General features: G+C 68.9%; 63 protein-coding genes and 1 tRNA gene (2 of these 64 running past the window's edge). 27 read left to right on the forward strand and 37 right to left on the reverse strand.

The genetic code is table 11. The features are described from left to right. The 4 genes in view from M2317_RS12130 to M2317_RS12145 are tightly spaced (at most 10 nt apart) and all read right to left on the reverse strand, a layout consistent with a single transcriptional unit that may run on beyond the window. A protein-coding gene (locus M2317_RS12130) for a helix-turn-helix transcriptional regulator (RefSeq protein ID WP_429460483.1) crosses the window boundary here: on the reverse strand, positions 1 to 363 show its 5' end (the start). It extends 630 nt beyond the left edge of the window; the window shows 363 of its 993 coding nt (coding positions 1–363); the start codon lies at positions 361 to 363; its stop codon lies off the left edge, out of view. Beyond that, positions 363 to 1295 (reverse strand): hypothetical protein, encoded by a 933-nt coding sequence (locus M2317_RS12135; RefSeq protein ID WP_429460485.1) that lies wholly within the window; start codon positions 1293 to 1295, stop codon positions 363 to 365. Before M2317_RS12135 ends, M2317_RS12130 begins: the two co-directional genes overlap by 1 nt. Positions 1296 to 1305: 10 nt before the next feature. Continuing rightward, a complete protein-coding gene (locus tag M2317_RS12140) occupies positions 1306 to 2325 on the reverse strand; it encodes a tRNA (adenine-N1)-methyltransferase (RefSeq protein ID WP_429460487.1) in 1020 nt (339 codons plus the stop codon). After that, positions 2322 to 3008: an HAD family hydrolase gene (locus M2317_RS12145; protein WP_429460489.1), complete on the reverse strand. Its 687-nt coding sequence runs from the start codon at positions 3006 to 3008 to the stop codon at positions 2322 to 2324. Before M2317_RS12145 ends, M2317_RS12140 begins: the two co-directional genes overlap by 4 nt. Before the next feature lie 69 nt (positions 3009 to 3077). Between M2317_RS12145 and M2317_RS12150 the strand changes: the two genes are divergently transcribed. Next, on the forward strand, positions 3078 to 3929 hold the full coding sequence (locus tag M2317_RS12150) for a PAC2 family protein (protein WP_429460491.1): 852 nt from the start codon (positions 3078 to 3080) through the stop codon (positions 3927 to 3929). Positions 3930 to 3976: 47 nt separating this feature from the next. Here the strand turns inward: M2317_RS12150 and M2317_RS12155 are convergent, their stop codons facing one another. Together M2317_RS12155 and M2317_RS12160 are read right to left on the reverse strand one after the other, a co-directional pair. Beyond that, positions 3977 to 4804, reverse strand: a complete 828-nt coding sequence (locus M2317_RS12155; protein WP_429460493.1) for an undecaprenyl-diphosphate phosphatase — start codon at positions 4802 to 4804, stop codon at positions 3977 to 3979. 59 nt (positions 4805 to 4863) lie between these two features. Beyond that, on the reverse strand, positions 4864 to 6159 hold the full coding sequence (locus tag M2317_RS12160; protein ID WP_429460494.1) for a M20/M25/M40 family metallo-hydrolase: 1296 nt from the start codon (positions 6157 to 6159) through the stop codon (positions 4864 to 4866). A gap of 111 nt (positions 6160 to 6270) precedes the next feature. Between M2317_RS12160 and M2317_RS12165 the strand changes: the two genes are divergently transcribed. Beyond that, positions 6271 to 6355 (forward strand) — tRNA-Leu (locus M2317_RS12165). Between the two features lie 95 nt (positions 6356 to 6450). Here M2317_RS12165 and M2317_RS12170 read toward each other — a convergent pair. Then, a complete protein-coding gene (locus M2317_RS12170; RefSeq protein ID WP_429460496.1) occupies positions 6451 to 6654 on the reverse strand; it encodes an alpha/beta fold hydrolase in 204 nt (67 codons plus the stop codon). A 120-nt stretch (positions 6655 to 6774) separates the two neighbouring features. Here M2317_RS12170 and M2317_RS12175 point away from each other — a divergent pair, with 120 nt between their 5' ends. After that, positions 6775 to 7476, forward strand: a complete 702-nt coding sequence (locus M2317_RS12175) for a uridine kinase (RefSeq protein ID WP_429460498.1) — start codon at positions 6775 to 6777, stop codon at positions 7474 to 7476. Between the two features lie 156 nt (positions 7477 to 7632). Further along, entirely contained in the window at positions 7633 to 7797 is a 165-nt protein-coding gene (locus M2317_RS12180; RefSeq protein WP_429460500.1) for a hypothetical protein, read from the forward strand. Here M2317_RS12180 and M2317_RS12185 read toward each other — a convergent pair. The 3 genes from M2317_RS12185 to M2317_RS12195 all read right to left on the reverse strand — a co-directional run bounded on the left by M2317_RS12185 (position 7791) and on the right by M2317_RS12195 (position 11607). Then, positions 7791 to 8612: a shikimate 5-dehydrogenase gene (locus tag M2317_RS12185; protein WP_429460502.1), complete on the reverse strand. Its 822-nt coding sequence runs from the start codon at positions 8610 to 8612 to the stop codon at positions 7791 to 7793. The genes M2317_RS12180 and M2317_RS12185 overlap by 7 nt on opposite strands. A gap of 35 nt (positions 8613 to 8647) precedes the next feature. Continuing rightward, positions 8648 to 9742, reverse strand: coding sequence for a VIT1/CCC1 transporter family protein (locus M2317_RS12190; protein WP_429460504.1), 1095 nt, complete (start codon positions 9740 to 9742; stop codon positions 8648 to 8650). 119 nt (positions 9743 to 9861) lie between these two features. After that, positions 9862 to 11607 (reverse strand): DEAD/DEAH box helicase, encoded by a 1746-nt coding sequence (locus M2317_RS12195; protein WP_429460506.1) that lies wholly within the window; start codon positions 11605 to 11607, stop codon positions 9862 to 9864. A gap of 126 nt (positions 11608 to 11733) precedes the next feature. On the opposite strand from M2317_RS12195, the gene M2317_RS12200 reads away from it, so the two are divergent. From M2317_RS12200 to M2317_RS12210, 3 genes are all read left to right on the forward strand, one after another. Continuing rightward, the gene (locus M2317_RS12200) at positions 11734 to 12561 is read left to right on the forward strand and encodes an SGNH/GDSL hydrolase family protein (protein ID WP_429460508.1); all 828 of its coding nucleotides are present in this window, start codon (positions 11734 to 11736) and stop codon (positions 12559 to 12561) included. A 318-nt stretch (positions 12562 to 12879) separates the two neighbouring features. After that, positions 12880 to 13224: a hypothetical protein gene (locus M2317_RS12205; protein WP_429460510.1), complete on the forward strand. Its 345-nt coding sequence runs from the start codon at positions 12880 to 12882 to the stop codon at positions 13222 to 13224. A gap of 65 nt (positions 13225 to 13289) precedes the next feature. After that, positions 13290 to 13646, forward strand: a complete 357-nt coding sequence (locus M2317_RS12210) for an endonuclease/exonuclease/phosphatase family protein (RefSeq protein WP_429460512.1) — start codon at positions 13290 to 13292, stop codon at positions 13644 to 13646. Positions 13647 to 13710: 64 nt separating this feature from the next. Here M2317_RS12210 and M2317_RS12215 read toward each other — a convergent pair whose 3' ends face one another. After that, positions 13711 to 14523 carry a TrmH family RNA methyltransferase gene (locus tag M2317_RS12215; protein WP_429460514.1) on the reverse strand — a complete coding sequence of 271 codons (813 nt, stop codon included), beginning with the start codon at positions 14521 to 14523 and terminating at the stop codon, positions 13711 to 13713. A gap of 92 nt (positions 14524 to 14615) precedes the next feature. On the opposite strand from M2317_RS12215, the gene M2317_RS12220 reads away from it, so the two are divergent. The 3 genes from M2317_RS12220 to M2317_RS12230 are packed head-to-tail and all read left to right on the forward strand — an operon-like array spanning position 14616 to position 16649. Continuing rightward, complete coding sequence (locus M2317_RS12220) at positions 14616 to 15182, forward strand: hypothetical protein (protein WP_429460516.1); 567 nt, start codon at positions 14616 to 14618, stop codon at positions 15180 to 15182. A 55-nt stretch (positions 15183 to 15237) separates the two neighbouring features. Then, positions 15238 to 16065 (forward strand): Sir2 family NAD-dependent protein deacetylase, encoded by an 828-nt coding sequence (locus tag M2317_RS12225; protein ID WP_429460746.1) that lies wholly within the window; start codon positions 15238 to 15240, stop codon positions 16063 to 16065. Then, the gene (locus M2317_RS12230) at positions 16062 to 16649 is read left to right on the forward strand and encodes a histidine phosphatase family protein (RefSeq protein ID WP_429460517.1); all 588 of its coding nucleotides are present in this window, start codon (positions 16062 to 16064) and stop codon (positions 16647 to 16649) included. Before M2317_RS12225 ends, M2317_RS12230 begins: the two co-directional genes overlap by 4 nt. A gap of 3 nt (positions 16650 to 16652) precedes the next feature. On the opposite strand, the gene M2317_RS12235 is transcribed toward M2317_RS12230, so the two are convergent. From M2317_RS12235 to M2317_RS12255, 5 genes are read right to left on the reverse strand one after another with little or no spacing between them, the layout of a single operon-like run. Beyond that, on the reverse strand, positions 16653 to 17459 hold the full coding sequence (locus M2317_RS12235; protein ID WP_429460519.1) for an HpcH/HpaI aldolase/citrate lyase family protein: 807 nt from the start codon (positions 17457 to 17459) through the stop codon (positions 16653 to 16655). Continuing rightward, a complete protein-coding gene (locus tag M2317_RS12240) occupies positions 17456 to 17932 on the reverse strand; it encodes a MaoC family dehydratase (RefSeq protein WP_429460521.1) in 477 nt (158 codons plus the stop codon). The genes M2317_RS12235 and M2317_RS12240 overlap by 4 nt, the downstream gene beginning before the upstream one ends. Before the next feature lie 9 nt (positions 17933 to 17941). Beyond that, positions 17942 to 19090: an acyl-CoA dehydrogenase family protein gene (locus tag M2317_RS12245; protein ID WP_429460522.1), complete on the reverse strand. Its 1149-nt coding sequence runs from the start codon at positions 19088 to 19090 to the stop codon at positions 17942 to 17944. Continuing rightward, positions 19083 to 21104 (reverse strand): acetyl/propionyl/methylcrotonyl-CoA carboxylase subunit alpha, encoded by a 2022-nt coding sequence (locus tag M2317_RS12250; RefSeq protein ID WP_429460524.1) that lies wholly within the window; start codon positions 21102 to 21104, stop codon positions 19083 to 19085. The genes M2317_RS12245 and M2317_RS12250 overlap by 8 nt, the downstream gene beginning before the upstream one ends. Continuing rightward, positions 21104 to 22657, reverse strand: coding sequence for a carboxyl transferase domain-containing protein (locus M2317_RS12255; protein WP_429460526.1), 1554 nt, complete (start codon positions 22655 to 22657; stop codon positions 21104 to 21106). Before M2317_RS12255 ends, M2317_RS12250 begins: the two co-directional genes overlap by 1 nt. A 98-nt stretch (positions 22658 to 22755) precedes the next feature. Here M2317_RS12255 and M2317_RS12260 point away from each other — a divergent pair, with 98 nt between their 5' ends. Beyond that, the gene (locus tag M2317_RS12260; RefSeq protein ID WP_429460528.1) at positions 22756 to 23343 is read left to right on the forward strand and encodes a TetR/AcrR family transcriptional regulator; all 588 of its coding nucleotides are present in this window, start codon (positions 22756 to 22758) and stop codon (positions 23341 to 23343) included. A 20-nt stretch (positions 23344 to 23363) separates the two neighbouring features. On the opposite strand, the gene M2317_RS12265 is transcribed toward M2317_RS12260, so the two are convergent. Genes M2317_RS12265 through pdhA form a run of 3 tightly spaced genes read right to left on the reverse strand, consistent with a single transcriptional unit; the run spans position 23364 to position 26858 of the window. Beyond that, positions 23364 to 24734, reverse strand: a complete 1371-nt coding sequence (locus M2317_RS12265; RefSeq protein ID WP_429460529.1) for a dihydrolipoamide acetyltransferase family protein — start codon at positions 24732 to 24734, stop codon at positions 23364 to 23366. Beyond that, positions 24731 to 25741, reverse strand: a complete 1011-nt coding sequence (locus M2317_RS12270; protein WP_429460530.1) for an alpha-ketoacid dehydrogenase subunit beta — start codon at positions 25739 to 25741, stop codon at positions 24731 to 24733. Before M2317_RS12270 ends, M2317_RS12265 begins: the two co-directional genes overlap by 4 nt. A 1-nt stretch (position 25742) precedes the next feature. Continuing rightward, positions 25743 to 26858 (reverse strand): pyruvate dehydrogenase (acetyl-transferring) E1 component subunit alpha, encoded by a 1116-nt coding sequence (pdhA, locus tag M2317_RS12275; protein ID WP_429460532.1) that lies wholly within the window; start codon positions 26856 to 26858, stop codon positions 25743 to 25745. A 171-nt stretch (positions 26859 to 27029) separates the two neighbouring features. Here pdhA and M2317_RS12280 point away from each other — a divergent pair, with 171 nt between their 5' ends. Continuing rightward, positions 27030 to 27503: an Lrp/AsnC family transcriptional regulator gene (locus tag M2317_RS12280; RefSeq protein WP_429460533.1), complete on the forward strand. Its 474-nt coding sequence runs from the start codon at positions 27030 to 27032 to the stop codon at positions 27501 to 27503. Here the strand turns inward: M2317_RS12280 and M2317_RS12285 are convergent. Further along, complete coding sequence (locus M2317_RS12285) at positions 27475 to 28371, reverse strand: alpha/beta fold hydrolase (protein WP_429460535.1); 897 nt, start codon at positions 28369 to 28371, stop codon at positions 27475 to 27477. The two genes, M2317_RS12280 and M2317_RS12285, sit on opposite strands and share 29 nt — an antisense overlap. A 75-nt stretch (positions 28372 to 28446) precedes the next feature. Between M2317_RS12285 and M2317_RS12290 the strand changes: the two genes are divergently transcribed. Both M2317_RS12290 and M2317_RS12295 read left to right on the forward strand, forming a co-directional pair. Continuing rightward, on the forward strand, positions 28447 to 29169 hold the full coding sequence (locus M2317_RS12290) for a 3'-5' exonuclease (RefSeq protein ID WP_429460537.1): 723 nt from the start codon (positions 28447 to 28449) through the stop codon (positions 29167 to 29169). 41 nt (positions 29170 to 29210) lie between these two features. Beyond that, on the forward strand, positions 29211 to 29507 hold the full coding sequence (locus M2317_RS12295) for a hypothetical protein (RefSeq protein ID WP_429460539.1): 297 nt from the start codon (positions 29211 to 29213) through the stop codon (positions 29505 to 29507). 64 nt (positions 29508 to 29571) lie between these two features. On the opposite strand, the gene M2317_RS12300 is transcribed toward M2317_RS12295, so the two are convergent. The 3 genes from M2317_RS12300 to glgA form a co-directional block, all read right to left on the reverse strand. After that, on the reverse strand, positions 29572 to 29826 hold the full coding sequence (locus M2317_RS12300) for a type B 50S ribosomal protein L31 (RefSeq protein ID WP_179438025.1): 255 nt from the start codon (positions 29824 to 29826) through the stop codon (positions 29572 to 29574). Positions 29827 to 29912: 86 nt separating this feature from the next. Further along, positions 29913 to 30695 (reverse strand): ABC transporter ATP-binding protein, encoded by a 783-nt coding sequence (locus M2317_RS12305; protein WP_429460541.1) that lies wholly within the window; start codon positions 30693 to 30695, stop codon positions 29913 to 29915. Between the two features lie 17 nt (positions 30696 to 30712). Further along, positions 30713 to 31897: a glycogen synthase gene (glgA, locus tag M2317_RS12310; protein WP_429460543.1), complete on the reverse strand. Its 1185-nt coding sequence runs from the start codon at positions 31895 to 31897 to the stop codon at positions 30713 to 30715. Between the two features lie 46 nt (positions 31898 to 31943). On the opposite strand from glgA, the gene M2317_RS12315 reads away from it, so the two are divergent. The 3 genes from M2317_RS12315 to M2317_RS12325 are packed head-to-tail and all read left to right on the forward strand — an operon-like array spanning position 31944 to position 34608. Further along, the gene (locus tag M2317_RS12315) at positions 31944 to 33188 is read left to right on the forward strand and encodes a glucose-1-phosphate adenylyltransferase (protein ID WP_429460544.1); all 1245 of its coding nucleotides are present in this window, start codon (positions 31944 to 31946) and stop codon (positions 33186 to 33188) included. A 52-nt stretch (positions 33189 to 33240) separates the two neighbouring features. Further along, positions 33241 to 33876, forward strand: a complete 636-nt coding sequence (gene serB / locus M2317_RS12320) for a phosphoserine phosphatase SerB (RefSeq protein ID WP_429460545.1) — start codon at positions 33241 to 33243, stop codon at positions 33874 to 33876. A 33-nt stretch (positions 33877 to 33909) separates the two neighbouring features. Next, positions 33910 to 34608: an alpha/beta fold hydrolase gene (locus M2317_RS12325; protein ID WP_429460547.1), complete on the forward strand. Its 699-nt coding sequence runs from the start codon at positions 33910 to 33912 to the stop codon at positions 34606 to 34608. Positions 34609 to 34629: 21 nt separating this feature from the next. On the opposite strand, the gene fabG is transcribed toward M2317_RS12325, so the two are convergent. Then, the gene (fabG, locus tag M2317_RS12330; RefSeq protein WP_429460549.1) at positions 34630 to 35340 is read right to left on the reverse strand and encodes a 3-oxoacyl-ACP reductase FabG; all 711 of its coding nucleotides are present in this window, start codon (positions 35338 to 35340) and stop codon (positions 34630 to 34632) included. Between the two features lie 103 nt (positions 35341 to 35443). On the opposite strand from fabG, the gene M2317_RS12335 reads away from it, so the two are divergent. Genes M2317_RS12335 through M2317_RS12350 form a run of 4 tightly spaced genes read left to right on the forward strand, consistent with a single transcriptional unit; the run spans position 35444 to position 37448 of the window. Then, on the forward strand, positions 35444 to 36052 hold the full coding sequence (locus tag M2317_RS12335) for a DUF4190 domain-containing protein (RefSeq protein ID WP_429460551.1): 609 nt from the start codon (positions 35444 to 35446) through the stop codon (positions 36050 to 36052). 42 nt (positions 36053 to 36094) lie between these two features. Continuing rightward, complete coding sequence (locus M2317_RS12340) at positions 36095 to 36445, forward strand: DUF3099 domain-containing protein (RefSeq protein WP_429460553.1); 351 nt, start codon at positions 36095 to 36097, stop codon at positions 36443 to 36445. Beyond that, positions 36442 to 36636 carry a hypothetical protein gene (locus tag M2317_RS12345; RefSeq protein WP_429460554.1) on the forward strand — a complete coding sequence of 65 codons (195 nt, stop codon included), beginning with the start codon at positions 36442 to 36444 and terminating at the stop codon, positions 36634 to 36636. Before M2317_RS12340 ends, M2317_RS12345 begins: the two co-directional genes overlap by 4 nt. After that, complete coding sequence (locus M2317_RS12350; protein ID WP_429460556.1) at positions 36633 to 37448, forward strand: SURF1 family cytochrome oxidase biogenesis protein; 816 nt, start codon at positions 36633 to 36635, stop codon at positions 37446 to 37448. Before M2317_RS12345 ends, M2317_RS12350 begins: the two co-directional genes overlap by 4 nt. A 114-nt stretch (positions 37449 to 37562) precedes the next feature. Here M2317_RS12350 and M2317_RS12355 read toward each other — a convergent pair whose 3' ends face one another. The 5 genes from M2317_RS12355 to M2317_RS12375 form a co-directional block, all read right to left on the reverse strand. After that, positions 37563 to 38189 carry an HAD family hydrolase gene (locus M2317_RS12355; RefSeq protein ID WP_429460558.1) on the reverse strand — a complete coding sequence of 209 codons (627 nt, stop codon included), beginning with the start codon at positions 38187 to 38189 and terminating at the stop codon, positions 37563 to 37565. Between the two features lie 103 nt (positions 38190 to 38292). Next, entirely contained in the window at positions 38293 to 39891 is a 1599-nt protein-coding gene (locus M2317_RS12360; RefSeq protein WP_429460560.1) for an ABC-F family ATP-binding cassette domain-containing protein, read from the reverse strand. 85 nt (positions 39892 to 39976) lie between these two features. After that, positions 39977 to 40579, reverse strand: a complete 603-nt coding sequence (locus M2317_RS12365; protein WP_429460562.1) for an energy-coupling factor transporter transmembrane component T — start codon at positions 40577 to 40579, stop codon at positions 39977 to 39979. Next, positions 40576 to 41274, reverse strand: a complete 699-nt coding sequence (locus tag M2317_RS12370) for an energy-coupling factor ABC transporter ATP-binding protein (protein ID WP_429460564.1) — start codon at positions 41272 to 41274, stop codon at positions 40576 to 40578. Before M2317_RS12370 ends, M2317_RS12365 begins: the two co-directional genes overlap by 4 nt. Beyond that, positions 41258 to 41830, reverse strand: coding sequence for a biotin transporter BioY (locus M2317_RS12375; protein ID WP_429460566.1), 573 nt, complete (start codon positions 41828 to 41830; stop codon positions 41258 to 41260). Before M2317_RS12375 ends, M2317_RS12370 begins: the two co-directional genes overlap by 17 nt. A gap of 62 nt (positions 41831 to 41892) precedes the next feature. Here M2317_RS12375 and M2317_RS12380 point away from each other — a divergent pair, with 62 nt between their 5' ends. From M2317_RS12380 to M2317_RS12400, 5 genes are all read left to right on the forward strand, one after another. Further along, positions 41893 to 42495 (forward strand): TetR family transcriptional regulator, encoded by a 603-nt coding sequence (locus M2317_RS12380; protein ID WP_429460567.1) that lies wholly within the window; start codon positions 41893 to 41895, stop codon positions 42493 to 42495. Positions 42496 to 42560: 65 nt separating this feature from the next. After that, on the forward strand, positions 42561 to 43235 hold the full coding sequence (locus M2317_RS12385; protein ID WP_429460569.1) for a DedA family protein: 675 nt from the start codon (positions 42561 to 42563) through the stop codon (positions 43233 to 43235). Further along, a complete protein-coding gene (locus M2317_RS12390) occupies positions 43232 to 44608 on the forward strand; it encodes a sensor histidine kinase (RefSeq protein ID WP_429460571.1) in 1377 nt (458 codons plus the stop codon). Before M2317_RS12385 ends, M2317_RS12390 begins: the two co-directional genes overlap by 4 nt. Further along, a complete protein-coding gene (locus tag M2317_RS12395) occupies positions 44605 to 45273 on the forward strand; it encodes a response regulator (protein ID WP_429460573.1) in 669 nt (222 codons plus the stop codon). Before M2317_RS12390 ends, M2317_RS12395 begins: the two co-directional genes overlap by 4 nt. Before the next feature lie 101 nt (positions 45274 to 45374). Next, entirely contained in the window at positions 45375 to 46685 is a 1311-nt protein-coding gene (locus M2317_RS12400; protein ID WP_429460574.1) for an acyltransferase family protein, read from the forward strand. On the opposite strand, the gene M2317_RS12405 is transcribed toward M2317_RS12400, so the two are convergent. Genes M2317_RS12405 through sufB form a run of 8 tightly spaced genes read right to left on the reverse strand, consistent with a single transcriptional unit; the run spans position 46639 to position 53530 of the window. Then, positions 46639 to 46959: a CHY zinc finger protein gene (locus M2317_RS12405; protein ID WP_429460575.1), complete on the reverse strand. Its 321-nt coding sequence runs from the start codon at positions 46957 to 46959 to the stop codon at positions 46639 to 46641. The genes M2317_RS12400 and M2317_RS12405 overlap by 47 nt on opposite strands. Then, positions 46956 to 48329, reverse strand: a complete 1374-nt coding sequence (locus tag M2317_RS12410; protein WP_429460577.1) for an MFS transporter — start codon at positions 48327 to 48329, stop codon at positions 46956 to 46958. The genes M2317_RS12405 and M2317_RS12410 overlap by 4 nt, the downstream gene beginning before the upstream one ends. Continuing rightward, complete coding sequence (locus M2317_RS12415; protein ID WP_429460579.1) at positions 48326 to 49471, reverse strand: MalY/PatB family protein; 1146 nt, start codon at positions 49469 to 49471, stop codon at positions 48326 to 48328. The genes M2317_RS12410 and M2317_RS12415 overlap by 4 nt, the downstream gene beginning before the upstream one ends. Before the next feature lies 1 nt (position 49472). Beyond that, on the reverse strand, positions 49473 to 49802 hold the full coding sequence (locus tag M2317_RS12420) for a metal-sulfur cluster assembly factor (RefSeq protein ID WP_013586729.1): 330 nt from the start codon (positions 49800 to 49802) through the stop codon (positions 49473 to 49475). Positions 49803 to 49811: 9 nt separating this feature from the next. Continuing rightward, positions 49812 to 50582: a Fe-S cluster assembly ATPase SufC gene (sufC, locus tag M2317_RS12425; protein ID WP_429460581.1), complete on the reverse strand. Its 771-nt coding sequence runs from the start codon at positions 50580 to 50582 to the stop codon at positions 49812 to 49814. Further along, positions 50583 to 50909: a non-heme iron oxygenase ferredoxin subunit gene (locus M2317_RS12430; protein WP_429460582.1), complete on the reverse strand. Its 327-nt coding sequence runs from the start codon at positions 50907 to 50909 to the stop codon at positions 50583 to 50585. Next, positions 50906 to 52111: a Fe-S cluster assembly protein SufD gene (gene sufD / locus M2317_RS12435; protein ID WP_429460584.1), complete on the reverse strand. Its 1206-nt coding sequence runs from the start codon at positions 52109 to 52111 to the stop codon at positions 50906 to 50908. Before sufD ends, M2317_RS12430 begins: the two co-directional genes overlap by 4 nt. Further along, positions 52112 to 53530, reverse strand: a complete 1419-nt coding sequence (sufB, locus tag M2317_RS12440; RefSeq protein ID WP_429460586.1) for a Fe-S cluster assembly protein SufB — start codon at positions 53528 to 53530, stop codon at positions 52112 to 52114. It lies immediately after the preceding gene. Between the two features lie 236 nt (positions 53531 to 53766). On the opposite strand from sufB, the gene M2317_RS12445 reads away from it, so the two are divergent. Then, on the forward strand, positions 53767 to 54136 hold the beginning of the coding sequence (locus tag M2317_RS12445) for a COX15/CtaA family protein (protein WP_429460588.1). The gene runs 713 nt beyond the window's last position; the window shows 370 of its 1083 coding nt (coding positions 1–370); the start codon lies at positions 53767 to 53769; its stop codon lies off the right edge, out of view.

Consider the following 54136-nt stretch of genomic DNA (forward strand, 5'->3'; position numbering starts at 1 on the left):
GGAGACGGACTCCGCGCTCCAGACGCTGCCCGCAAGCTGCAGCACGGCCAGCTCGGCAGGCGTGAACTCGATATCAGCCGGCAGATCGTACTCTGCCTGCGGAATGCGGTATCGGGCTTCGCGCAGGTCGTTCGGGTCCGTCGCGTCGCCGATCGTCTCGACCGGGATGCCGAGCGCGCGCAGTTCGTCCTTGTCGCGCTCGAACATCTTCTCCAGCGCGTCGGCGCGCGTTCCGGCATCCGCTCGCTGGCGGTACCCGGAAACGTTGTCGAGGATCTGCTGCTTGGTGAGTCCGATCTCCGTGGCCATGAGCGCCACGACGAGATTCGTCAGGCGCTCCTCCGCGGGGATCTGGACCGCCATCACTTCCCCGTCGCGGGGCTGGTGCCCAGGATGTCGACCACGTACGCCGTCGCCTCGCCGCCTTCGGTGGCGGGGACGACCACGAGCAGCTGCGACCCGATGGTCGCACCGACCAGGGCCTGCGCCACGGTCGGTGCCGTCTCGGCGAGATTCGACACGGGGTTCGCATCCCAGCTGGTGCCGGACACGGTCTTCGAGTCCCAGCCGACCGCGGTGTAGTTGACCCAGGCGATGGCGTCCTCGTCGAGTTTCTCGCCCTCGCCCTTGATCAGCACCTGCTCGACCTGCTCGGTCGGTGCGGCGTCGTCGGGGACGATGATGCCGGGGCGGCCATCTGCCGCACGCACGACGGTGGGAAGATTGCGCGCATTGTTGAACTGCGTGGCCCCGGTGGCCCGTGCCAGGTACGTGTCGAGCACGTCGATCACGGCGACGACCGTGGTGTCTTCGTCCAGTTGGAACCCGCCGAGCGCCTCGGCGCCGAAGTCGTCCGGCGCGATGGCCGCGACCATGCGCGTTCCGGGCGTCGCGCACTCGAGCACTTCGCCGATCCCGGGGATCTGCTGCGTCCACGACGCGATGTTCGACAACCGGGACATGTCGCCGTCGAACTCGGTCTGCACGATCTGGTCGCCGGACGTGCCGTCGTAGAGCGCGATGTCCAGCACCGTCAGCTGCTGCGGCGATGTGAGAGGCGTCCCCTCCCCCGTGACGACATCCGTGTACGAGGTCGTCTCCACATGCAGCGGCGCGAAGAGCTCGACCTCGGGTGCGACGCCGACGTCGCCCGACACGGTGACCGCGTCGTCGATCCCGCTCGTCGATGCGGCACGATCGCAGGCCGCCCCGTCGAAAGTCGGGGCTGCGGTGCACCCGGTCAGAGCGAGGACGGCGAGACTGAGGCTGGCTAGGGCAGCGGACGTTTTACGCACGCGCTCCAGTCTATTCCGTCGACTGCTCGGTTCCGCGCGCCTCGGCGGCAAGCCGTGCCGCCGAGGCGGCCTTCTCCGCCTCGCGGACGCGCTTGCGCAGGTTCTTGTCCGTGATCTCGCGGTCGCCGACGGCACCCGGGGTCCAGAGCTCGACGTCCTCGTCGCCGTAGCTGGTCTTCGACGCCCGGCGCTTCACCTCCGGGGCGATCGCACCGGGTGCCAGGCGCCTGGCCGTGATGAGGAATCCGGTGTGCGCGACCATGCGGTGATCGGGGCGGACCGCGAGGCCTTCGACGTGCCAGCCGCGCACCATGGTCTCGGACGCGTCCGGCTCCGTGAACAGACCGGTACCGCGGATGTACTCCGCGACGCGCGAGAGCTGTGTCGCCGTGGCGACGTAGCAGAGCACGACGCCACCCGGCGTCAGGGCATCGGCGACCACGTCGATGCACTCCCACGGCGCGAGCATGTCGAGCACCACGCGGTCGACGCCGCCGGCCGGCAGCTCCGCGGGGAGGGCCTCGACGAGGTCGCCCACCACGACCCGCCAGGTATCGGGGAGCCCGCCGAAGAACGTCTCCACGTTCGCGGTGGCGACCTCGGCGAAGTCCTCCCTGCGCTCGAAGGAGACCAACCGTCCTGTGGAGCCGATCGCCCGCAGCAGCGACAGCGACAGCGCACCGGAGCCCACGCCGGCTTCGACGACGACGGCACCAGGGAAGACGTCGGCCTGCATGACGATCTGCGCGGCATCCTTCGGGTAGACGATCGCGGCGCCGCGGGGCATGGACATCGCGAAGTCGCGCATCAGCGGACGCAGGGCGAGGTAGTCGTGGCCCGAGCTGTTCACCACGACGGAGCCGTCCGGCTGACCGAGAAGGTCGGCGTGCCGCAGCACGCCGTGATGGGTGTGCAGTTCGCCGTCGGCGCGCAGGGAGATGGTGTGCATCCGGCCCTTCGGGCCGGTGAGCTGGACACGGTCGCCTTCACGGAACGGGCCGCTCGGGCGGGTGGTGTGCGCGTCGGTCATGAGGGGTTCTCCGTCTGAGAGGTGCGATGCGCCCGGTAGAGCGCGATGATGTCGTGTGCCGTCCGACCGTGCAGCGTCGGCCACAGGTCGTGCGCTCCGATGTCGTCGAGCGGCAGGATGTGCGGAACGCCGAGGGTCACGGCCCCGGAGGCCAGCCCGGCTCGCACGCCGGTCGGAGAGTCCTCGATCACGATCGTCGCGTCGATCTCGACGCCGAGCAGCGCCGCACCGAGCAGATACGGCTCGGGGTGCGGTTTCGGGTTCTCGACGTCGTCACCGGCGACGATCAGCCGGAAGGCGTCGAAGTCGATGAGCTCGGTCACGCCCTCCGCCATGCGGCGCAGCGACATCGTCACCAGGGCGGTCGGGATGCCGGCATCCCGAAGATCGCGCAGCAGTTCCTGCGCACCGGGTCGGAACGGCACGCCGTGCGTGCTCAGCATGTCCCGTACGCGGTCGGTGAGGTGCTGGATGATGGCGTCGCCATCCATCTGGACGCCCGCCTGCCGCAGGATGGCCGCGCTGTCCGCAAGACCGTTGCCCACCAGCTGAAGGGCGTCCTGGTGCGTCCATGTTCCGCCGAAGGACTCCACGAGTTCCGTCTCGGCCGTCATCCAGTACGGCTCGGTGTCGACGAGGGTCCCGTCCATGTCCCACAGGACTGCGCTCGGCGTCTCACTCACTTCACCATGCTATCCGGCGCATCCCCGCGCGCCTGCGCCGCCGGTGTGCTCGGGGACTAGCCTTGAGGGATGGATGCACTGGGACCCCGCATCATCATCGCGGCGTTCGACGGCTGGAACGACGCCGGCGAAGCAGCGAGCGGCGCCATCGAAGCGATCCGCCAGTCGGGCGATTACGAGCTCGTCCACGCCGTCGACCCCGAACTCTATTTCGACTACCAGTACACGCGCCCCGCCACGCGCATGGACGCGCAGGGGCACCGCGAGCTGCAGTGGCCGGGTGCGGCGCTGTGGCGGCCGGTGCCCGCCGCGCAGCTCGGACCCGAGTTGTGGTTGCTGACCGGTTCGGAGCCGGCGCGCACCTGGCAGGCGTTCGCGACGGAGTTCATCGATGTGGCGCTGCGCGATGACGTCACCGGCTTCCTCACGCTCGGCGCCATGCTGTCGGACGTGCCGCATACGCGCCCGATCTCCATCTTCTCCTCGAGCCCGAACGAACAGGTCAGAGAGGAGCACGGCCTCGAGCGCTCGCTCTACGAGGGCCCGGTGGGCATTCTCAGCGTGCTCGAGCACTTCGCCGAGCGCGCCGGCATCCCGACGGCGGGGCTGTGGGCGAGCGTGCCGCACTATGTCGCATCGGCGGCGCCGTCGCCGAAGGCGACCCTGGCACTGCTGGATCGGCTCGAAGAGCTCACCGCAGTGGACGTGCCCCGGACGCACCTGCGCACCGAAGCGGCCGCGTGGGAAGCATCGATCGACGCCGCGGCGGCCGATGACGAGGACATGACGGAGTACATCCGCCAACTGGAGCGCACGCGGGACACCTGGGACTCCCCCGAAGCTTCCGGCGATGCGATCGCCCAGGCCTTCGAGCGCTATCTCCGTCGCCGTGGCGACGGACCCGGTGATCACAAGCGCTGAACCGGCGAACTCCTAGCCCATCGAAGGGTTCTGAGCCGGTCGAAGGGTCAGCCCGCGATGACCCCGGTGCCGAGAAGGATCAGCAGCGTCGTCCCCAGCAGGATCCGGTAGATCACGAACGGCAGGAAGCTGCGCTTCGAGATCCAGCTCATGAAGAACGCGATGACGCCGAGCGCGACGACGAAGGCGATTCCGGTCGCTGCGAGCGTCTCGCCGAGCGAGAAGTACTGATCCGGTGCGTCCCAGTTCTTGAAGAGCTGGAAGAAGCCGCTGCCGAACACGGCGGGGATCGCGAGCAGGAAGGCGTAGCGCGCCGCGGCGGCGCGTTCGTAGCCCAGGAACAGCCCCATCGTGATCGTGCCGCCCGAGCGGGACACGCCCGGAACCAGCGCCAGGGCCTGCGCGAAGCCGAACAGGATGCCGTGCGGGTAGGTCAGGTCGTCGAGCTTGCGCCGCTTCGCTCCGACGTGGTCGGCGACGCCGAGCAGGATGCCGAAGAGGATCAGCATGATCGCGACGATCCACATCGACCGCAGGACGGTCTCGATCTGGTCCTGGAACAGCAGCCCGAGGACCACGATCGGGATGCTGCCGATGATGATGAGCCAGCCCATCTTCGCATCGGGATCATTGCGGGGCAGCTTGCCGACGAGTGAGCGGAACCAGTGCCCGATGATGCGCACGATGTCGCGCCAGAAGAACACCACGACGGCCGCTTCGGTGCCGATCTGCGTGATCGCAGTGAACGCCGCGCCGGGGTCTTCGCCCGAGCCCGTGAAGGTCCCCACGATGCGCAGGTGCGCGCTGGAGGAGATCGGCAGGAACTCGGTGAGTCCCTGGATGATGCCGAGGAACAGCGCTTCGAGCAGGTGCATGGAGGCCTTTCAGACCGAACAGGACAGCCTGAGGGAACAGGCAGAGATCGGTGCGGTGATCAGTACGACCGCAGCAGGTCGGTCAGCACCCGCTGACCGAAGACAAGCGAGTCTACGGGAACCCGCTCGTCGACCCCGTGGAACATGCCCGTGAAGTCCAGGTCCGCAGGCAGCCTCAGCGGTGCGAACCCGTAACCGGTGATCCCGAGCGTCGAGAGCGCCTTGTTGTCCGTGCCCGCTCCGAGCAGGTACGGGATCACCGGGACGCCGGGGTCGTGCCTGCCGAGAGCCGCGACCATCGCGTCGACGAGCTCGCCGGCGAACGGCACCTCCATGCCGATGTCGCGGACGACGGTCTCGATGACGATGTCGTCGCCGATGATCTGCTGCAGTTCGGCGAGCACTTCATCCTCGGTGCCGGGGAGGACCCGTACATCGACGAGCGCCTCCGCGCGCTCGGGGATCACGTTGTGCTTGTACCCCGCGCTCAGGACGGTCGGGTTGGCCGTCGTCCGGAAGGTCGAACGGAGAAAGGCCTCGGCGGGGCCGGATGCCGCGGCCAGCGCGTCGGGGTCGTCCACCGACCGGCCGCTCAGGTCACTGAGACCCTGCAGCAGCGCTTCGGTCGTCGGTGTGAGCCGGATCGGCCAGCGCGTGCGGCCGATCTTGGCCACCGCCTCGGCGAGACGCGTGATCGCGTTCTCCTCGTGGAGGCGACTGCCGTGGCCTGCACGCCCCTTGGCCACGAGACGGATCCAGATGAGCGCCTTCTCGCCCACCTGGAGCAGATAGGCGCGTCGATCATCGACGGTGATCGAGTAGCCGCCGACCTCGCTGATCGCGTCGGTGGCGCCCTCGAACCACTCGGGCCGGTCTTTCACGACCAGTGCGGATCCTTCGACCCCGCCGTTCTCCTCATCGGCGAAGAACGCCAGCACCAGATCGCGCTCCGGCTGCTCCCCCGAACGCAGGATGTCGGCGACCGCGGTGAGGATCATCGCGTTCATGTTCTTCATGTCGACGGCACCGCGGCCCCACAGCATCCCGTCGCGGACGACGCCGGCGAACGGATCGACGCTCCAGTCCTCGGCCATGGCGGGGACGACGTCCAGATGCCCGTGCACGACGAGCGCCGGTTTCGTGCGATCGCGACCGGGGACGCGCGCCATGACGTTCGTGCGCCGCGGGATCGGCTCGTAGTACTCGGTCTCGAGGCCGAGGCTCTCGAGGTACGCGCCGACGTACTCGGCCGCCTCGCGTTCGCCCTTGGCGTTGCCGCCGCCGAAGTTCGACGTGTCGAAGCGGATCAGGTCCTGCGCGACGCGGACGACCTCTGGCAGCTGCGGATCGGACATGCCCCCAGGCTATCGAACGCGGGCGGCACGCCCGGCGGGCGCCCTGGTTCGAAGCACTCGCGAGAACGTGCTAATCTCATTCTTCGGTCGGCAACGACGAATTCATCACCTGCGCGGGTGGCGGAATAGGTAGACGCGCTAGCTTGAGGTGCTAGTGCCCGAATAGGGCGTGGGGGTTCAAGTCCCCCCTCGCGCACAGATAGGCCCCGGATCTTCGGATCCGGGGCCGTTCTCGTCTCGGATGCGTTCGCGCTTCGCCGGCCACGATCGCCACAGGCGTGAACTCGCGGGTCACGCCACCGCATCGGCGGTGGCGTCGTGGTTGCGCTCGAGCCACCGAGTGAGTTCGACCGTGAGCGCTTCGGGCGCGTCCAGCTGGATCAGGTGCCCTGCATCCGCGATGGCGGCGAGGGAAGAACGGGGAATGAGAGCTTCAAGCTGTGCCGCGCGGTTCGCTGGGATCCACGTGTCCTCAGCGCCCCGGATGATGTGCACCGGCCCCGATCCGATGCCAGAGCGCCGACGACCAGGGTGTCCCGTGCAGGAAGACGAGAGGCGGGCCGGGTCGGGCCGAGCCTGAATCGTTGCATCGTGCCCAGACGTTAGCCTGTGGCGATGAGTACCCGACAAGCCGCTGTTCACACCATCGCCGTGCGTCTCATCGATGTCTCCGACGGCAACAACCTCAGAGTCGCTGTCGATGGGCGCACGGCATCGGGGAAGACGACGTTCGCTGACGAACTAGCCGAAGAGCTCGAATCGCTCGGACATGCCGCCATCCGCGCTTCCGTCGACGGGTTCCATCGTCCGAGGGCGGAGCGCTATCGTCGCGGACGCATGTCGGCCGAAGGCTACTACCGGGATGCTCGAGACAACGAAGCCATCGTCTCGCTGCTGCTCAGACCACTCGATCGCGGCGGCGACCGACTCATCAGAACGCAGTCGTTCGACCTGACCAGGGATGAGCCGTTGAACGAAGAACCGCGGCTCGCGGACGAGAACGCTATCCTCATCGTCGACGGCACCTTCCTCCAGCGTCCGGAACTCGCCGGTCACTGGGACGTCGTCGTCTTCATCGAGACGGATCCCGTGGTCTGTCTCCAGCGGTGCGTGCAGCGTGATGCCGAGCGCCTCGGCGGAGAGGCGCAGGCTCGGATGTCCTACGAGAACCGCTACCAGCCGGCGTACGAACTGTACGAGACCGAAGCGCACCCTGCGCGCACAGCCGATATCCTCGTCGGCAACGACGACCCTGCCCGGCCGTTGATCTCCGTGCCCGCCGGCAGTCGGATCGGACCCGTGACTGCTCCCATGTAGTCGTGTCCGTATCGAAGCCGTGCTTCCGCGCGGACCCATGGACGCGGGAGGGGCGAACGCGACACGGCGATTCACACATCGATGGCGCACCGTCAAGGGGCTCGAACCCGCACGGGCGCCGGCGTACGGTTGCGTGATCGAGGGAAGGAAGATCGAATGAGCGATCCGCAGAACACACGGGGCGTGCCCGGAGAGAGCGAAGAGGCGGACACGGCATCCGGAGGGCCGGCAGAGCGGGTCGACGGAACCGCCCCGGAGCCCGAGACCGCCGACGGAGCAGGCGAGGACTCAGACGAGGACGGATCGGACGACGATCACTGACCCGCCCGCATGAACTCCTCGGCCGCGCGGACCTGCGCATCCGAGGGACGGATGCCGGTGTAGAGGACGAACTGCTCCAACGCCTGAAGCGTCGCCACCTCGGCGCCGCTGATAACCGTCTTCCCGGAACCGCGCCCGGCGACGACGAGGGGCGTCTCGGCAGGCAGTGCGACGACGTCGAACACGACCGAAGCGGCGGCGACCGTGCTCTCGGGGAAGGCGAGGGTGTGCTCCTCCGACCCGCCGGCCATGCCGATCGGTGTGACGTTGACGATGATGTCCGCTGTCCGCTCCCCCAGTTCGGGGATCCAGCTGAAGCCGTACAGGTCCGCGAGCCCCCGGCCCGCCTTCTCATTGCGCGCCACGATCGTGACGTCGTGGAACCCCGCGTCGCGGAACGCCGCCGCGGTCGCCTTCGCCATTCCTCCCGAACCGCGCAGCAGGACGGACGACTCAGGGTCGAGAGCGTTGCGTTCGATGAGCTGCGCGATCGCCGAGTAGTCCGTGTTGTAGGCGGTGAGCACGCCCTCGTCGTTCACGATGGTGTTCACCGATTCGATCGCCGTCGCCGAGGCATCCATCCGATCGACGAGCGCGATGACCGCTTCCTTGTACGGCATCGAGATCGCGCATCCACGGATCCCGAGACCCCGGACACCCGCGATGGCCTGGGCGAGGTCCGTGGGCGCGAACGCCTTGTAGATCCAGTTCAGCCCGAGCGCCTCGTACAGGTGGTTGTGGAAGCGCGTGCCGTTGTTGCTCGGGCGGGCCGAGAGCGAGATGCACAGCGTCATGTCCTTGTTCAGCATGGTCACCGCATCAGATTACGCCGCGCGATCCGCTCACCGCATCAGAGCGCACCGACACCGAACACGAGGCCGAGCACATAGGTGATCGCCGCCGCCCCGAAGCCGATCGCGAGCTGGCGGAGCGCCCGCCGCAGCGGCGGACCCCCGGACAGGATGCCGACCATCGCGCCGGTCGACAGGAGCGCGATCCCGACGAGGACGAGAGCGACCACGACGGCCGCCGTGCCCTGCATCCCGAAGATCCACGGCAGCACCGGGACGATCGCGCCTGATGCGAACAGCAGGAAGCTGGAGATCGCGGCGGTCCAGTCGCTGCCGACGATCTCGTGGTCGTCTCCTGCGGTCCGGATCGGGCCGGTCGAGGTCGCCCGCACTCCGGCCTGCGCAGCCGTCACGATGCGGCGCGCACGGTTCAGCGCCTCGGCCTCATCCATGCCGCGCGCGCGGTAGACCAGGGCGAGTTCGTTCTCGTCGATGTCGAGATCGGCGGCCGAATCATGGGCGTCGTCATTCGCCTCGGTGGACGCCAGCAGTTCCCGCTGCGAGCGGACCGAGACGAACTCTCCCGCCCCCATGGACAATGCGCCGGCCAGCAGACCCGCGATGCCGCTGAACAGCACGAAGCTGGCGCTCACCCCCGTCGCGCCGATGCCGAGCACCAGAGCGAGGTTGCTCACGAGTCCGTCATTGGCGCCGAAGACCGCGGCACGGAAAGAGCCGGACAGTCGGCGGCGACCTCGCGCTGCCAGTCCGCGGACGACCTCGTAGTGGATCTTCTCGTCGGCGCGCATCGCCGGGGTCGCGTACTGTTCGGTGTCGTACGGAGAGCGCGCCTCGGCGCTCTGCGCCAGCGCGAGTACGAAGATCGATCCGAAGCGTCCGGCCATCCAGCCCAGCAGCCGAGAGCGGATGCCGGCTTGGGGCAGCCGCTTCGGCTCACCGCCGAGCAGGTCGAGCCAGTGCTGCTCATGTCGGCGCTCGGCGTCGGCGAGGCTGAGGAGAATGTCCCGTTCCTCTCCCGTCCGGCGCGCTGCGAGCTTCTGATACACGGATCCCTCGGCGCGCTCCTCCACGAGGTACCGCGCCCAGCGTCGACGATCGGCGGGGGTCGGCTCGGCGGAAGCGGGCGCGCTCATCGGATCTCCTGATTCGGTGGGGATGCTTCAACGCTATCGACGCCACCTGAGCCGGCCCGCCGGAATCCGCGGATTGACAGCATTTCGGGCCCCCGAACCCGGCGGATCGCCCGCAGCGCTCAGCGGCTCTTCACACGCTTGCGCAGCACGTCGATGCGCGACTGCAGCTGCGCGACCGTCGCCTGTGCGACCGCCGGCCCGCCGCAGATCCGCCGCAGTTCGGCATGCACCGCGCCGTGAGGCTCGCCGGCCTGCCTGGCATAGAGACCGACCAGACTGTTCAGCAGCTGGCGCTGCTCGCGCAGCGTCCGGTGCAGAGGCGGCGGCAGAGTGGTCACGGCCTCCGGACCCTGCTCGGCCTCGCGCGCCTCCCGCAGCTTCGACTGTCGAGCACTGCGCTGCATGAGCAATTCGTGGACGTGCTCGGGTTCGAGGAGGCCGGGGATCCCGATGAACTCCTCCTCCTCGGGCGTCCCGGGTTCTGCGAGCTGACCGAAGTCCTTGCCCTCGAACACGACGCGGTCGAAGTGCGCCAGTGACGAGATCGCCTGATAACTGAACTCCTGCGTCAGGGCATCCGACGCGTCGTCCTCGCGGTTGGCACTGTCGAGCAGCGAGTCGTCGAGTCCGTCGTCGTCCTTGGACTGTCGATCGAGCGCGTGATCGCGCTGCTTCTCCATCTCGTTCGCGAGGCCCATGAGGACCGGGACGTTCGGCAGGAAGACGCTCGCAGCCTCACCCCGACGCCTGGCGCGCACGAAGCGCCCGATGGCTTGAGCGAAGAACAGCGGCGTGGACGACGACGTCGCGTACACGCCGACGGCCAGTCGCGGCACGTCCACGCCTTCGGACACCATGCGCACCGCCACCATCCAGCGCGCGTCGTTCTGACTGAACTTCTCGATCCGCTCCGAGGCGGCCGCATCGTCGGAGAGCACGATCGTCGGCTGCTGCCCCGTGATGCTGTGCAGGATCTTGGCGTAGGCGCGCGCGACCGTCTGATCGGTGGCGAGCACCAGGCCCCCGGCATCCGGTACATGGTGACGGATCTCGGTCAGGCGGCGATCCGCGGCCGACAGCACCGCGGGCATCCACGCGCCCTCGGGGTCGAGTGCCGTGCGCCAGGCCTGGGAGTTGACGTCCTTGGTGTTGTCCTGCCCGAGGTGGGCCTCGAGCTCATCGCCGGCGCTGGTGCGCCAGCGCATCTTGCCGGAGTACATGTGGAACAGCACGGGCCGAACGACGCCGTCGGCGAGGGCGCGACCGTAACCGTACGAATAGTCCGTGCTCGAGATGCGCGCGCCGGACTCGTCCGGCAGGTACTCGACGAACGGGATCGGGGCGGTGTCGCTGCGGAACGGCGTGCCGGAGAGCAGCAGACGACGCTTCGCCGGTCCATAGGCATCCCGAATCGCATCGCCCCAGCTGAGCGCGTCGCCACCGTGGTGCACTTCGTCCAGGATGACGAGCGTCTTGGCGTCCTCTGTGAGGTGGCGGTGCACGGACGACTTCGCCGCGACCTGGGCGTACGTCACCACGACCCCGTGGTAGTGGGACGCCGGTGCCCAGTGACTGTTGCGGAAACGCGGGTCGAGGCGGATGTGCACGCGTGCCGCGGCATCCGCCCACTGGGTCTTCAGGTGCTCGGTCGGAGCGACCACGATGATGCGGTTCACCTCGCGCATCCGCAGCAGTTCGACGGCGAGCGTCAACGCGAAGGTCGTCTTTCCTGCGCCCGGCGTCGCCGCCACGAGGAAGTCGCGCTTGTCCTCCTCGAAGTACTGCTCGAGCGCCTCCTGCTGCCACGCCCTCAGCTTGCTGGCGGTACCCCACGGAGCGCGCTGGGGGAAGGACGGAGAGAGCATCGACTCCACGATAATCGCTCCCACGGACACCGGGGGTCAGCCGCCCCCGCGAGAGCCGGACGGCCGGTAGGCTCGAAGCCTGCGAGGCCGCGATCCCTGGCTCCGCGAGCTTTCGAGGAGAGTGCGATGACCGATCTGGAATCATCCCGGACCCCTTTCATCCCGAACGAGGGCCCGCACCCGTGGCGCCGCTTCGTGGCCATCGGCGACTCGTTCACAGAGGGCATCGGCGACCCGGATCCAGCCGCCCCTGGCGGACATCGCGGCTGGGCCGATCGCGTCGCGGAGGTCCTCTCCCGGCAAGTCGACGATTTCGCATACGCCAACCTCGCCGTTCGCGGCAAACTCATCGCTCAGATCGTCGCCGACCAGATCGAGCCGGCCGTCGCGCTGCGCCCGGATCTCGTCTCGATCTGCGCCGGCGGCAACGACGTCATCCGCCCCGGTACGGATCCGGACGCCATCGCCGTCCAGCTCGAGGATGCCGTGGCCCGGCTCGCCTCGACCGGGTCGGCCGTCGTGCTCTTCACGGGGATCGACACGGGCTTCACGCCCGTGTTCCGCGCGTTCCGCGGCAAGGTCGCGATCTACAACGAGAACGTTCGGGCGATCGCGGACCGGCACGACTGCATCGTCGCCGATCAGTGGGCGCTCAAGACCGTGCAGGACCCCCGCTTCTTCGACGATGACCGGCTGCACTACAACGCGCTCGGCCACCACGAGGTGGCGCGCATGGTGCTGCGCGCGCTGAACGTGCCGAACGATCTGCAGGCGATGCAGCCGGACGCGCTGCCGGTGCGCACCTGGCGCGAAGCGCGCTCGGAGGATCTCGGCTGGGCACGCGAGCACCTCATGCCCTGGGTGCTGCGTCGGCTGCGTCATCAGTCCTCCGGCGACGACGTCGCGGCCAAGCGCCCTGATGCCGTGCCGTACGAGATCCGCGCGTCCGAATAACACCGCGTCGCACGCATGACATCCGCGATCGGTCAGCGCGATACCGCCTGCGCCGTCTCGAGTCCGTGCCGTTTTGATCGCCGACGGCAGTGCTGCCGTCGTCATCCTGCTGGCAGGAGTGCTTCCACATCTCGTCTGGTCTCTCGAGGTCGGCGCAAACCAGGTTTCGAATCCCTCCGCCCGTATAGGAAGGGCCCGGGCAACCCCGGAATTCGAACGCTCGCTGGGAGATCTGAGCTCTCCAGACCGGCGCTCCCCTAGGCTCACACAGATGCGTACAAACAGACGCGGTGTCGGCGCCCTACCCCAGGCATCACCGTGAGTCTCGACCGCTCCACGTCATCGGGGAGCGCCAGACAGGGACGCGCCGCCCTGATCATCGCGTCGCTGGTCGGCATCCCCGTGGCGGTCCTGCTGACCTGGCCGCAGGCATTCGGGGCGCAGCGCCTTCCCGGCATCGCCCAGCTCATCGCCTTCCGCGCCCCGCTGGCACTTGTCCTTCTGGTCGTCGCCATCGTCGCGACAGGAGCGTTCCTGCTGTTCCGACGGCAGGCACAGGTTCTGGCGTGCATCGCCGCAGGGATCGCGATCGCTGCTCTCGCTGCGAGTGCCGGGAACGCCGGTGTGAGCGCCTCGGTCTCATCCATGCCGCGCGCGCGGTAGACCAGGGCGAGTTCGTTCTCGTCGATGTCGAGATCGGGTGGCGTCCGACCGATGGAGACGGACCGGTGATCGTCGCAGCTCATCCGGCCCCTCCCCTGCCCGAGAGCATGGACGACTGGAGAGCAGGACTGCAGTGGATCGCCGAGCAGTGCAGCGTGCTCGGGCCCGACGTCATCATCGCCGGAGATCTCAACTCCACGGTCGATCACCTGGATCTCGGGCACTGCCAGGATGCCGCAGCGCAGGCCGATGCTGCAGCCACGGGTACCTGGCCTTCCACAGCCCCGGCGTGGTTGGCATCGCCCATCGACCACGTCCTGGCCGGGTCTGTGTGGGCTGTGCTCGATGCACGGGTCATCACGCCGTCAGCGCCCGGCGGCACCGACCATCGCCCGATCGTCACGGTGCTCGAGGCGCGATAGTAGAGGAGAGTCGTCAGCATGGCGCGACTGGCTGAGCTGGGTGTCTGGTGACAATCCGAGGGTGTCATCTCGTCGCGTAGAACGCGACTGCCGACGCCGCCGCGACGTTCAGCGAGTCGACCCCGCCAGACATGGGAATCGTGACGCGACGGTCGAGGATGCCGTCTGTGACCGGCGCGAGGCCGTGGCCTTCGGTGCCGAACACCAGCGCGAGCTTCTCGTGGTCTTCAGCCACGAGTTCATCGAGCGTGAGCGCGCCCTCCCCCAGCGTCATTCCGGCCACGACGCAGCCGGCCCGCTGCAGCTCGCGGATGCCAGGGAGCCACTCGGGAATCCGTGTCCACGGCACCTGGAACACCGTTCCCATGGAGACGCGAACGGAGCGACGGTACAGGGGATCCGCGCAGTCCGGCGACACCAGAACGGCGTCGAGTCCGAGCGCAGCCGCATTGCGGAAGACTCCCCCGACGTTGGCGTGGTCGGTCAATCCCTCCAGGACGGCGATCCGCGGGCGGGCTGCACGCGCAGCATCCTGCAGCAGCTGCGCGACCGAGGGGAGCACCGGTCGGTGCATGGACGCCAGCGCGCCACGGTGCACGGCGAAGCCCGTCACACTCTCGGCGACCTCGTCGGGCACGAGATAGACCGGCACATCACGATCACCGAGGATCGACTGCAACCCCGCGACCCAGCGCCGCTGCGTCATGACAGAGCGCGGCGCGTGGCCGGCGGCGCACGCCCGCTCGATGACCTTGGCCGACTCGGCGATGTAGAGTCCGCCTTCCGGCTCGCGCACACGACGCAGCGCGGTGTCGGTGAGGTTCCGGTAGTCGTCGAGTCGCGGATCGTCGGCGTCGGTCACATGCTGGAGGTCCACCCATCCACTCTGCCACCTCGGGGACCGGGACCCGGAGCGCCTTGTCCGCGCACGCCCAGCGCCCTACCGTGGTCGCGAGGGAAGGAGCCCCGATGGCTGAAACCGCGCGCCGTCCGCAGCGGATGCTGCATGTCTGGCCTGCGATCGTCGGCGTCGTGTTCGCCGCTGCGCTCATCGTGATCCTGTACATCGGCCTCGCCGGCGCCGACATGCCCGGGGAAGTCCTCACCGCCGCCGCTTTCGTCTATCTCGGTTCGGCCGCCCTCGGACACCGCGCCGCGGCGTGGCCGCTGTTCGGCGCGACCTTCGTCCTCATCGGAGTCGGGATCGCCGTTCAGCCCTTCTCACCGTCGTGGGCCATGGTCGTGATCGTCGCAGCGCTCGTCGTGTACGGTCTCTTCCGCGGTCGGCTGCATCCGACGTGGGGTCTCCCTCTCCAGGCGGTCGCGATGCTCCTGGTGATCGCTCTCGTCCTGCTCGTCCCGGTTCTCCCCGCACCCTGGGGCGCCGTACTCGTCGGCGTGGGGCTCCTGCTGCATGCCGGCTGGGATGCGCATCACCTCCGCACACGACGCGTCGTCGTCTCGACCATGGCGGAGTTCTGCGCCGCGCTCGACACCTGCCTCGCCATCGGCGTCATCGTGCTCGCCCTCCGGTGAGCTCCCTCAGGCGACAGGCTCTAGACTCGCTCAGGGAGGTTCCGTGAGCGTGACGATGACTGCCGATCTGGCTGATGGCGTCGCGCGCACCGTGGAACTGCTCCAGGGCAAGAGGATCGCCCTGCTCACAGGAGCGGGGATCTCGACCGATTCCGGCATCCCCGCCTACCGCGGAGAAGGAGCCACGACGCGTGCGGATCCGATGACCGCACAGCGCTTCCTCGCGGACGAATCCGCCCGGCGGCGCTACTGGATCGGCGGCCACCTGGGTTGGCACGCCTTCGCGAAGGCCGCACCGAACCCCGGTCACCTCGCGCTCGCCGAGATGGAACGCGACGGCCTCGTGAGCGGTGTCATCACCCAGAACGTCGACGGGCTGCACCTGCGCGCCGGCAGTTCGCACGTCATCGAGGTGCACGGCACGATGCGGCGCGTGCTCTGCCTGCACTGCGGCCAGGTCTTCGACCGCCGCGACATCGCCGCCCAGATCGAAGACCGCAATCCCTGGATCACGGTGCCGGAGAGCATCCCGCTGAACCCGGACGGCGACGTCACGCCGGCGACGGCCGACGGGTTCGTCGTACCGACCTGCTCCGTCTGCGGCGGGATGCTGAAGCCCGATGTCGTGTTCTTCGGTGAGTTCGTCCCGGCCGACCGCTTCCGCGCCGCCGAGTCGCTGCTCCGCGCGAGCTCGGCGATGATCGTCGCCGGTTCGTCGCTCGTGGTCAACTCCGGGGTCCGCCTCGTCGAGCGCGCCAGGCGCCGCGGCATCCCTCTCATCATCATCAATCGCGAGCCGACCAGGGCGGATTCCTGGGCGGACGTGACGCTCGCGGGCGGCACGAGCGATGTCATCCCCGCGATCCAGGAGCAGCTCTCATGACTCTGATCACCCTCGTCCGCCACGGACAGACCGACTGGAACCTCGACCGCCGCATTCAGGGGTCGACGGACATCCCGCTGAACGACACCGGCCGCGGGCACGCGCTCGAGGCCGCAGCCGCCCTGGCGGACGGCACCCACCACGCGATCTACGCCAGCCCGCTCGTCCGCGCGCACGAGACCGCGCGGATCATCGCCGGAGAGCTCGGGCTCGACGAGCCGGAGCTGGTCGCCGACCTGCGCGAGCGGGAGTTCGGCGAGGCCGAAGGGATGCTGGTCGCCGACTACATCTCGGCCTACGGCGACTGGCATGCCGATGTCCCCGGTGCTGAAGCGTTCGACGAGGTGCGCGACCGCGCGCTCAGCGCCCTGGACATCATCGCCCGCAGCTCGCGCCGCCGTTCGGCGCCGGCCGCGGAGTCCGTGATCGTCGTCGCGCACGGCGGAGTGATCCGCGCGCTGCTGGACCACGCGTCCGGTGGAACCATGCCGTTGGTGGGCGTACCGCTCGCGAACGGCTCGGTGCACCGGTTCGAGGCGTCACCCGGCGTGCTGCGGCTGCTGGAGACCGTGCCGGTTCAGTAACCGTCAGCGCCTGCGGCGCAGCACGCTGCGCGCATGGCGCAGCACGGGCTCGTCGATCATGCGTCCTTCGTAGCGGAAGACGCCGCGCTCCCCGACGGCCGCCGCCAGCACGCCTTCGGCCCAGGCCACCTCTGCCGCGTCGGGCCGATAGGCGTCGCGGATGACCGCGACCTGACCCGGGTGGATGCATGCCGTCGCCGAGAACCCGCTCGCCGCGGCATCCTGCGCCTCCGCGGCCAGACCGTCGAGATCGTCGATCGCGATGTGCACGGCGTCGATCGCAGCCTTGCCGCGTGCCCCGGCCTCGAGCAGCACGCGCGAGCGCGCGTACCGGGCGATGTCGCGGTACGCGCCGTCCCAGCGTCGGCTCGACGTGCCGCCCAGCGACGCCACGAGATCCTCGGCACCCCACATGAGCCCGACCACGCGTTCATGGGCCGCAAGGCGATCCGCGGCGGCGACGCCGCGCGCGGTCTCGCACAGCGCGATCAGCGAGAATCGCGGATCGAAGGCATCCAGAGCTGACGGATCCTCCGCCTTCGCCACCATGACCGTGCGGAAGTCGGTCTGCGACAGTGTCGCCAGGTCGCTCACGAACTCGGCCGAATCCGCGGCGTTGACGCGAACGATCACCCGATCCGGATCCACATCCGCGTCGATGAGGTTCCCCCGCGCCGCGGCCTTGTCGGCTGAGCCGACGGCGTCCTCGAGGTCGAGGATGACGGCATCCGCACGATCGAGCGCCTTCGCGAAGCGCTCGGGGCGATCCGCCGGGCAGAACAGCAGGGCAGGGCCGAGTTCGAAGGTCATGCGTCCCCCTCCGGAAGGCAGTGCACGAGCACCGTTCGCACAGCCGTCGCGACGACGATGCCGTCCTGGCTGCGACCGGTGTGGGCGATCGTGCAGATGCCCTGTCCTGGTCGGGAGGACGACAACCGCTTGTCGGTGACGGTGCTCTCCGTATACAGGGTGTCGCCGGCGAACAGCGGATGCGGGAAGCGGATGTCGCTCAGCCCGAGCTGGGCGACCAGCGTGCCCTGGGTCAGCTGAGCCACGGACGAGCCGACCATCGTCGACAGCGTCCACATCGAGTTCATCAGCGGGCGACCGAACTCCTGGGTCGCGGCGTACGCGGCATCCAGATGCAGCGCTTGCGTGTTCATCGTGAGCGTCGTGAACAGGACGTTGTCGGCCTCGGTGGCGGTGCGACCCGGACGATGCAGATACGTGGCATCGAGATCGAACTCCTCGTAGTACAGGCCGCGCTGGACGATCTCCGTCATGATTCCACGCTACCCGGCGAGTCCGAGCGCCCGCGCGATCACGAGCAGCTGGACCTCTGTGGTGCCCTCGCCGATCTCGAGGATCTTCGAGTCCCGGTAGTGCCGCGCCACCGGAAATTCGTCCATGAAGCCGTTGCCGCCGAAGATCTGGGTCGCATCGCGCGCGTTGTCCATCGCCGCCTCCCCCGCGACCAGCTTCGCGATCGCCGCCTCCTCGCCGAAGGGCTTGCCGTTGCCGCGCAGCCGGGCGGCATGATGCCACGCGAGCCGCGCGGTGTGCACGCGTGCGCGCATGCGGGCGAGTGTGAACTGGGCGTTCTGGCGGGTGCTGAGCGCCGCACCGAACACCGTGCGGCTGCGGGCGTAGGCGGTCGCCTGTTCGAGGCATCCCTCCGCCGCGCCCGTGGACAGGGCCGCGATCGCGACGCGCCCTTCGTCCAGGATGCTGAGGAAGTTCGCGAAGCCGCGGCCCTCCTCGCCGAGCAGATTCCCCTCCGGCACGCGGGCATCGACGAACGTGAGCGGATGCGTGTCCGACGCACGCCAGCCGAGCTTGTCGTAAGGCGGCTCGACGGTGAATCCGGGCGTCCCGTTCGGGACGATGATGGTCGAGATCTGCTTGCGCCCGTCGCGCTCGCCGGTGACGGCGGTCACCGTGACGAACCTCGTGATCGGCGTGCCGGAATTCGTGATGAACTGCTTCGCACCGTTGATCACCCACGCGCCGCCGTCGCGGCGGGCCGTGGTGCGCGTCGCGCCGGCATCGCTGCCCGCCTCGGGCTCGGTCAGCCCGAACCCGGCGAGGGCGCGCCCTGCGAGCAGGTCCGGCAGCAGCTCTTCTCGTTGCGCATCCGTGCCGAATCGGAACACCGGCATGGCGCCGAGACTGACACCGGCCTCGAGAGTGATCGCGATCGACTGGTCCACCCGGCCGAGAGCCTCGATGGCGATGCCGAGCGCCATGAGATCGCCGCCCTGCCCCCCGACCTCCTCGGGGAACGGCAACCCGAACAGTCCCAGCTCGCCCATCTGGCGTACGACGTCCAGGTTCAACGTGTGCGTCCGATCCGCCTCGTACGACTGCGGGGCGACGACGGTCTCGGCGAAGTCGCGGACCATTCCGGCGAGTTCGCGCTCTTCTTCGGTCAGGTCAGTCATGGCTCTCCTCCGCCTCGACGCGCGCGACCGGTTGGTCGCGTCGCACCTGGTCGCCCTGCGCGACCAGGAGATGCACCGTGCCGTCGTGCGGCGCGAGCACCGGATGCTCCATCTTCATCGCCTCGATCGAGGCGATGACGGCTCCCTGCGCCACCCGCGCACCCTCGGCGACGTGGACCGCGACGACGCTGCCCGGCATCGGTGCCCGGACCTCCGGGTGGGTCGCGAGGACTTCGGGATGCTGAGCAGCCAGCCGGTGATCCATGATCTGGCGTCGGGTGAGCGGACGCAGCCGGGCGGTGCGACCGGCCTCGGAGATCCAGACGGAAGCGTCGGGGGCGCATGCTGCTTGGACAGGAACGCGTGTCGACTCGCTTCGCTCGCTCGACGAGCGGGAGTGGGTGCGCTCGTCGCTCAACGAGCGGGAGGGGGCCGGCTCGTTCGCCGAGTGGGCGGGGGCGAAGACGACGTCGCCGTCGTCGGTCAGGAAAGCGATACGTCGTGCCGCGGCATCCGATCCGCTCAATCGCCACCCCGGCAGAGCGGCCCACACCGCTCCCGCGTTCCATCCGCGAGACGTACTCTGCGGAGTGAGACTTGGCCTGCCTGGCTCGGTCTCAACCTGCAACGCACGTCTCGCGGCATCCAGCATGGCGTCCGACGGCGGGGGTGCAGCGAACGGCAGCAGGGTCTCGATCAGGCCGGTGTCCAGGTCGGCGTCGATGACACGGGGATCGTCGCACAGCGCTCGAAGGAACGCGATGTTCGTCTCGACCCCGAGCACGACCGTCTGCGCGAGCGCCTCGTCCAGCCGCGCGAGGGCCGCCGTACGATCGTCGTCCAGGGCGATCACCTTGGCGATCATCGGGTCGTAGAAGCCCGTGATCTCGGAGGCGGTCTCGATCGCGGCATCCACGCGCACACCGACCGGCGCGGCGAACCGCAGAACGTGCCCCGTCGACGGCAGGAATCCGCGCTCCGGCGACTCCGCGTACACCCTGGCCTCGATCGCGTGGCCCGTCGCACGCGGAACCGCGGGCAACGGCTCGCCTGCTGCGACCCGCAGCTGCAGCTCGACGAGATCGAGCCCGGTGACGGCCTCCGTGACGGGGTGCTCGACCTGCAGCCGCGTGTTCATCTCGATGAAGAACACCTCGTCCGCGGCATCCGCGTCGATGAGGAACTCCACCGTCCCCGCACCGACGTAGTCGACGCTCGCCGCCACCCGGACCGCTTCGCTCCAGAGCCGCTCGCGCAGCGCGTCGGTGATGCCCGGCGCGGGCGCCTCCTCGATGACCTTCTGGTGCCGGCGCTGCAGCGTGCACTCGCGCTCGCCGATCGCGACGACGGTGCCGTGGGTATCGCCGAACACCTGCACCTCGAGGTGGCGAGGACGACCGATGAGCCGCTCGAGCACGAGGGCGTCGTCGCCGAAGGATGCCGCAGCTACGCGCCGGGCCGAACTCAGCGCCGCCGCGAGCCCATCGGCATTCCGCACGATCTCCATGCCCTTGCCGCCGCCGCCGGCACTGGGCTTCACGAGCAGCGGGTACCCGATCTCGTTCGCGCGGACGCCGATCTCGGCATCCGAGAGGCCGGCCGCATCGAACCCCGGAACCACAGGGACACCGCGTTCGGACACATGCGCACGGGATCGGGCCTTGTCGCCCATGATCTGCAGCGCCTCGATGCCGGGTCCGATGAAGGCGAGGCCCGCTGCCGCGCACGCCTCGGCCAATGCGACGCTTTCCGACAGGAAGCCGTAGCCGGGGTGCACCGCCTCTGCGCCGCTCTCACGCGCCGCCGCGATGATCGCCTCGACGCGAAGATAGGAGTCCGCCGCCGGTGCCGGTCCGATCCGCACGGCATCATCCGCCTCGCGGACGTGCGGGGCACCGGCATCCGCATCGGAGTAGACGGCGACGCTGCGGATGCCGAGCGCCGTGAGCGTGCGGATGATCCGGCGCGCGATCTCGCCTCGGTTCGCGATCAGGACGGAGGAGAACATGGCCATCACATCCGGAAGACGCCGAAGCCCGGCGCGGGCAGTGGAGTGCGGGAGACGACGTCGAGAGCGAGGCCCAGCAGGTCGCGCGTGCGATCCGGGTCGACGATGCCGTCGTCCCAGAGCCGGGCGGTGGCGTAGTACGGCTCGCCCTGATTCTCGTACTGCGCACGGATCGGATTCTCGAACGCGGCGCGCTCATTCGCCGTCCACGATTCGCCGCGCGCCGTGAGCTGGTCCTCCTTGACGGTCGCGAGCACGGAGGCCGCCTGGTTTCCCCCCATGACCGAGATGCGACTCGCCGGCCAGGTCCACAGGAAGCGCGGCGAATAGGCGCGTCCGCACATCGAGTAGTTGCCGGCACCGAACGAGCCGCCGATGATGACGGTGAGCTTCGGGACGCGCGTGGTCGCGACGGCCGTGACCATCTTCGCGCCGTCCTTGGCGATGCCGCCAGCCTCGGCGACGGATCCCACCATGAAACCCGTGATGTTCTGCAGGAACAGCAGGGGGATGCCGCGTTGATCGCACAGCTCGATGAAATGAGCTCCCTTGAGGGCGGATTCGCTGAACAGGACTCCGTTGTTCGCGACGATACCCACCGGGTGCCCGTGCAACCGGGCGAATCCTGTCACCAGGGTCGTACCGTAGTCAGGCTTGAACTCCAGCCAGGATCCGCCGTCGATCAGCCGGATGATGACCTCGTGCACGTCATAGCCCGCGTTCACGTCCACCGGCACGACGTCGTACAGGCTGCCGGTCTCGGCCGGTGCGACGGCCTCGCCGACTTCCCAGGCCGGTTCCCGTGGAGCACGAAGGGTCGACACGATGTCGCGAAGGATCTCCAGAGCGTGCTCGTCGTCCTCCGCGAGATGGTCGACCACGCCGGAACGGCGGGCGTGCAGCTCTCCCCCGCCCAGTTCCTCGGCGGAGACGATCTCGCCGATGGCGGCTTTCACGAGAGGCGGTCCGCCGAGGAAGATCGTCCCCTGGCCGCGGACGATGACGCTCTCGTCGCTCATCGCGGGCACGTACGCACCGCCGGCCGTGCATGAGCCGAGCACGGCTGCGAGCTGCGGAACTCCGGCCGCCGAGAGGCGCGCCTGGTTGAAGAAGATGCGGCCGAAGTGGTCGCGGTCCGGGAAGACTTCGTCCTGCTTCGGGAGGAACGCGCCGCCCGAATCGACGAGGTACAGGCAGGGCAGACGATTCTCCAGGGCGATCTCCTGCGCACGGAGGTGCTTCTTGACCGTCATCGGCAGGTAGCTGCCGCCCTTGACGGTCGCGTCGTTGCACACCACCATCACGTGGCGACCGTGCACCAGCCCGATCCCGGCGATCACGCCTGCACCAGGGACTTCCCCGTCGTACATGCCGTGGGCGGCGAGCGGGGCCACCTCGAGGAACGGACTGTCCTCGTCGAGCAACCGCGCGATGCGCTCACGCGGCAGCAGCTTGCCCCGCTCGACGTGACGGCGGCGCGAAGCCTCCGGTCCCCCCAGGGCGGCCTGCGCCAGCTTCTCGCGAAGGCGCTCCGCGAGCGCGTGCTGCGTCTCTGCCATCGTGGCGTCCTCCTCGACACACGAGAACTGGTGCCCGACCGGTGCGGTCGGTTAGTGTGCACTAACCCGTTCATTTAGGTTAGCGAGCATTAACTGAGATGACAACCCCGATCACGGCGCGCGATCGCGCCAAGGCCGAGCGCTCCGACGCCCTGCTGTCCGCCGCGGCCACGCTCTTCGCCGACCGAGGGTTCTCCGGCGTGAGCCTCGAGGACATCGGCGCTGCGGTCGGCGTCTCCGGACCCGCCGTGTACCGCCACTTCGCCGGGAAGCAGGCGCTGCTCGGCGCGCTGCTCGTCGGGGTCAGCCGTGATCTGGTGTCCGGCGGAACGGCGGTCTCCGAGGCCGCATCCGACGACGAGGGTCGGGTGCGCGCGCTGATCGGCTTCCACGTCGACTTCGCGCTCGGTCGTGCGCAGGTCATCCGTGTGCAGGACCGCGATCTCGCGCACCTCTCGGACGAGGACCGCGCCGAGGTCCGGCGGCTTCAGCGCGCCTACATCGAATTGTGGATGTCGGCGCTCGCACCGCTGCGTTCGGTCTCGACCGACGAACTGCGCCTGCGGGTGCAGGCGGGGTTCGGTCTGATCAACTCGACCCCGCACAGCACCCGCTCGGCCTCGCGCGCCCAGGCCGCCACTGCGGCCGTCCTCGCGGACATGGCGTACGCGGCGCTGACCGCCTGATGGCGTGACGGCCGGGGCCGTCACGCCATCAGCATCGCACGCCCCGGTTCCTCGAGGATGTCCGCGACATCCTTGAGGAAGCGCGCGCCCTCCGCCCCGTCGACGACGCGGTGATCGAACGACAGGCTCAACGTCATGACCCGGCGGATCGCCAGTTCGCCCTTGTGCACCCAGGGCTGCGGGCGGACGGCGCCGACCGCGAGGATGCCGGACTGACCCGGCGGCAGGATCGGCGTCCCCGCATCGATGCCGAACACGCCGATGTTCGTGATCGAGAACGTTCCCCCGGCGAGTTCCGCGGGTGAGGTGCGGCCGGATCGCGCGGTCTCGGTGAGGGCCGTCAATGCCTCGGCGAGGCCGATGAGCGACATCCGCTCGGCATCCCGGATGTTCGGGACGATCAGCCCGCGCTCGGTGGCCGCGGCGATGCCCAGGTCCACGTAGTGATGCTGCACGATCTCACCGGCATCCGCATCCCAGCGGGAGTTGAGCCCTGGAGTGCGCCCGAGCGCGAGGCAGACCGCCTTGGCGATCACGACGAGCGGCCCGATCCGCACCCCCGCCAGCGCCTTGTCGTCGCGCAGCGAGGCGATCAGCTCCATGGTCGCCGTGACATCGACCGTGTGGAAGCAGGTCACATGCGGTGCGGTGAAGGCGCTCTGGACCATCGCCTCGGCGGTGTGCTTGCGCACGCCGCGGATCGGGATCCTGCTCTCGCGCTCTCCGTCGACGGGCGCGCGCACTGGCGCGGCCGTCTGCCGCGCCGGGGCGGCAGCGGGTGCGACCCGGTCGGCATACGCATCGACATCGGCGCGCGTGATCGTGCGATCGCCGACCTCGGCCGCCACGAGTGCGAGGTCGATGCCCAGCCGTTTCGCGTACGCGCGCACGGGCGGCGTCGACCGAGGGCGTTCGCCCTGCACGGTCTCGATCGGTCCGGTCGGCAGGACGTCGTGCGGTGCGGCTTCCAGGACGGCCGTGTCCACGATGGATGCCGTGGCGCCGACCGTGCGGCGTGCGCGCCGCGCCGGGCGCGAGCCGCCCGTGGGCGCGGCGCCGTATCCGACCAGATTCGCCTGCGCGGCGGGTGCCGAGGCATCGGATGCCGCGGTCGCCTTGTCCTCGGCATCCGGCGTCGCCTCGGTCGGATCTCCCTCGATGTCGAAGGCGATCAGCGGCGCACCGACGGCGACGGTGTCGCCGGCTTGGGCGTGCAGCGTCGTGACGACGCCGTCGTACGGGGACGGGAGCTCGACGATCGCCTTCGCCGTCTCGACCTCCGCGAGCGTCTGGTTGAGCGCGACCGTGTCGCCGGGGGCGACCAGCCACTGCACGATCTCTGCTTCGGTGAGTCCTTCCCCCAGGTCGGGAAGTCGGAAATCGGTGGTCATGCGCCCGCCTCCGTCATGCTGTTCGGCCGGTCGAGCACGCGGTCCACAGCGTCCAGGATGCGGTCGAGATCCGGCAGATGGTGCTTCTCGAGCTTCGCCGGCGGATACGGGATGTCGTGGCCGGTGACGCGCAACGGCGGCGCTTCGAGGTACTCGAAGCAGCGCTCCGTGATGCTCGCGATGACTTCGGCGGCGACGCCGGCCTCGCGGGACGCCTCGTGGGCCACGACGACACGACCGGTGCGGCGCACGGACGCAGCGACCGTGTCGTAGTCGACGGGAGACAGCGATCGCAGATCGATCACCTCGAGGTCGATGCCGTCCTCCTCGGCGGCGGCTGCGGCATCCAGAGCCGTGCTGACCATCGCTCCATAGGTGAGCACGGTGGCATCCGCGCCCCGACGGACCACCTGTGCGAGGCCCATCGGCACGGTATCCGCGAGGGGCGCATCCAGGTCGACCTCGCCCTTGTGGTGATACAGCCGCTTCGGTTCGAAGAAGATCACCGGGTCGTCGCTTGCGATCGCCTGGCGCAGGCATCGGTAGGCGTCCTGCGGATTCGACACCGCGATCACCCGGAGTCCGGCGGTGTGCACGAAATAGGCCTCCGGCGACTCGGAGTGGTGCTCGGCGGCACCGATGCCGCCCGCCCAGGGGATGCGGATCGTGATCGGCATCTTCACCCTGCCCTGAGTGCGGTAGTGCAGCTTCGCGACCTGCGACACGATCTGATCGAACGCCGGGTACACGAAACCGTCGAACTGGATCTCGACGACGGGCCGGTAGCCGCGGAAGGCGAGCCCGACGGCAGCGCCGACGATGCCCGATTCCGCGAGCGGTGTGTCGATCACGCGCTTGGCGCCGAACTCGTCGATGAGTCCGTCGGTGATCCGGAACACGCCTCCGAGGCGACCGATGTCCTCCCCGAGGATCACGACCTTGTCGTCGTCGCGCATGGCCTGCGCGAGGCCGGCGCCGAGCGCCTTGCCGAGCGTCATCTCGGTCATCTCAGGCCTCCTCGTCGAACGTGCTGAGGTACGCGGCGTAAGCGTCGCGCTCGCGCGCGAGGCCGGTGTGGGGCTCTGCATAGACGCCGTCGAAGACCGCGAGCGGCTGTCGGGTCACCATGCCGATGCATGCCGCGCGCATCTCGCGTGCCGCGGCGTCCGCTTCGGCCTGCACTTCGGCGACCTGCGCCTCATCGAGTTCGCCTCGCGCGGTGAGGAAGGCCTCCAGCCGTGCGATCGGATCGCGCGTGCGCCACGCCTCGAGTTCGGCAGGGTCGCGGTAGCGCGTCGGATCGTCAGCTGTCGTGTGCGGCCCCATCCGGTACGTGACGGCCTCGATGAACGCCGGTCCCTTGCCGCTGCGCGCATGCTCGAGCGCCCAGCGCATGGCGGCCAGACATGCGAGCACGTCGTTGCCGTCGACACGGAGGCTCGGGATGCCGAACGCCGGCGCACGACCGGCGATCGGGAAGCGCGACTGCACGGAGACCGGCTCAGAGATCGCCCAGTGGTTGTTCTGACACACGAACACGGCGGGGACGCCGTAGGACGACGCGAAGATCATGGCCTCGCTGACATCGCCCTGGCTGGTCGCTCCGTCGCCGAAGTACGCCACGGCCACCTCATCCGTGCCATCGCGCTGGATGCCCATGGCGTAGCCGACCGCGTGCAGGCTCTGCGCTCCGATGATGATCTGCATCGGTGCGCAACGCAGCCCGTCGGGGTCGTACGCCGCTCCCTCTTCGCCGCGCCAGGTGCGCACGAAATCGGCGGGTTCGGCACCACGGGCGAGGATGACGCCGGTCTCCCGGTAGCTGGGGAACACGAAGTCCTGCGGAGCGAGCGCCCTGGCGGTGCCGATCTGCGCCGCTTCCTGTCCCTGGCAGGGCGCCCACAGCCCGAGTTGCCCCTGACGCTGCAGTGCGAATCCCTCGGCGTCGATCCGGCGCAGCACGACCATGTCGCGGTGGAGCGCTCGAAGCTGCGCTGCATCGACGTCCGCGACGAACGGGTCCAGATCGGGGTGCGTCAGGCGCGTGCCATCCGGCGCTATCAGACGCTCGACGAGGTCCAGATCCTGAGCGGTATCGGTGATCGGAGTGGTCTGCGGTGACATCTTAGTCCTCCTCGGTCGCGTCGCCCCTTGTGGGGGCGCTGCTGCACGGCGCCGACATCGTCATCGGCTGGTTCGAGGCTACGTCCGCTGATCACGTCGCTCAAGCATTTCCGCGCACATTGAGCATGTTGCGTAGTCGCGGACATCGAGCTGGTGCTACGGTTTGGCACTATGTCAACCCTCGATCGCATCGACCTCGAGCTCCTGACAGCGCTCGCGGAGGACCCGCGCGCCACGATCGTCGCGCTCGCGGAACGGCTCGGACTCTCGCGCAACACGATCCAGGCGCGCATGGCCAGGCTCGAGCAGACCGGGGTGCTGCTGTCCTACGAACGCGCATACTCCCCCGAGGTCCTCGGGTTCCCGCTGCAGGCGTTCATCAGCATCGGCCTGCGTCAGACCGAGTTGCCGCGGATCACGGCTGAACTCGCCCGGATCCCGGAGATCCTCCAGGTGCACGGGCTGAGCGGGTCCATCGATCTGCTCGCCAGCGTGGCCTGCCGTGATGCACGTCACCTGTTCGACACGGACGCCCGCATCCTCTCCATCGAAGGAGTCGAGCGCACCGAGACGTCCCTCGCGATGGGCGAGGTGATCCCCTACCGGGTCGCGGGGCTCATCGGGCTCGCCCGACGGGAAGCCTGAGGAAGCGCCGGATCGCGCCGGCCGCCTCGGCCGGCGTCTCGTAGTGGATCAGATGACCGACGTCGGCGATCTCCACGATCTCGGCATCCGGGAAGCGCGTCGCGAGCAGCCGCTCGGCTTCGATCGGCGTGATGTCGTCCTGCTGCGCCGCGATGAGCAGCGTCGGCACCGCGATCCGCGGCGCGAACTCTCGGACGTCGTGCGAAACGCTGGCGACGAAGGCGTCCTTGAGCACGTCACGGTCCGCGAAGCGCGAGAAGTAGGTGTCGTGCTGCTCGTGGATGAAGCGCCGCAGTTCGGGATCCCGCGTCTTCGCCATCGTGATGCTCATGACGCGGACGATCAGGCCGTTGCGCAGCAGAGCGGTGCCGAGCCGAGCCGGCAGCCACGCCCCCAGCGCGTAGTACAGCACGGCCAGGCGCGTCATGACGCCCTTGGGCCCCTCGAGCGCCGGCGCGCCGATCGGGTTGATCAGGATCAATCGAGGAGTGTCCAAGCCGCGGGCGACGGCGGCCGAAGCGACGATCGAGCCGAAGGAGTGGCCGAGGATCACCGCGCCGGGCGCGACCCGTTCGGCGAACTCGGTCAGCCAATCGGCATACCGATCGAGATCATGCCGAGCGCCGGGCAGCGGTGCGGTCTCGCCGAAACCCGGCAGGTCGGGTGAGATCACGTGGAGATCGGGCAGATAGGCCAGCACGGGCTCGAGACCGTGATGATCACCGCGGAATCCGTGGACGGCGATCACGCTCGGCCCCTCGTCACCCGGGTTCCCGTACTCCCAGTACGCGGTCGTGCCGCCACCGACCTCGACCTCTCGGCGCCGAACCGGCAGCGTGTTCAGTCGGTCGGCGTAGGGCGAAGGCATGCGTTCGAGTCTACGGGCGCGGCGCAGCGGAGTGCCTGCGCGGCGATGTCGGAGCCTCGATCTAGCGTGAAGGTCATGACCGATGAGACCACGCTTCCCGACTGGCTCACCCGCGTCGGCGTCTTCGACCTCGAGACCACGGGTGTCGACGTCCGCACCGACCGCATCGTCACCGCTCATGTCGGCGTCCTGGACGCGAAGGGACGCCAGATCGCCGCCCGCTCGTGGATCGCCGACCCGGGCATCCCGATCCCCGACGGCGCGGCGGCGATCCACGGCTTCACGACCGAGCGCGTCCGGTACGAGGGGCGCCCGCCCGCCGAGGTCGTCGCGGAGATCACCCGGTCGCTGCGCGCGCTCCTCGCACAGGGCATCCCGGTCGTCGCCTACAACGCGTCGTACGACTTCTCACTGCTGTTCCACGAGTGCCTGCGCCACGGCATCGAGCCGCTGCAGGATCCGTCTCCCGTGATCGATCCGCTCGTGATCGACAAGGCCGTCGATCGGTACCGCCGCGGCAAGCGGACGCTCGAGGTCGTCGCCGAGCACTACGCGGTGACGCTCGACGCCGCGCACGAGGCATCCGCGGATGCGATCGCCGCCGGCCGCGTCGCGCAGGCGCTCGCGCTCCGGTTCGACCTTCCGCCGTCCGCAACCGAGCTGCACACCCGCCAGATCGGCTGGGCGCGGACGCAGGCCGAGAGCCTCACGGAGTACTTCATCAGCATCGGACGCATCGACCCCGAGGAGACCATCGACGGCACCTGGCCCGTCAGGGATCGCGCGGACTCCGCCTGAGGGTGGATGCCGCCGGGGTGCATTCTGCTTAGGCTCGGAGTGTGAACGACGTCATGGGCTGGCTGACCATCGCGGTGGTGTTCGGGATGATCCCGGTGCTGCTGTTCACAGGCATGCGACATGTGTTCTCGCGCAAGCCGATCGAAGAGAAGTATCAGGGCATGGCAAGCGGCGGCCTCGTGGGCGTGTTCGATGCCGTCTGGTCTCCGAGCGCCCATGAGGCGAGCCAGGAGAGGGATCGCCAGCAGCGGGCGTCGATCCCGGCACCGACACCGGACAAGGGCCCGGGTGTGATGGGCGCGGACGGACGCATCGTCATCGAGGTCGACGACGAGTGAGCGACGCAGACGACGAAGGTCCCGGCTCCACCGGAGCCGGGACCTTCGTGAAGCGGGTGGCTGCTTACTTGCTGCCGCCGAAGCCCTTGAAGCGCTGGTTGAACTTCTCGACGCGACCGGCCGAGTCCATGATGCGCTGCTTGCCCGTGTAGAACGGGTGCGAGGCCGAGGAGATCTCGACGTCGATGACGGGGTACTCCACGCCGTCCAGCTCGATCGTCTTGTCGCTCGAAACCGTCGAACGTGTCAGGAACGTCTCGCCCGAGCCGAGGTCGCGGAACACGACTGCCTGGTAGTCGGGGTGAATGTCAGTCTTCATGGGATTCCTTACGTGGCGCCCTGGATTGTGCCAGGGACGAGGGAAGTCTGTCGGTGCAGATTGCACCGAGGATCGAGTTTAGCAGATCACGCCGCGCGTGCCGCGTACCGGCCGGCGTCCGCGGTCAGGACGATCGGCAGGCCGAACGTCTCGGTCAGCGTCTCGGAGGTGAGCGCCTGAGCGATCGGCCCCTGTGCAACGACGGCGCCGTCGCGCACGAGCAGCGAGTGCGTGAAGCCGACCGGGATCTCCTCGACATGGTGCGTGACCATGACCATCGCGGGTGTGGTGGGCGACGACGCATAACCGCTCAGCAGTGCCAGAAGCTCCTCGCGGGAGCCGAGATCCAGCGACGCCGTCGGCTCGTCCAGGAGCAGCAGCTCCGGATCCGTCATGACCGCGCGTGCGATCTGAACGCGCTTCTGCTCGCCGTCGCTCAGCGACCCGAACAGCCGATCGGCCAGGTGATCGAGCTTCCACTCCCCCAGGACCCGCAGCGCGCGCCGCTCGTCGATGTTCTCGTACTGCTCGTTCCAGCGACCCATCACGGAGTACGCGGCCGTGAGCACCGAGTTGAGCACGGTCTCGTCGCGCGGAATGCGCTTGGCCATCGCCGTCGACGCGAAGCCGATCCGCGGACGCACCTCGAACACATCGCTTCGGCCGAGCGTCTCACCCAGCACCGTCACGGTGCCGGACGTGGGGTGCAGCAGGGTGTCGGCCAGTTGCAGCAGCGTGGTCTTGCCCGCTCCGTTCGGACCGAGCACCGCCCAACGCTCGTCATCTGCGACCTGCCAGGTCACATGATCGACGATGTTCCGCCCATCGCGGCGCACGACGACATCGGTGAGATCCAGGGCACTCGGCATGTCCTCAGCCTAACGGCTCAGCCGGCGAGCTCCCGGTAGAGCTCGCGCGTGGTGTCGGCAATCGCCTCCCAACTGAACTGCGTGCGCGCCCTCTCACGACCCGCTGCGCCGTACTCCCTGGCGCGGTGCGGATCGCCGACGACCTCGGTGAGCACAGCGGCGAGATCCGAGACGTAACGGTCGGGATCCACCGGCGTCCCCGTGCCGTCCTGGACCTGCTCGATCGGCACCAGCCGGCCCGTGACGGAGTCGTCCACGACTTCGGGGATCCCACCGGTCGCTGTGCCGACGACGGCGGCGCCGCACGCCATCGCCTCGAGGTTCACGATCCCGAGCGGTTCATAGACCGACGGGCAGACGAAGGCCGTCGCCGCGGTGAGGATGGCGGAGAGCTCGGCGCGCGGCAGCATCCGCTCGATCCAGATCACGCCATCCCGGCTCTGCTGGAGCAGCCGTACCCCCTCCTGCACCTCGGCCATGATCTCCGGGGTGTCCGGCGCGCCGGCGCAGAGCACGATCTGCACCTCCGGCGGAAGCTCGGCGACGGCCCGCAGCAGATACGGCAGGCCCTTCTGACGCGTGATGCGGCCGACGAAGACGACGGACGGCCGCCCCGGATCCATCCCGATGCTCGCGAGGAATCCGGGATCGGAGACCGGATGCCACTGGTCGACGTCGATGCCGTTGTGGATCACGCGCACGCGCGCCGGATCCACCTGCGGGTAGCTGCGCAGGATGTCGGCGCGCATGCCCGCGCTGACGGCGACGATGGCCGCGGCGTTCTCATAGGCGAGCCGCTCGATCCCGCTGGACACGGCGTAGCCGCCGCCGAGCTGCTCGGCCTTCCACGGACGCAGCGGCTCGAGACTGTGCGCCGTCAGCACGTGCGGGACGCCGTGCAGCTGAGACGCGATGTGACCGGCGAAGTTCGCATACCAGGTGTGCGAATGCACGAGGTCTGCTCCGGCGATGTCTCCGACCATGCTCAGATCGGTCCCCAGCGTCTGGATCGCCGGGTTCGCATCGGCCAGTCCGGGGGGCGTGCGGTAGGAGGTCACACCGCTCTCGGACCGGTCGGCGCCGAACGCGCGGACCTCCACATCGATGCTGCGACGCAGCGCGGTTACGAGCTCGGTGACATGGACACCTGCCCCTCCGTAGATCTCCGGCGGGTATTCCTTCGTGATCATGTCGACGCGCATGTCTGAAACGTAGTACAGCGCGGCCCCGTGCATCTATGGTTGAGCCATGGCGGCTCCAAAGAAGGTCTTCGGCATCATCCTCGCCGGCGGTGAGGGCAAGCGGCTCATGCCTCTCACGGCGGATCGGGCGAAACCCGCGGTGCCGTTCGGAGGGCAGTATCGACTCATCGACTTCGCCATCTCCAATCTGATCAACTCGGGGCTGAGACAGGTCGTCGTGCTGACCCAGTACAAGTCGCACAGCCTCGACAGGCACATCTCGCAGATCTGGCGGATGTCGGCTCTGCTCGACTCCTACGTGACATCGGTGCCGGCTCAGCAGCGGCTGGGCAAGCGATGGTTCTCCGGCTCCGCCGACGCGATCCTGCAGAGCCTCAACCTCGTCAACGACGAGAAGCCCGACATCGTCGTCGTGATCGGCGCCGACCACGTCTACCGGATGGATTTCCAGCAGATGCTCGACGCCCATATCGCGTCGGGTGCGAAGGCGACGGTCGCCGGCATCCGCCAGCCGCTCGCGCTGGCGAATCAGTTCGGTGTCATCGACGCGGATCCGGACGGCTCAGGACTCATCAGGGACTTCCTGGAGAAGCCGACGGATGCCGAGGGCCTCGCCGACTCCCCGCACGAAGTGCTGGTGTCGATGGGCAACTACATCTTCGACACCGATGCCCTCATCGCGGCGGTCGAGGCGGACGGCGAGCTGCCGACCTCCGGTCACGATATGGGCGGCGACATCATCCCCTACTTCGTGAACCGCGGCGAAGCCGGGTACTACGACATGAAGCAGAACGACGTCCCCGGGTCCTCGCCACGGGATCGGGCGTACTGGCGCGACGTCGGAACCATCGACTCGTACTTCGACGCGCACATGGACCTGATCTCCACGCTTCCGGTGTTCAACCTCTACAACACGGCGTGGCCGATTCGCACGCAGAGCGTGAACGCTCCGCCCGCCAAGTTCGTCCGCGATGCTGTGGGCCGGATCGGCAACGCGATCGATTCGATCGTGTCACTGGGCTCCGTCCTGTCCGGCACGCACCTGGAACGCAGCATCGTCGGTCCGGGAACACTGGCCGGTGGCGGGTCGACCATCACGGATTCGGTGCTGCTCGACCACGTGCGTGTGGGCCAGGGCGCCCGCATCCATCGTGCAGTCCTGGACAAGAACGTGTTCCTCGAGGACGGAGCAACGGTCGGCGTCGACCGCGAACGCGATCTGGCTCGCGGGTTCACGGTCACGGATTCCGGGATCACCGTGGTCGGCAAGGGGATCCACATCGACCGCTGAGTCGAGGTGACGCCGAACGGGCAGCTCTCTGTCGTGCCCTAGGCTTTCACGCGTGAGTTCCGCGCGCTTCCTCGTCGTCCTCGACGCTGATTCCACCCTCATCCGCAACGAGGTGATCGAGCTTCTCGCCGACGAAGCCGGCCGCCGCGACGAGGTTCAGGCCGCCACTGAGGCCGCCATGCGCGGCGAGGTGGACTTCGCCGCGAGCCTCCGCTCACGCGTGCAGGCCCTGACGGGTGTGCCCACCTCGGCGTTCGAGCGCGTCCGCGCGCGCATCGAGCCGACACCGGGTGTGCGCGAACTGACCGCGGCGGTGCACGAACGCGGTGGCATCGTCGGCGTCGTCTCCGGCGGCTTCCACGAGATCCTCGACCACATCGCTCCTGCGCTCGGCGTCGATCGTTGGCGAGCCAATCGGCTCGAGGTCGGCGACGACGCTCTGACGGGGCGCGTCGACGGCGAGATCGTCGACGGCGACGCGAAGGCCGCTTCGCTGCTGCAGTGGGCGGATGAGCTGGGCGTGCGCGACCGGTCGACGATCGCCATCGGCGACGGCGCGAACGACCTGCGGATGATGTCCGTCGCCGGCCTCGGCCTGGCGTTCAACGCGAAACCGGCCGTGCGCGAACGTGCCAGCCTCGTGGTCGGACCGGTCGATCTGCGCGAGGTCATCCCGCTGCTCCCCTAGCGTCGTGTCGGAGGCCCCGGCTACCGTCGAGCCATGGACATCATCCTGGTACCCGGACTCTGGCTGGACGCATCGTCGTGGGACGAAGTGACGCCCGCTCTCGTCGATGCGGGCCACCGCGTGCATCCTCTGACGATGCCGGGCCTCGGTGAACCGGTTGCCGGGTCCGGCGACATCGGCATCGCGGACTGGGTGAACGCCGTGGTCGAGCGGATCGATGAGCTCACCGGCCCTGTCGTGCTCGTCGGGCACTCCGGTGGAGGCAATGTCGTCTGGGGTGCCGCGGATGCGCGACCGGACCGCGTCGCGCGCGTCGTCTTCGTCGACACCGCCCCGCCTGCCCCGGGCTTCGGCATCTCGGAGTTCGAACTCGTCGACGGCGTCATCCCGTTCCCTGGTTGGGACTTCTTCCCCGACGAGGACGTGTTCGATCTCACTCCAGAGATCCGCGAGAGGACGGCACCGACGACGATGAGCGTGCCCGCACGGGTCCCCACCGATCCGATCTCGCTCTCGGGCGACCGCCGGCGCGTTCCCATCACGCTCCTGATGGGAACGATGGATCAGCAGGCCCTCGAGGCCGCCCTGTCCGCATGGCCGCCATTCGCCGCAGAGTACGCGGCGATCGTCGACAAGACGGTGATCCGCATCGGGTCCGCGCACTGGCCGCAGTTCAGCGTTCCCGACAGGCTCGCTCAGCTGATCCTGGATGCCGTGGCCGAAGCATCCTGAAACAGGCGACGAACTCTGTCGTCAGTGCCCCATGCCGAGGCCGCCGTCGACGGGGATGACCGCGCCGGAGATGTAGGCCGCGTCATCACCGGCGAGCCAGGTCACGACTCCGGCGACCTCATCGGCCGTCGCGAAGCGGCCGGCGGGAATGTTCGCCTTGTACTGCTTCTGCGTCTCCTCGGGCAGTTCCGCCGTCATGTCCGTCTCGATGAAACCCGGTGCCACGACGTTCGCGGTGATCCCCCGTCCGCCGAGTTCGCGGGTGAGCGAGCGCGCGAAGCCGACGAGCGCGCTCTTGGAGGCCGCGTAGTTGATCTGACCGGCCGACCCGTAGAGTCCGACGACGCTGGAGATCAGGATGACGCGACCGAAGCGGGCGCGGAGCATTCCCTTGGATGCGCGCTTGACGACGCGGAACGAACCGCCCAGGTTCGTCGAGATCACGCTGTCGAAGTCGTCCTCGCTCATACGCAGCAGGAGGGTGTCCTTCGTGATGCCGGCGTTCGCGACGACGACCTCGATCGGCCCGAGCGCGTTCTCGACTTCGGTGAAGGCGGCGTCGACGGCCGCGGCATCCGTCACATCGGCGCGGACCGTGAGGGTCCCCTCCGGCCCTTCTCCGCTGCGGGCGGTGACCGCGACGCGATAGCCGTCGCGGACGAAGCGCTCGGCGATGGCGCGTCCGATGCCGCGGTTTCCTCCGGTGACCAGGACGACGCGTCCTTCGCTCATGTGTCAGCACTCCCGCTCGATCGATTTCCGGCGTGGCAATCCTATCGGGGCGTTTGACAGTGCCAGACGCGCCTGGGAACCTGTCTCTGACGAAAGGCACACCGTGAGCGACAACAGCATCCCCACTCCGCCTCCTGCACCGGGGACGCCTCCGCAGGCCGACCGTTCCGGTGCTGCACCGGCGGGTCAGCCGGCGATTCCCGCCGCTCCCGCATCGCCGCCGTACGCCGCGCAGACGCCCATCGCGCCGTCCGCGTACTCTCAGCCCGCACCGACCGGATACGGCCAGCCCGCACCTGTCGGCCAGCCCGCACCTGTCGGCCAACCTGCTCCGGGTGCCGCCGTGTATCCCGTCGCCGGCTATCCCGCCGCCGGGTACGCCCCGGGCTACGGCGCACCGGTGTACGCGCCGCGTCCGAACAACGGCGTCGCGGTCGCGGCCATGGTGTGCGGCATCGTCGGCATCGTCTTCGGCTGGGCGACATTCTTCATCGTGATCCCGGTGCTGGTCTCGGTCGCCGCCGTCATCCTCGGGCACGTCGCGTTGTCACAGCTCAAGAAGACGCCGACGGTCGGCGGGCGCGGAATGGCCATCACCGGTCTCGTGCTCGGCTACATCCCGATCGCGCTGACGGTGATCCTCCTCATCGTCGCCGTCATCGCCGCCGTGACGTTCGGAGCCTTCACGCTCCCGTTCATCTGGAACTCCTGACGGGCATCCTCAACGCCGCATGCGGCGTAGGCTGGATGCATAGTGAAACGCTCCCGTGACGCCGCATCCGTCACCTCGCTTCCGCAGGCGCCGAAGGTCGAGGCTGACTCGCGCACGCGCCGCTACCTGATCTCGATGAGCATCCGCATGGTGTGCTTCGCGCTCACCCTGTTCGTGACGCCGTACGGCTGGTACACCTGGGTGTTCGCGATCGCCGCGGCCGTCCTGCCGTACATCGCCGTGGTCGGCGCGAATGCCGGCAGCGACAGCACAGTGACGCGCGCCGAATCGCCGCAGCAGGCTCTGGACGCGCCCTCGGTCGCGCCGGACGTCGAATCAGACCGTCCGACGATCATCCGCATCGCTGAGCACGGCCGGACCAGCGAGTCGTGACGGATCTCGAATGCTCCCGTGCCGGATGCCGCCTCACCGCGACCCATCAGGTCGTGTGGCGCAATCCGCGGATCCACGCTGCGGACCGCGAGAAGATCTGGCTCGCCTGCGATGAGCACGTCGGCTACTTGAGCGAGTATCTGCGCGCCCGTGACTTCCCGGTGCTGGTGCGGAAAGGTGTTCCGGAGTGAGCAATCGGTTCGTGCGCTGGAGCATCTACGTCGTCGTCGCGATCGGTTTCGCCGTGGCGTGCGCCTTCCTTTCCCATTGGCAGTTCGATCGAAGTGAGAGCCGCAGCGCCGAGCTGGCACTCATCGAGCGCAACTACGACGCCGATCCGGTGCCGTTCGCCGATGTCGTCGGGACGGACGATGCACTCGCCGCCGACGACGAGTGGCGTCCGGTGTCCCTCGAGGGCGAGTATCTGGCCGATCAGCAGACGCTCGTGCGCAACCGTCCGCACGGCGGTACGAGCGCCTTCGAGGTGCTCGTACCGTTCCGCGACAGCGACGGACGAATCGTCATCATCGACCGCGGGTGGGTGCCCCCGGGCGAGGGCGAGTCACCCGATTCCGTTCCGGCTCCGCCGCAGGGCGAGGTCGAGGTCGTCGTGCGACTGCGCCCCACTGAGGCGCTGCCGTCGTCCGGCCGCGGTGCACCGGAGGGGCAGGTCCCGACGATCCACGTGCCCACGATCGCGGAGCGGCTCTCGGAGAACAACGTCGTCACGCAGGTCTACGGCCAGCTCGTGAGCGAGTCGCCGGACGCCGAGCCCCTCGGCGGGTTCGACCGGCCGACGGCCGACCCAGGGATGAACTTCTCCTACGCGATCCAGTGGATCCTGTTCGCGATCATGGGCTTCGTCTTCATCGCCTACATCATCCGTACCGAGATCACGAAGCACCGTGAAGAGGCCGAGGGCCGACCGACCGCGCCGAGGAAGGTCCGCCGCCGCGACAGCGACGCGGATGCCGAGGACGAACTGCTCGACGCCGCCCGCTGACCGCACGCGGCGTCGACGCATCGGTGCGTCCGGACCGCGCTGCGTCGGAGAATTCCCGTGCGTCGGATCCGGATGTCGCAGAGCAGGGACGTCTCCGGATCCCCGTCCGGCCGCTCAGATCACATCGAGCAGCTCGGACAGCGCGCCGATCCGATCGGGAGCGTCCAGGTGCTGATGTCCGCCCGCGAAGTGGACGAACCGCGCGCCCAGACGCTCGGCGATCTCCTGATCGTGGTTGGTGTCGCCGATCAGCAGGATGCGCTCCGGCTCGACCCCCGAGTCGTGCACCCATTCGGCGATCACGGCATCCTTCGATGCGGCGTGGGCGTCGCCGATGCCCAGCACATCCTCGAAGCTGTCGGCGAGAGCGTGCGGACGCATCTGGTCGGCGAGGACGTCCGACAGCGTCGCCGACGCGAGAACCTGCCGCACGCCCCTGTCGGCGATGCCCGCCACCGTCGACAGGGCGTCGACGTGCAACCGGGCCGCGGCGATCCGGTCGGGCAGGAGGGCGAGGTACTCGTCCGCAGCATCCGGGAACTCCGCACCGTCGATGCCGACCGAGGCGTAGAAGTCCCGAATCGGAAAGCAGAACCTTGTGCGGTAGGCCGCGATCGAGCCGATCGGATCCCGCCCGCGTCGGACGAGCACGTCGTTCATCGTGCGCAGGCAGATCTCGGCGTCGTCGAGAAGCGTCCCGTTCCAGTCCCAGCAGACGACGTCGATCGCACGATCACTCATCCCTCGACGATAGCGGCGGCATCCGACGTCGCCTCGGCCGTGCCACGTCCGACCGAAGGGACATCTTCGGCGCAGTCGCGCCGACAGCAGACCGCTCGCAGGCTCAGGCGAGCTCGATGAGGTCCTGATACTCCTGGTTCCAGATGTCCTCGACGCCGTCCGGCAGGATCAGCACCCGCTCGGGGTTCAGCGACTGCACGGCCCCTGGGTCGTGCGAGACGAGCACCACGGCGCCCTCGTAGTGCGCGAGCGCATCGAGGATCTCCTCGCGCGACGCCGGATCGAGGTTGTTCGTCGGCTCGTCGAGCAGGAGCAGGTTCGCGGAGGACACCACGAGCGTCGCGAGCGACAGACGCGTCTTCTCGCCACCCGAGAGGACACCGGCCGGCTTGAGCACGTCGTCGCCGGTGAACAGGAACGACCCGAGCACCCTGCGCGCTTCGGTCTCGGTGATGTGCGGAGCCGCCGAGACCATGTTCTCCAGCACCGAGCGGGAGACGTCGAGGTTCTCGTGCTCCTGCGCGTAGTAGCCCACCTTCAGACCGTGACCGGGCTCGAGCTGGCCGGTGTCCGGCTGGTCGACGCCGGCGAGCATGCGCAGCAGCGTGGTCTTGCCCGCACCGTTGAGCCCGAGCACGACCACCTTGGATCCGCGATCGATCGCGAGGTCGACGTCGGTGAAGATCTCCAGTGATCCGTAGGACTTGGACAGCCCCGAGGCCATCAGCGGCGTCTTTCCGCACGGCGCGGGCTTCGGGAACCGCAGCTTCGCGACACGGTCGACCTGACGGACGTCATCGAGACCGGCGAGCAGCTTCTCGGCGCGCGCGACCATCTGGTGCGCAGCCGCGGCCTTGGAGGCCTTCGCACCGAAGCGAGCGGCCTGCTGCTGCAGCGTGGTCGCCTTCTTCTCGGCGTTGGCGCGCTCCTTCTTGCGGCGCTCCTCATCGGCGGCGCGCTGGCGCAGATAGTTCTTCCAGTTCATGTTGTACGCATCGATGACCTGGCGGTTCGCGTCCAGGTAGAACACGCGGTTCACTGTCTCACCGACGAGCTCGACGTCGTGGCTGATCACGATCAGCCCGCCCTTGTAGTTCTTGAGGAACTCGCGCAGCCACACCACGCTGTCGGCATCGAGGTGGTTGGTGGGCTCGTCGAGGATCATGGTCTCGGCATCCGAGAACAGGATGCGGGCCAGCTCGATGCGACGGCGCTGACCACCGGAGAGCGTCTTTAGCGGCTGGTCGAGGATGCGGTCCGGCAATGACAGGTTGTTCGCGATCGACGCGGCCTCCGCTTCGGCCGCGTACCCGCCCTGTCCCTCGAACTGCTCGGTGAGCCTGGCGTACTTCTTCATGGCCTTCTCGGCCACGGCCGGGTCGTCCGAGCCCATCGCGACGGTCGCCTCGGCCATGCCGAGCGCGAGCGAGCCGAGGCCGCGCGCGTCGAGGATGCGGGTGCGTGCGAGCATCTCCGGGTCGCCGGATCGGGGATCCTGCGGCAGGTACCCGAGCTCGCCCGAGCGCGTGACGCTGCCGCCGGAGGGCAGCACGTCACCGGCGAGGACCTTGGTCAGCGTGGTCTTGCCCGCACCGTTGCGGCCGACGAGGCCGATCTTGTCGCCGTCGGATACGCGGAACGACACGTTCTCCATCAGCAGGCGCGCGCCAACGCGGATCTCGAGTTCGTGCACGGCAAGCACAGCGGACGTCCGTTTCGTCAGGGGGTGGATGCGGCCGGAAAGGGGCCAGCCTCCCAGTATAGATCGGGCACGCTGGGTGCTCCCCCTATCCGGGCTGCACCAGTCCCCGCGCGGCCAGTGCGTCCCCGACGTCGTCGGCATGCCGCAGCGCCATGACGAACAGCGGCACGGCCGAGCGGATGCCGAGGCGGACGCCGCGCGCCTGCTGCGCCTCGCGCACCCGTCCGGCGAACCCCGCCACCACCGGGACCATCGTGATCGTCAACGACACGGTCATGGCCACGGCATCCGGATCGACCCCGAAGCGCGCCAGCGGCCGCAGCATCCGATGCAGCACGTCCAGCAGGTCGCCCATCGGCGTCGTGAGCGTGAGAAGTCCTGCCAGCAGAATGAGGGCGACGACGCGCCCCGTGTTGATCAGCGCCGCGTGCGGCGAGGTGAACACGAGCAGCAGGCCGCCGAGTACCAGGATCATCCACCTCAACTGCCGCACCTGAGCGGCGAGCACGCGAAGCGGCAATCGCGCGGCCGCATGCAGAACGACGACGATGCCCAAGGCGACCATGATGCTCGCGACGTCGTGCGGGTACAGCGACAGGGCGAGGGCGCACAGGGCGAGGCAGGCGAGCTTCGCGGCGGCCGGTGCACGATGAAGCGCGCTCGTGCCGGGCAGGTACAGGGGCTTCATGCGCGCACCCGTCGGTACGTGCGGATGAGGTCGGCGGGGTCACCGGCATCCGCGAGGCGTCCGTCCTCGAACAGCACGGCGGTGTCGCACCGCGCTGCGAGCTCGAGATCGTGCGTCACGAGCACGACCTGCGCCTGGAGTGCCAGCAGCAGGTCGCCGATCCGTCTCGCGTTGTGCAGGTCCAGCAGCGTGGTCGGCTCGTCGGCGACGATCAGCTCCGGATCCGTGATGAGCACCGAGGCGAGCGCCAGCATCTGCTTCTGCCCGCCGGACAGAGCGGATGCCGGCATGTCGGCGTGTCCGGCGAGACCGTGCTCGGCGAGCGTCCGCGCGACTCGCGTCTCGATCTCCCGCCTGTCGCGTCCGCGCAACGACAGAGCGAGATCCTCCGCGGGCGTCGGCATCAGGATCTGCGCGTCCGGATTCGTGAAGACGAATCCGACCCGGCGGCGCAGGTCCGTGCGATCCCGGACGGCGTCGAGTCCGAGCACGCGCACGCGACCCGTCGTCGGTTCGACCAGGCCGTTCAGCAGGCGCGCGAAGGTCGACTTCCCCGAGCCGTTCGCTCCGATGACCGCGATCCGAGAGGCGGTCAGCGACACGTCGACATCGGAAAGCACCGGTCGACCATCGATCTCGACCGAGACCGCCTGCAGGTCGATGCCGGCGAGCCGCGTGTCAGACCGCTCGTGCACGAGCACGCACGCCGAAAGCGGGCGGGTAGGCGCGGCGCAGCGCGAGCGTCAGCGCAGTCGCCGCAACCGCCTTGATCAGATCGCCGGGCAGGAAGACCAGGCTGGACAGCGCGGTCGGTCCCAGTCCCAGCCCCGTCACGGCTGCCTGCACGGGGACGCCGATCAGATACACCGCGCCGATGCCGCCGACGACGGTTGCGCATCCGGTGCGCCACCATGTGATCCTGCCGCTGTGCGCGATGAGACCGGTGACGAACGCACCGGCGATCCAGCCGATCAGGTACCCGGCGCTCGGACCGGCGAACGCGGCGATCCCGCCGTGCCCTCCGGCGAGGACCGGCAGCCCGATCGCGGCCAGCACGAGGACCAGCAGCACGGCCGATGGCCCGCGGCGCGGACCCAGGACGGTGCCGGCGAGCATGACTCCCAGCGTCTGGCCGGTGATGGGGACGCCGGTGGGCAGCGGGATCGTCACCATGCCCAGCGCGATGATGAGCGCCGCGAAGATCGCGATGCGGGCCAGGTCGCGACCGAGGTCGCTGCGTTTCTCGGACATGGTGGTTCTCCTCGAGTTTCCTGAACAGTGTTCACCTGAACGGCGTTCAGTATAGTGAGAGCATGATGGCCGCACGCAACTCGGACCGCCGCCACGATCGCGACAGCGTCACCGCGGCCGCCCTGCGCCTCCTCGACGACGTCGGGCTTCCCGACCTCAGCATGCGCCGGCTGGCCACCGAGCTCGGCATCCAGCCGAGCGCGCTGTACTGGCACTTCGACAACAAGCAGGAACTGCTCGGTGCGGTCGCCGAACGCATCCTGGCCCGCATCCCCGCATCCGTACCCGACGGGGCGGCCACCGACGCCGACGTGCTGGCCGCCGCTCGAAGCATCCGCGACGCTCTGCTCGCCTATCGGGACGGCGCGGAGGTCGTGCTCAGCTCGTACGCGCTCGGCTTCGGAGTCGAACGCACGCAGGAGCACCTGCGCGACGTGCTCGGCACCAGGGCACAGGATGCCGCGGTGGCCGCGACCACGCTGCTGCAGTTCATCATCGGTCATGCGCTCCTCGTCCAGCAGCGCCTGCACGCCGAAAGCCACGGGGCAGCGCATCCCGACCACGGCGACGATGCGACCGGTGCCGTCTCGGCGGCGTTCGATGACGGCGTGATGCTGTTCCTGCACGGCGTCGATGCGAAGGTCGGTCCACGAAGACCCCTCTGAGGTATGACACGGTCGATACCACGGAGTGATGTGCCGACGCGCACCCGGTTCGTACGGTCGGTGACATGGACGTCATCAACGATCTCATCCTCGCCGCCGCGGCATCCCCGTGGCTGCTGCTCGTCATGTTCGCTGTCGCGATCATCGACGGGTTCTTCCCGCCGGTTCCGAGCGAGACGGTGCTCGTCGCCGCAGCGGCCGCCGCGGCATCCACGGGCGGAACGAACATCCTCCTGCTGGCCGGTGTCGCAGCCGTCGGAGCCATGATCGGCGACAACATCGCCTACGCGATCGGGCGCGGGATGGGAACGCAGCGATTCGGCTGGATGCGGCGCCCCAAGGTGGCTGCGGCCTTCGACCGCGCAGGGCGGACGCTGACCACCAATGGTGCCGGCCTCATCCTCGGCGCCCGCTACATCCCCGTCGGCCGAGTCGCCGTGAACATGACCGCCGGCGCGCTGCACTACCCGTGGCGCCGCTTCCTGCCGCTCAGCGCGCTGGGCGGTCTCAGCTGGGCGGCGTACAGCGCAGGCATCGGGCTGCTGGCCGGGCACTGGCTCGAGGACCAGCCGCTGCTCAGCGCGGTCTTCGGCGTCGCGTTCGCTCTGATCATCGGCTTCGCGATCGACCGCATCTCGGCGTTCCGGCGCCGCCGCCTGGCCGATCGCACCGCGGCGGATCAGGAGCGGGTGACGGACCGTGAGGCGCCGACGGGCGCCCTCTCGAAGGTGGGAGGATGACTCCCATGACGGCGGAACGGGATCCAGAGGCTGCGGAGGCCGCCCCGCTCGGTCAGCGACAGCGGCGAAGGGCTGAACGGGCACAGGCCGCGCAGGAACGGGCGCAGCGCAAGGCGCAGACCAGAGCGGACCGCGCCACGGCCAAGCGGGCGGCGCGGACGCTCCGGCGCGAGAAGCGCATCGCCAAGCTCCCCGCCTGGATGCGCGATCGCGAGATCGTGACGATCGTCATCCTGTCCGTCATCGCCGTCACCCTGTACGCGGTCCTCGTGCCCGTGCACGCCGCCGAGTACGGCAGCCCGACCGCCTTCACGATGCTGCTCGCGGCTCTTCTGGTCGCATCACCCGTGGTGTCGATGCGGCATCCGAATCTGGCGATCTTGCTGTTCGCCGGGGCCGCACTGCTGCTGGCGCTCATGGTTCCCCGCGACGTCTCGCTCGCCCTGCCGTGGCCGTGGTCGGTCCCGATGCTGCTCGCGTTCGCCGTGGCGGTCGTCGTGCCGACGTTCTTGCACGGGTGGCGCACCGGACTGGTGATGTTCGCCTCGGGCACCGCCGTCGGCCTCGTCGCCGCTCTCATGCTTCCCGGCTTCACGAGCGGCAACTCCCTCATCGTCACCACCTCGGTCGTCGGCGGCATCTACCTGCTCGCCGTCCTGATCACCAGCCGGCTGCGGGTCGGGAAGGAGCTCACGCGCGAACGCGCACTGACCGCGCAGGAGCAGGCCAAGCGCGAACTCGTCGAGGAGCGCACGCGGATCGCCAGGGAGCTGCACGACGTGGTCGCGCACAGCATGTCCCTCATCCAGGTGCAGGCGTCCACCGCCCGCTACCGGGTCAAGGACCTCCCCGTCGAAGCCGCAACGGAATTCGACGACATCGCCGGTACCGCGCGCACCTCACTGGTCGAGATGCGGCGCATCCTCGGCATCCTGCGCACCGAGGATCACACCGCCGAACTGGCGCCGCAGCGCGGGATCGACGACATCCCCGGCCTCGTCGAGACCACCAGGCGCGCGGGTGCGGACATCGGACTGTCGATGGCGATCTCCGGAGACATCGCCGCCGCGACGCAGATCGCCGCGTACCGGATCACGCAGGAGTCGCTGAGCAATGCCGTGCGCCACGCGCCGGGCACCGGGATCACCGTGGTCGTCGCTTCGGACGACATCGCCGTGACGCTCACGGTGCGCAACGCGCCCGTCGCCGCTTCGGTGCAGACGGCCGGCGGCCACGGGCTGCGCGGGATGTCCGAGCGGGCCGAGCTTCTCGGCGGTAGCGTGGAGGCTGGCCCCGACGCCGATGGCGGCTGGACCGTCACCGCGACGCTCCCGCGCCACCCCGGCTCTCCCCCGCAGAAAGGCTCCGTGTGACGATCGAGGTCCTCATCGCCGATGACCAGGCCATGGTGCGGGCGGGCTTCGCGGCGCTCCTCGACGCGCACGACGGCATCCGCGTCACTGGGCAGGCGGCGAACGGCGCCGAAGCCGTCGCGCTCTCGGCCCGCGTCGACCCGGACATCATCCTCATGGACGTGCGGATGCCGGAGCTCGACGGCATCCAGGCCACCCGCCGCATCCTCGGCACGACGTACCCCGCGGCGAAGGTGCCGCGCATCATCATGCTCACCACGTTCGACATCGACGACTACGTGTACGACGCACTGCAGGCCGGGGCGAGCGGATTCCTGCTCAAGGACGCTCTACCGGAAGAACTCGTCCAGGCCGTGCGCGTGGTCGCCGCGGGAGACGCGCTGCTCGCGCCGAGCATCACCCGAAGGATGATCGCGCAGTTCGCCGCGCAGAAGCCGCGCGCCTCACGCGCGACAGCGCAGCTCGCCGATCTCACCGACCGCGAACGCGAAGTGCTGGTGCTCATCGGGCAGGGACGCTCGAACGGCGAGATCGGGCGCGAGCTGTTCATCGCCGAGCAGACCGTCAAGACGCACGTCGGCAAGGTGCTCGCCAAGATCGGCGCCCGTGATCGGGTCCAGGCCGTGATCTTCGCGTACGACGCCGGCCTCGTCGAACCCGCCTGAGCACGCTCAGACCGCGGTAGGGCGAGCGTCGACACCGTGGTGTGATGCGCGGCCGGTCACCGGGTCCATAGCCTCCTGGGACGGACCAGAGGAGGACCACCGTGACCATCGTTCAACCGCGCATCGACGCCGCACCCGCACCGCCCCCCAGCCCGGTGCGGGACACCGGAATCGACCTCGTCCGCGCCTTCTGCGTGATCGCAGTCGTCGTGCTGCACTCCCTCATGGTCGGGGTGACGGTGAGCCAGGCCGGCCCGGTGTTCGCCAACGCCTCAGAGGGCTCCTGGTGGATCACGCCGCTCAGCTGGATGCTGCAGGTGATGCCTCTGTTCTTCGTGATCGGCGGTTTCGCCGGCTTCACGGCCTACCGTCGAGCGCGGGCGCGGGGCGGCTCGCCCATGTCGTTCGTCGCCGGGCGACTGCACCGCCTGCTCGTCCCCGCGCTGGTCGTGATCGCGGTCGTGGGCGCGGCGCTCGTCCTCCTCGCGGTCGTCGGTGTTCCGGCCGATCTGCTGCGGATCGCCGGATACCGCTACGGTCAGCCGCTGTGGTTCCTCGGGGTCTTTCTGCTCTGCCAGGCGCTGCTGCCGGCACTGGCCGCTCTTCACGAGCGCCGCCCGTTCCGCGCGATCGGGGCGCTCGCCGCCGCCGCCGTGGCCGTGGACGTGCTGCGGCTGTCGACCGGTGTCGATGGCCTCGGCTTCCTCAACCTCGCCTTCGTCTGGCTGACGATGCAGCAACTGGGGTTCTTCGTCGCGGACGGACGCATCGACGCTCTCGCCCGGCGCACGCGCGCCGGCATCGCCATCGGCGCCGCTGCCCTGCTGGTGCTCAGCATGATCGCGGGACTGCACTCGCCCGACCTCATCGCGAACATCAATCCGCCGACCACAGCGCTGCTGCTCGTCGGCACCGTGCACACGATGCTGCTGTCGCTGCTGCGGACACGCCTGTCGGAGTGGAGCCGTCGGCCGTTTCCCGCGGCGCTGCAGCAGTTCGTCAACGCACGTGCAATGACCATCTACCTGTGGCACATGCCGGTGCTGCTCGTGATGGCCGGTGTCACGGCGCTCTGGGCGTTCGGCGCGCAGGAGATGCTCCCGGAGCCGGGCGCGTCGGACTGGTGGCTGACCCGCCCGATGTGGCTCGCCGTCGTGCTGGCGCTCACAGCCGTGATCGCGCTGCCTCTCGCCGCCCTCGAGTCCCGCCCCGCGCCGCCCGCGGCTTCGCCGCTGCGCGTGGCAGGTGCGGCGTTCACCGGACTGGTCGCGATCGTGCTGCTGCTCGTCGTCGGAACGAATCCCGCCACGGCGCTCGCCGCCGTCCTGCTGATCCTGCTCGCCCTGCGGCTGGCCCGCCGGCCCGTCACATCTCGAAGTACACCGGATGATGCAGCGCGCATCCGGGGTTGAACGGCGCCGCGCACCGCGGGCAGCTCGCCGCGGTGAGATACGCCTCGATCGTGAGCGTTGAACCGCAGACCCCGCACAGCACGGCCCGCTCGTCCCGCCGATCGATCGGCCAGGCCAGGATGCCGTGGTCGGCCGCCTCCTCGTGACAGCGCAGACACGGATACCACTCGCCGCAGCACGCGAAGCGGATCGCGATGACATCCAGTGGCCCGCGGTAATGCGCGCAGCGCGTCTGCGCATCGATCACGGCGCCGCGCACCGCTGGGCGCGTCACGACTGCTCCGCCGCGTGCCCGAGCCGCAGGCCCGGAATCGCCGCGAGGAGCACGAGCGCGATCGCGAACACGAAGACGAACCAGAACGCGCCGGCCCCTCCGCCGAATGTCGCGACGCCGAGGCCGGCGAGAGCGATCGCCACGGCTGATCCGCCGGAGTCCGAGATCGACAGCGCGGACGAGTTGAAGCCCTGATCGCCGGCGTCCGAGTAGGCGAGGGTGAGCACCGTGAGTCGGGGGTACACGAGCCCCATGCCGCCACCGGCGAACGCCCAGCAGATCACGACGATCACCGGTGAGAGCCCGAGAACAGCCGTCACCAGGACGGCGATCAGGCCGACCAGGACGAGTCCGAGACTGATAAGGGCGATCCGGGTGTTGCCCAGGCGCTCGCCGTAGCGTCCCTGCAACGCAGAGGCACCGGCCCAGGCGAAGGCTGAGAACGTCAGGGCGAGACCGGCGAGCGTCGCCGAGAAGCCGAACCGCTCCATGAGCAGATACGGGATGTACGCCTCCGCGGCGAAGAACGCGCCGGCGACGACCCCGCGCATGAGCACCACACTCGGCAGACCTCGTGCCGCCCGCAACGTGCCCCGAGGCACGAGCGGAAGCATCGCGAACCCGATCACGACCACCGCGATCGAGGCGATCGGCCACCCGATCGCCGGGACCGCCTCAGCGGACAAGCCGACCGCGACAGCAGCGACCGCGACGATGATCGACAGCACGAGCCGCATGGCGAACACCCGGCGCTGGAGCGGCTCTCCCCCACCGAGGTCGACGCCGCGCAGGCGCACGGCGATCATCGCGAAGGCCGCTGCGGTGAGCACGGCGACGCCCAGGAACGCCCAGCGCCAGTCGAGATAGTCCGCGATCGCGCCGGCGAGGAACGGCCCGATCATCGACGGCACCACCCAGGCCGCCGCGAACGCGGCGAACACGCGCCCGTGCAGATGCGCCGGATACAGCCGCGCGACGACGACGTACAGAGCGACCGTCTGTCCACCGGCGCCCAGCCCCTGGATCAACCGTCCGATGAGGAACTGATGCATCGTCACAGCCGCTCCAGAGACGATCAAGCCCACCAGGAACAGCACCACCGCCACGTACAGCGCTGCACGAGGGCCCCTCGAATCGGATGCCGCGCCGCTGGCGACCATGCCGATCACACTCGTCGCGAGCGTGCCGGCGAATGCGACCGCGTACAGCGCTTCGCCGTCCAGCGCCGCACTGACCACGGGCATGACCGTCGTCACCGCCAGTGCTTCAATGGCGGCGAGGAAGATCAGGGCGACCGCGCCCAGCGTCACCCAGCGTCGCTGCCGGTCCCAGATCGTGGCACTGGCGTCGATCGCGCCCGCGCCGGTCATCGCAGTGCCGCGATCCGCTCGATCGCCTCCGTGAGGATCGTCGGGCTCGTACCAAAGTTCAGACGGACGTGACCGGCGCCCTCGGCGCCGAAGGCGGGTCCGAAGTGCAGCGCGACCTTGGCGTCGCGCAGGATCCGTCGCGATGGATTGTCACCCCACTCGAGCGCCGTGAGGTCGATCCACGCCAGGTACCCGGCATCGGGGATCCGGTACCGCGCCTCGGGCAGATGCTCGGCGAGCAGAGCGGCCAGCAGCCGCCGGTTCTCGTCCAGTGCGACGAGAAGGCCGTCGAGCCATGGATCGCTCGCAGGCGAGAAGGCCGCCACGGCGGCGAGCATCCCGAACTGTCCTGTGCGCCACTCCACCTCGACGGGCAGGGCGCGCACAAGCCTGGCTGTCGCTTCGGATGCCGTGACCATCAGCGCGCACTTGAGCCCGGCGAGATTGAACGCCTTGCTGGCGCTGACGACCGCGTAGCCCACCTCGCGGGCGGCGTCCGAGACCGACAGGAACGGCACGAACCCGGTGCCCGGCTGAGCGAGCGGCGCGTGGATCTCATCCGAGACCACCGCAGCACCGAACTGGACGGCGAGCTCGGCCAGTGCGGTCAGCGAGGCGGTGGAGTGCACGGTACCGGTGGGGTTGTGCGGATTGCAGAGCAGAACCGCCCTGGCACCGGCATCCAGAGCCAGACGAATGCCGTCGAGATCCAGCTCCCATCCCGCACCGGTGTCGCGCAGCGGAACGCGTTCGACGACGGCGCCGGCTTCGGCGATGAGCTCGTAGAACGGCGGATAGACCGGCGGAGTCACGATCACGCGGTCGCCGGGCGCGATCACTCGGCGCAGGATCTCGACGATCCCCATGCTCACATCGGCGGTCGGCCGCATCCGCGCAGGATCAGGCGTCCACCCCAAGCGACGCGACGCGAACGCGGCGTACGCCTCCGGCAGCGGCGTGCGCGAGGCGACGTAGCCGGTGTCGCCGATCGCGACGGCGCGTTCGAGCGCACGCGTGATCTCCGGGGCCAGCGGGAAGTCGGTCTCCGCCACGAACAGGGGCAGGACGTCGGCCGGATACTCGCGCCACTTCTCGCTGGAGCGCTCGCGGAGCTGTTCCAGCGAGAGCGCTTCGACCCTCATCTCAGATCGCGAAGCCGAGCGCACGCATCATGTCGCGCCCGTCGTCGGTGATCCGCTCCGGGCCCCACGGCGGCATCCAGACCCAGTTGATCCGGAACCGGTCCACCACGTTGTCCAGTGCCTGAGCGGTCTGCTCCTCGAGCACGTCGGTCAGCGGGCAGCCGGCGCTCGTGAGCGTCATGTGGATCACGAGGGCGTCGTTCTCGTCGTCCCAGGCGAGATCGTAGATGAGTCCCAGGTCGACGACGTTGATCCCGAGCTCGGGATCCATGACGTCCTTGAGAGCCTCGGTGACCTCGTCGTACTTCTCGGGGGCAAGCGTCGCGGTCATGCCCTCAGCCTACGCCTCGAGGGGAGCGGCGGGGTCGAGGAATCGGTCGTAGCCCTCGTCCTCGAGACGGTCGGCGAGCTCGGGTCCGCCCTCCTCGACGATCCTGCCGGCGACGACCACGTGCACGAAGTCCGGACGGATGTAGCGGAGGATGCGGGTGTAGTGCGTGATGAGCAGCACGCCGAGCCCGGTCGACTCCTTGGCACGGTTGACGCCCTCCGAGACGATCTTCAGCGCGTCGACGTCGAGGCCGGAGTCGGTCTCGTCGAGCACCGCGAACTTCGGCTTGAGCACCTCGAGCTGGAGGATCTCGTGGCGCTTCTTCTCGCCGCCCGAGAAGCCCTCGTTGACGTTGCGCTGCGCGAACTTGGGGTCCATGCGGAGGTTCTTCATGGCCTCCTTGACGTCCTTGGTCCAGGTGCGGATGGCCGGAGCCTCGCCGTCGAGAGCGGTCTTCGCCGTGCGCAGGAAGTTCGTCACGGTGACGCCGGGGATCTCGACCGGGTACTGCATCGCGAGGAAGAGCCCGGCGCGAGCGCGCTCGTCGACGCTCATGGCGAGGACGTCCTCGCCATCGAACGTGATCGATCCGGAGGTGACGGTGTACTTCGGGTGCCCGGCGATCGTGTACGCGAGGGTGGACTTGCCTGAGCCGTTGGGGCCCATGATGGCGTGCGTCTCACCCGTGTTCATGGTGAGGGTGATTCCGTTGAGGATCGGGGTGGTCCCCTCCTCGGTCTCGACCGTCACGTGCAGGTCGCGGATCTCGAGAACAGACATTCAGACTTCCTTAATGACAGTGGGGTCGATGAGCACGTCGTCGCCGTCGATCTCGACGACGTAGACCGGAACGGGCTCGAAGGCCGGGAGATTGAGGGGCTTGCCGGTGCACAGCGAGAACGCCGAGCCGTGCGCCCAGCACTCGAGCGTGTCGCCCTCGACGAAGCCCTCGGAGAGGGAGATGTCGCCGTGCGTGCAGGTGTCGCCGATGGCGTGCACGGTTCCCTCCGAGTCCAGGACGAGCGCCATCGGGACGCCGTCCAGTTCGACGCGCATCGGCGTGTCCTGTTCGAGGTCGCTCAGGCCGCACGCGCGCTGCGCGCTCACGCGCTCACCGCCGCGAGCTCGACCTCGATCGCCGCCAGCAGCTCCGCCTCGAGGGAGGGGATGCCGAGACGCTGCACGATGTCGCTGAGGAAGCCGAGCACGACCAGGCGACGTGCTTCTTCCTCGGTGATCCCTCGCGCCTGCAGATAGAACAGCTGCTCGTCGTCGAAGCGCCCGGTGGCGCTCGCGTGGCCGGCACCGAGGATGTCACCCGTCTGGATCTCGAGGTTCGGGATCGAGTCGGCGCGTGCGCCTTCGGTGAGCACCAGGTTGCGGTTGGCCTCGTACGAGTCCGTGCCGGTGGCGTCGGGTCCGATCAGGACGTCGCCGATCCACACGCTGTGCGCACCGGCGCCCTGCAGGGCGCCCTTGTAGAGCACGTCGCCGACGGTGTGCGCGCCCTTGTGGTGCAGGTAGACCTGGCTCTCGAAGTGCTGGCCGGCGTCCGCATACGACAGGCCGTGCATGCGGCCCTCGGACCCGTTGCCGCTGAGCTCGAGGTTCGGGTTCACCCGGACGAGGCTGCCGCCGAAGGTGACGACGGAGTGCTTGAGATGGGCATCGGCATCGACGCGCGCCTGGTGGGATGCCGCGTGCACCGCGTCGTCGTCCCACTGCTGCACCGTGACGACCGACAGGCGCGAACCCGCCCTGGCGATGATCTCGACGTTCTGCGCGTACTGCGCGGATCCGGTGTGACGCAGCACGACGGTCGCCGAGCTGTGCTCGAGGGCCTCGATGACGATGTGCGCATCGGCGCGGCGGTCGGCGCCCTGGCCGGTGATCGCGATGACGACCGGCTCCGTGACTTCCTCCTCACGCGGGATGCGCACGTGCAGGCCCTCGGCCGAGCCCTGCCAGGCGACGGCCGAGATGACGTCCTCCGGGACGAAGAACTCGCCGCGCGGGGCGGTTCCGGCCGCGAGCGGCGCAGAGACGTACTCGGCTCCGCTGACCGTCTCGTACGTCACGCCGTCGTTCTGCTCCGAGACCGCGAAGAGCGCCTTGAGCTGACCGACCGGCGTGTGCTTCCAGTTGACCTCGCGACCGGTCGGCGCACCGAAGTCACCTGGTTCGTAGGAGCGCGGGCGGTCCGAGCGGGTCTGGATGGGGACGAACCCCGCGTCCGCCACCTGAGCTGCGGGGTCGATATGCGCGTTCGTGTCCTGCGCCTGAGCGGGCGCTGTCGCCTGGGCCGCCATTCAGCCGACCGATCCTTCCATGCCCATCTCGATGAGCTTGTTGAGTTCCATCGCGTATTCCATCGGCAGTTCGCGAGCGATCGGCTCGATGAAGCCGCGCACGATCATCGCCATCGCCTCGTCCTCGGGCATGCCGCGGGACTGCAGGTAGAACAGCTGCTCCTCGCTCACCTTCGAGACCGTGGCCTCGTGGCCGAGCTGCACGTCGTCGACGCGGATGTCGATCGCGGGATACGTGTCGGAGCGCGACTTCGTGTCGACCAGGAGCGCGTCGCAGCGGACGGTGTTGGCCGAGTGGTGCGCATTCGCGTCGACGCGGACCTCGCCGCGGTAGCCGGCACGTCCACCGCCGCGGGCGATCGACTTGGAGACGATCGAGGACTGCGTGTACGGCGCCATGTGGATCATCTTCGCGCCGGCATCCTGGTGCTGGCCGGGGCCAGCGAAGGCGACCGAGAGCGTCTCGCCCTTGGCGTGCTCACCCATCAGATAGATGGACGGGTACTTCATCGTCACCTTGGAGCCGATGTTGCCGTCGACCCACTCCATGGTCGCGCCTTCGTGGGCGACCGCGCGCTTGGTGACGAGGTTGTAGACGTTGTTCGACCAGTTCTGGATCGTCGTGTAGCGGACGCGCGCGTTCTTCTTCACGATGATCTCGACGACGGCCGAGTGCAGCGAGTCCGACTTGTAGATCGGGGCAGTGCAGCCTTCGATGTAGTGGACGTAGCTGTCCTCGTCGGCGATGATCAGCGTCCGCTCGAACTGGCCCATGTTCTCGGTGTTGATGCGGAAGTAGGCCTGCAGCGGGATCTCGACGTGCACGCCCTTGGGGACGTACACGAACGATCCGCCGGACCAGACGGCGGTGTTGAGCGCGGCGAACTTGTTGTCGCCGGCCGGGATCACGGTGCCGAAGTACTCCTCGAAGAACTCGGGGTGCTCGCGCAGTGCCGTGTCGGTGTCCATGAAGATGACGCCCTGCTCCTCCAGGTCCTCGCGGATCTGGTGGTAGACGACCTCGGACTCGTACTGGGCGGCGACGCCGGCGACCAGGCGCTGGCGCTCGGCCTCGGGGATGCCGAGACGCTCGTAGGTCTCGCGGATGTCCTCGGGGAGGTCCTCCCAGGACTGCGCCTGCTTCTCCGTGGAGCGCACGAAGTACTTGATGTTGTCGAAGTCGATCTCGCTGAGGTCGGCGCCCCAGGTCGGCATCGGCTTGCGCCCGAAGAGCTGGTAGCCCTTGAGACGGGTCTTCAGCATCCACTCCGGCTCGTTCTTGAGCCCCGAGATCCCGCGGACCACCTCTTCAGAGATGCCGCGCTTGGCGACGGCTCCGGCGGCATCCTCGTCGTGCCAGCCGAACTCGTACACCCCCAGGCCATCCAGCTCCGGGCGGTCGATCAGCACATCCGACATCTCACACTCTCCTTGTCGAACCCTGGCGGTGTCATCCGCTCCGGCATGCCGTCGCCCCGTCGAGTGACCGGGGGTGTGGATGCCGCTGTGGGGCCCTCATCACGACGCGATCATCGCGCCTAAACTGTTGGTGATGCATCCCGCGCTTTCTCGCGCGCATCGCAACAATCCGATTCTACAGGTTCACCCTGTCCTCCGGGCCGCACCCGGGTAACAGAGCGCGAACCGGAGGCCTCATGCTCACGAGTTCCGCCACGCCGTCCACCGACACTCCGATCGTGGTCGGCGCGCCGCTGCGCGTACTGGCCTGGCTCTCCTTCCTCGCCGAAGTGATCATCATCGGCACCGGCGGAGCCGTGCGTCTGACCGGCTCCGGCCTCGGATGCTCGGAGTGGCCGCTGTGCACGCCGGAGTCCCTCGTCCCCCTGCCCGAGCAGGGCATCCACGGCATCATCGAGTTCGGCAACCGCACCATGACCGGACTCGTGGGCATCCTCGCGCTGGCCGTCCTGATGCTCACCCTGGCGGCGATAGGCGGGAGGACGCTCGTCCTGCGTGCGGTGTGGTTCGCTCTCGGCGGCATCGCGGCAGGCATCGTGGCCTACG

The sequence above is a fragment of the Microbacterium sp. ZKA21 genome (assembly GCF_050434165.1).
Classification (GTDB): Bacteria; Actinomycetota; Actinomycetes; order Actinomycetales; family Microbacteriaceae; genus Microbacterium.

What these genes read in the sequence shown, in the direction of transcription:
- M2317_RS12380 (WP_429460567.1), top strand. Translation starts at nt 41,893, where the DNA reads ATGATGGCCGCACGCAACTCGGACCGCCGCCACGATCGCGACAGCGTC.
- M2317_RS12260 (WP_429460528.1), top strand. Translation starts at nt 22,756, where the DNA reads ATGACAACCCCGATCACGGCGCGCGATCGCGCCAAGGCCGAGCGCTCC.
- M2317_RS12225 (WP_429460746.1), top strand. Translation starts at nt 15,238, where the DNA reads ATGACTGCCGATCTGGCTGATGGCGTCGCGCGCACCGTGGAACTGCTC.
- sufD (WP_429460584.1), bottom strand. Translation starts at nt 52,111, where the DNA reads ATGGCGGCCCAGGCGACAGCGCCCGCTCAGGCGCAGGACACGAACGCG.
- M2317_RS12390 (WP_429460571.1), top strand. Translation starts at nt 43,232, where the DNA reads ATGACTCCCATGACGGCGGAACGGGATCCAGAGGCTGCGGAGGCCGCC.
- M2317_RS12385 (WP_429460569.1), top strand. Translation starts at nt 42,561, where the DNA reads ATGGACGTCATCAACGATCTCATCCTCGCCGCCGCGGCATCCCCGTGG.
- M2317_RS12140 (WP_429460487.1), bottom strand. Translation starts at nt 2,325, where the DNA reads ATGACCGACGCGCACACCACCCGCCCGAGCGGCCCGTTCCGTGAAGGC.
- M2317_RS12180 (WP_429460500.1), top strand. Translation starts at nt 7,633, where the DNA reads ATGAGCGATCCGCAGAACACACGGGGCGTGCCCGGAGAGAGCGAAGAG.
- M2317_RS12410 (WP_429460577.1), bottom strand. Translation starts at nt 48,329, where the DNA reads ATGACCGGCGCGGGCGCGATCGACGCCAGTGCCACGATCTGGGACCGG.
- M2317_RS12415 (WP_429460579.1), bottom strand. Translation starts at nt 49,471, where the DNA reads ATGAGGGTCGAAGCGCTCTCGCTGGAACAGCTCCGCGAGCGCTCCAGC.
- glgA (WP_429460543.1), bottom strand. Translation starts at nt 31,897, where the DNA reads ATGCGCGTCGACATGATCACGAAGGAATACCCGCCGGAGATCTACGGA.
- M2317_RS12375 (WP_429460566.1), bottom strand. Translation starts at nt 41,830, where the DNA reads ATGTCCGAGAAACGCAGCGACCTCGGTCGCGACCTGGCCCGCATCGCG.
- M2317_RS12420 (WP_013586729.1), bottom strand. Translation starts at nt 49,802, where the DNA reads ATGACCGCGACGCTTGCCCCCGAGAAGTACGACGAGGTCACCGAGGCT.
- pdhA (WP_429460532.1), bottom strand. Translation starts at nt 26,858, where the DNA reads ATGTCACCGCAGACCACTCCGATCACCGATACCGCTCAGGATCTGGAC.
- M2317_RS12265 (WP_429460529.1), bottom strand. Translation starts at nt 24,734, where the DNA reads ATGACCACCGATTTCCGACTTCCCGACCTGGGGGAAGGACTCACCGAA.
- M2317_RS12195 (WP_429460506.1), bottom strand. Translation starts at nt 11,607, where the DNA reads ATGCTCTCTCCGTCCTTCCCCCAGCGCGCTCCGTGGGGTACCGCCAGC.
- M2317_RS12160 (WP_429460494.1), bottom strand. Translation starts at nt 6,159, where the DNA reads ATGTCCGATCCGCAGCTGCCAGAGGTCGTCCGCGTCGCGCAGGACCTG.
- fabG (WP_429460549.1), bottom strand. Translation starts at nt 35,340, where the DNA reads ATGAGCGAAGGACGCGTCGTCCTGGTCACCGGAGGAAACCGCGGCATC.
- M2317_RS12355 (WP_429460558.1), bottom strand. Translation starts at nt 38,189, where the DNA reads ATGAGTGATCGTGCGATCGACGTCGTCTGCTGGGACTGGAACGGGACG.
- M2317_RS12250 (WP_429460524.1), bottom strand. Translation starts at nt 21,104, where the DNA reads ATGGCCATGTTCTCCTCCGTCCTGATCGCGAACCGAGGCGAGATCGCG.
- M2317_RS12150 (WP_429460491.1), top strand. Translation starts at nt 3,078, where the DNA reads ATGGATGCACTGGGACCCCGCATCATCATCGCGGCGTTCGACGGCTGG.
- M2317_RS12365 (WP_429460562.1), bottom strand. Translation starts at nt 40,579, where the DNA reads ATGAAGCCCCTGTACCTGCCCGGCACGAGCGCGCTTCATCGTGCACCG.
- M2317_RS12155 (WP_429460493.1), bottom strand. Translation starts at nt 4,804, where the DNA reads ATGCACCTGCTCGAAGCGCTGTTCCTCGGCATCATCCAGGGACTCACC.
- M2317_RS12200 (WP_429460508.1), top strand. Translation starts at nt 11,734, where the DNA reads ATGACCGATCTGGAATCATCCCGGACCCCTTTCATCCCGAACGAGGGC.
- M2317_RS12235 (WP_429460519.1), bottom strand. Translation starts at nt 17,459, where the DNA reads ATGACCTTCGAACTCGGCCCTGCCCTGCTGTTCTGCCCGGCGGATCGC.
- M2317_RS12255 (WP_429460526.1), bottom strand. Translation starts at nt 22,657, where the DNA reads ATGGCAGAGACGCAGCACGCGCTCGCGGAGCGCCTTCGCGAGAAGCTG.
- M2317_RS12300 (WP_179438025.1), bottom strand. Translation starts at nt 29,826, where the DNA reads ATGAAGACTGACATTCACCCCGACTACCAGGCAGTCGTGTTCCGCGAC.
- M2317_RS12245 (WP_429460522.1), bottom strand. Translation starts at nt 19,090, where the DNA reads ATGACTGACCTGACCGAAGAAGAGCGCGAACTCGCCGGAATGGTCCGC.
- M2317_RS12240 (WP_429460521.1), bottom strand. Translation starts at nt 17,932, where the DNA reads ATGACGGAGATCGTCCAGCGCGGCCTGTACTACGAGGAGTTCGATCTC.
- M2317_RS12230 (WP_429460517.1), top strand. Translation starts at nt 16,062, where the DNA reads ATGACTCTGATCACCCTCGTCCGCCACGGACAGACCGACTGGAACCTC.
- M2317_RS12305 (WP_429460541.1), bottom strand. Translation starts at nt 30,695, where the DNA reads ATGCCGAGTGCCCTGGATCTCACCGATGTCGTCGTGCGCCGCGATGGG.
- M2317_RS12280 (WP_429460533.1), top strand. Translation starts at nt 27,030, where the DNA reads ATGTCAACCCTCGATCGCATCGACCTCGAGCTCCTGACAGCGCTCGCG.
- M2317_RS12175 (WP_429460498.1), top strand. Translation starts at nt 6,775, where the DNA reads ATGAGTACCCGACAAGCCGCTGTTCACACCATCGCCGTGCGTCTCATC.
- sufC (WP_429460581.1), bottom strand. Translation starts at nt 50,582, where the DNA reads ATGTCTGTTCTCGAGATCCGCGACCTGCACGTGACGGTCGAGACCGAG.
- M2317_RS12325 (WP_429460547.1), top strand. Translation starts at nt 33,910, where the DNA reads ATGGACATCATCCTGGTACCCGGACTCTGGCTGGACGCATCGTCGTGG.
- M2317_RS12290 (WP_429460537.1), top strand. Translation starts at nt 28,447, where the DNA reads ATGACCGATGAGACCACGCTTCCCGACTGGCTCACCCGCGTCGGCGTC.
- M2317_RS12190 (WP_429460504.1), bottom strand. Translation starts at nt 9,742, where the DNA reads ATGAGCGCGCCCGCTTCCGCCGAGCCGACCCCCGCCGATCGTCGACGC.
- M2317_RS12220 (WP_429460516.1), top strand. Translation starts at nt 14,616, where the DNA reads ATGGCTGAAACCGCGCGCCGTCCGCAGCGGATGCTGCATGTCTGGCCT.
- M2317_RS12315 (WP_429460544.1), top strand. Translation starts at nt 31,944, where the DNA reads ATGGCGGCTCCAAAGAAGGTCTTCGGCATCATCCTCGCCGGCGGTGAG.
- M2317_RS12270 (WP_429460530.1), bottom strand. Translation starts at nt 25,741, where the DNA reads ATGACCGAGATGACGCTCGGCAAGGCGCTCGGCGCCGGCCTCGCGCAG.
- M2317_RS12285 (WP_429460535.1), bottom strand. Translation starts at nt 28,371, where the DNA reads ATGCCTTCGCCCTACGCCGACCGACTGAACACGCTGCCGGTTCGGCGC.
- sufB (WP_429460586.1), bottom strand. Translation starts at nt 53,530, where the DNA reads ATGTCGGATGTGCTGATCGACCGCCCGGAGCTGGATGGCCTGGGGGTG.